The organism is Mucilaginibacter gossypiicola, from assembly GCF_900110105.1.
GTDB lineage: Bacteria > Bacteroidota > Bacteroidia > Sphingobacteriales > Sphingobacteriaceae > Mucilaginibacter > Mucilaginibacter gossypiicola.
This window is the reverse complement of record NZ_FOCL01000003.1, coordinates 229,431-287,101: the sequence shown is the minus strand read 5'-3', so window position 1 is coordinate 287,101 and position 57,671 is coordinate 229,431. Positions and strand designations below refer to the sequence as shown.

The following is a 57,671-nucleotide window of genomic DNA, read 5'->3' as shown; positions in this document are numbered from 1 at the left end:
CTACCGGCAAAGTGATCCAAACACTGCCAATTGGCGCAGGCGTTGATGCCGTTGTATATGACCCGGCTCAAAAAATACTTGTAGCCTCAAACGGCGATGGAACAGCCAGCATCTTTAAGCAAGACACTCCAGGCAATTATAGCACTGTGCAAACACTGGCTACCCAATACCGTGCTAAAACCATGGCTATTGATCTGGATACACATAAGCTTTACTTCCCGGTTGCCGATTATGAAACAGGAAACAAAACCATGAAGCCTGGTACATTTAAGTTACTTGTTTATCGTCAGCAATAATATTGAGATGAAAAGAAGAGATTTTGTAAAAAATACTACCTTATCCGCAATAGGGGCTTCACTTATTGCTCCCTTAAGCGCTTTTGCGGCAAACAGGGTAACACACTTAACAAGTGAGGAGCTAACCTTGCTGCCGGCAATTAAAGATGACTACTCCCTGCATTTTATGGCCCTGGGCGATTGGGGCCGTAACGGTGAATATGACCAAATGGAAGTTGGAAAGCAGATGGGGCTTTGGGGTGCAGCGCATCCAAATGATTTTGTTGTTTCGGTTGGTGATAATTTTTATCCCAAAGGAGTTATCAGCGAATTTGACCCGTTATGGCATTATTCGTTCGAGAATATTTATACCGCGCATTCACTGCAATGCGACTGGTACCCGGTTTTTGGTAATCACGACTATCATTCGGATGTTGATGCCCAGGTCAGATACAGTAAAATAAGCCGCCGCTGGAATATGCCGGCGCGGTATTATTCCAAAGAAATCAGCTTGAATAAAGCTAAAAATAACGAAGACGAGGCTGTCAAAAAAGAACCAAAGGAAAAGAAGCAGCAAGCTAAAGCGAAAGCTCTTTTGATATTCATTGATACAGATCCTTTTTTACATGAATCGCAGGCCCAGTATGTTGAAAAGCAAATGCAATGGCTTAATGAAACGCTGGCGAATGCGTCTGAGGATGTAAAATGGAAGATCGTGATCGGGCACCATCCTTGTTATTCTGTAGGTCCCCGCATTGAAAACTACGATACGTTAACCATGAGAAAAGCATTGACCAAAACTTTTGAAGATCATAAAGTCGACGTTTATCTTTCCGGGCATGAGCATTCACTACAACATCTGAAACCCGATGGCTTTACACATCAGTTTATTTCAGGTGCGGGGTCCGAACTTACAAAGGTTACAGCAGGTGTTCCCTATAGCCGTTTCCAGGCATCAGAGCATGGCTTTATGTATTTTGCTGTAGATGAGAAACGATTGAACGTAAGGGCGATAAATTACCAGGGAGAGGTGCTTTACCAAACCGAGCTTACTAAATAAAAACGGGATAGCTTAAGGGGTTTCCCTGTGTAATACGTTTTTTCAATTCAAGTTTACAGCTTATCAAATGGTAAGCTGTAAGCCTGATAACCAATAATAATTGATCGTGATTGCCAATCCTTAATATGAAATGGGTTTTTGAAGCACTTTAATCGTTGTATTATTAAGCCTGTGTTAAGTTTTGGTTATGTATTATTCTTAGGCTTCTTTATTCAATTTTTCTCCAGTTTTCAGCGGGTTTCTTTGCGGAAAATTAAACCCGTTGTTCATGAAACACCCTTACTTTCTTAACAGGTTATTGCTATTATTCTCAATATGCCTGCTATTTTCCTTTACAACTATGGCCCAAACCATAAGGGGAAAGGTAACCGATGCTAAAACCGGCGAACCCCTTACCGGAGCAACAGTGCACTTAACCCAGGATGGGCTTAGCAAATTTGTTGCGGTTAACCTTAATGGCGCTTATAGCTTCAAAAATTTAAAGAATGGACCTTACAAATTACAGGTAAATTACGTTGGTTACGGCCCTTCTAAAGTTAAAGAAGGCAATATTACATCAGCCAGCGATGTCATTACGGTAAATGTAGCCTTGCAGGATGCCGATATGCAGATGACCGAAATACAGGTTAAAGCCCAGGCAAACAAAGAATCTGATGGTGCTGTGCGTAGTATTGAAAAAAATGCACCGATGGTTATCAACGTACTTTCGGCAAATACTATTAAGTTATTACCCGATGTTACGGTGGCTAACGCTTTGCAGCGTGTTAGCGGTGTAACCATCCAGCGTTCGGCAAGCGGCGAAGGCCGTTACGCTATTATCAGGGGGATGGACCAGCGTTACAACTCAACATTGGTAAACGGTATTAAAATACCAAGCCCTGATGCTCAATACCGATTTGTACCTATGGATATATTCCCTTCAGAAATGCTGGAAAGGCTTGAAGTGATCAAAGCGCTTACCCCAAGTATGGAAGGCGATGCCATTGGCGGTGTGATGAACCTGGTGATGAAAAGCGCTCCAAGCCAGTTTACTTTGAGCGCTAACGTATCAGGTGGCTTTTCCACATTATTTTCATCAAGCAGGCCATTTGTTGGTTTTAGCGCATCTCCTAACAGCAAATCTCCGGCGGCTATTAACGGCAATAGCTATGCAGCTACCTATGCTGATTTTAGCAACAAGGCGCTTGCAAGCGATAAAAACATTTCAACTCCATTTAGCTCAACCGCCGGTATCACTATTGGCGACAGGTTTTTGAACAGAAAATTAGGCGTTATAGTATCTGCAAGTTATCAGAATATATACCGTGGCTCTAACTCAAAGCAGCTTACACCAAACGCGCAGCCATCAGCTATCCCGCTGCCAAACTCACCACAGTTTTCTGATGCGTATGATCGTACTTATTCAACCCAAACAGAACGTGTTGGTATCCACAATAAAATAGATTACGCCATCAATAACAACAATAAGATCTCGTTATACAACCTTTACATCCATCAAAGCGAATTTGAATCGCGTTTTACTTCTGATACTCTTGGCCTTGGTTTAAACTCCACTGGCTTAAGCAAGCAGATCACCATCTCAAACAGAAGTATGCTAACTAAGCAAAGTATCTATAACTCAACTTTGCATGGCGATCACTGGCTTGGCAACGAGTGGCGTTTAAACTGGGATGGAGTATATTCTGAAGCTACCAGGCATCAGCCGGATAGAACCGAGTTTTTTTACGATGCCAACAAAACCCTCAATAACTCAGGAGCAGTTACTGCCGAGGTTGATAATAATACCCAGTTAGATCATCATTGGGAAAATAACCGCGATAAAGACATTTCGGGATACGCTAACCTGATCTATACTCCTAAAATCGCCGGTAAAGATGTTGAGTTTTCGGCGGGTGGTTTATATCGCCACAAAGTGAGGGATGCTGATTATATCACTTATTCATTAACCGGTGGTAAATCAACCTTATTCAATAATAATTTCAATTCTATTCCTTTTGCGTTCAATTCGGCAGCGGATGGTATCGGTGCCAATAACCCCGATCTGCAAAATAACTATCATGTAAGGGAAAATGATAACGCTGAGTATTTACAGGTTAAGTTTGATCTGTTCCCGAAACTACAGGTGTTAGGCGGTGTACGTATTGAAAATACCGATTTAACTTATGCTACCCAATCGCCGGAAACAGTTACACAAAGAAGCGGTAATATTAAATACACAGATGTATTACCAAGTATCCATTTAAAGTATCAATTAACAGATAATCAAAATATCCGTGCATCGTACTATGCGGCAATCAGCCGTCCGGGTTTTGGTGAGCAGGTGCCATATAAAGTTACAGGCGAATATTATGACCAGGTAGGTAACCCTTACTTAAAACACATCACAGCTGATAACTACGACGTACGTTATGAGTTTTTCCCAGGCGGCGCCGATCAGTTATTGTTAGGTTCTTTCTACAAAAAGATCTATAATCCTATTGAGTATTTCGTTGTTCGTGATGGTGGCCCGAGCTCACAGGTTATTAAACCTCAAAATGACCCGGGCAATGCTACCAACTATGGTTTCGAAGCTTTGGCCACTAAATTCTTTGGCGTGATAGGCTTTTCAATCAATTATACGTACACCCACTCAAGGATAACCACCAATAAATTGCTTTACTCAAATGATCCTACTTTGGGTTTACAGCAAACTAATGTGAATGAAACACGCCCGCTGCAAGGCCAGGCAGACCACGTGGGCAATGCATCTGTACTGTACAAAAGCGCGAAGTTAGGTTTGGATATGCAGCTGGCATTTGTATACACCGGCGAACGTTTGGCGCAGGTATCTCCATATTATAACCTGGACTTTTATCAGCATGCCTACAATCAGCTGGATTTTTCTTTCGAAAAAACGATTGCCAAAAGGTTTTCTTTCTATGGCAAGGTTAATAATATCACCAACGCGGCCAGCAAAATCTATTTGAAATATCCGCATGGTAGTCTTGATGCAAAACAGCAGGAGTTTTTAGGCAAACAAGACATTGCAGGTCAAACGCTTGTACAAAGCGACTATTACAAAACACTATTCCTTGGTGGTTTCAGGTATAAATTATAATAAAAGCAACGATGAAAAAATATATAATCCCAGTTATTTGTATCCTGATGGCAGCGGCATTTTCCGGTTGTCAGAAATGGAAAGGTGAGCACATGGACATTTACAGCTATACACCGCCGGCTGCAAACCCGGTAAGTGATAAGGCTCCGCTTTCATGCAGCTCAAGTGGTTCAACCGTAATCCCGGTAAAAGGTACCATGCTTACCGGCAAAACATATACCGTTGAAGACGGTTGCGATTTGGTAATTAACCCAACCGATACCTTATTAATGCAGCCAGGCGTTACATTGAATATGGGCGTTGGAAGCAGCCTTATAGCGCTTGGTACCCTGGTAAGTAACGGTTCAAAAAATCAGCCAAACTGGATCACCGTTCCGGGTATTGTAAAAAATGATGCACCGGGCGGCCTTACTGCGGCTGCCGACCCTGCTTATGCCGGTAAATGGAAAGGCATCATTGGCGGGCCAACCTGTAATTTATTGGTATTAAGATGGACACACGTGGAGTATGCAGGCTTAACCGAGGGTAAAGCTACATCAACCATTGCAGGTTCGGGCACCGGCAACCAATACAGTATCTTATTTGCTAACTATAATGGCAACTTCATTATGGAAGATTCCTGGCTGTACGGTGGGGTGGATGACCCTATCAGGATTTCGGCGGGTAAAATTGCAATCTTCAGAAATACTTTTGAAAAAAACGGTGTTAGCGGAGGCGACTGTTTAAATGCGAAGGGCGGTACTGTGGGTACTATGGCCTATAATATGTTTATGGGTACTGCAACCAACGGACAAAAGGCATCAAACAAAGGTCAGGCTACCGGTGCTCCGCAAACCAATATCGTTATGTACAACAATACATTCGTTAGCGGCGGCTACAGGCAGGTGCAAAGCGGCCGTGGTGGTTGCATCAACTTTGAAGAAGGCGCGGCAGGTATGTATTACAATAACGTCGCTATCAATTGCAGGTTTGGCTACCGTGTGGTTGGCAGCCCTGTTGCTGATGTTGCTCACTTATCATATGGAAACAACTACCAATGGGCCGATTCATTGAGCGTGGCAAACCAGTTTTATCCTACAGGCTACATTACACAACCGCAAAGCACGGATATCCCTTCAATTACAACATCGGCAAAATACCTGCCTGCAAACTATACATTAGGCTCTATTTATGACGGCAGTGATGTTGTGCAGAAAAATAACCCGATGTTCCTGAACTTCCCGCTTCCAACGGTTGGTCACCCATTGTACCAATACAGTGCTATCGGGAATTTTAACTTCCATTTGTTGGCCAGCTCGCCACTTATTGGTAAGGGTAACACATCAATTAAACCGTTGATTACCGTACCGCTTGATAAGATCTATGGCTTATCAGACGCAACCTTACCTGGTACCGATCTTGGTGCATACCAGTTAAATGGTTCAGGAAATCAACACTAATAACAATATTTATTATTCAGGAATAGCCGGAATTAATCTGGCTATTCTTTTTTTATATATTCAAGAAAATGAAAAAGCTTATTTGTATACTTTGCTTATCAGTTATCTCCTCCCTAACCGCATTGTCGGTCAATGCACAATCAGCTAATTTAAAAATTGTATTTATCCGTCACGCCGAGAAGCCGGTTAAGGGTGATAATCTGAACTGCCAGGGGATAAACAGGTCATTAAAATTACCTGCCGTACTAACCGCTAAATTTGGTGTGCCCGACAAAATATTTGTGCCTGGCTTAGGGTTGGGAGAGGCTACCAAACATTCCAGGATGTTTCAGACCATTGTGCCGCTTGCTGCCAAGTACAATTTAACGGTAAACAGTTCCCGCACCGAGAAGGACTCATTAGGCTTGGCTGCCGATTTAAAAAGCCGTACCGGTGTAATATTGGTGGTATGGGAACATGGCGGCATAGCACCAATTGTACGATCATTGGGTGTAAAACAGGATAACCTGAAATGGCCGGACGATGATTATGACAGCATCTGGATTGTTAATTTCAAGAATGGCGAAGCTGTTCTTTCGCGTGACAAGGAAAATATCGATCCCGGAAAAGATTGTAATTTTTAGTTTATACTTCGGCCCCGGCTTTACAGATGGGGCCGATTTTTGTTTATGCGGCTTTGCTCATAATTGCTACAGAATGTTCCTGTAATATTGGAGATAAAGGCTTAGCATGGAATTTAACAAGTCGTTTTTCCTTACCCACCCGTCATCAGTACAGATACTGATTTTTGGAGCGTTGATAACCTCTTTGTGGCTTGCTGAAGGTTTGATACTGGCAATACCTGTCCGCAAAAAATGGCGGCACACTTTCACAAATATGCTGTTTATTGTAACTGCACTGCCGGTGCAGCTTTTTATGACCATGTTTGTATTGCTTGAAGCTGCCTGGATAAACCGAAATCATATAGGTTTATTAAACCGGCTTCCGTGGCACCAAAGTATATTAGTAAAATATGTGGCCGGGTTTATAATACTTGATTTTTGCGAATACCTGTACCATGTTATCATGCATAAAGTTGGGGTATTATGGAAGTTTCATCTCGTGCATCATACCGACCAAAAACTTGACGTATCAACCACGGTAAGGGAGCACCCCGGTGAAACATTGATAAGAATGTGCTTTTTAATGTTGTGGATAGCTATAACCGGTGCATCTTTTGAATTGCTTTTGTTAAGGCAAACCATTCAAACGGTTTCAAATATTACCTCGCATACACAGTTCCGGTTGTCAGACGGCATAGATAAATGGGTAGGTTTGATCTTTATCACGCCTAATATCCATCATGTTCACCATCATTATCAATTGCCTTATACCGATTGTAATTATGGCGATGTACTGTCTGTATGGGATAGGTTATTTGGTACTTATGGAAAGCTGAAGCCGGATGATACCGTGTTTGGGATAGATACACATCCCGATAAAAACGTATGTAGAAGTTTTGTTAAGGTTTTACAGATCCCATTTGCTTCAAAGCGTACTTAACAGAATGAGGATTTGCAAAGCATCTTTTTTATTATTAACTGTGCTGCTAACGACATTGCATGTTAACGCCCAAACCGAAAAATTTACATCGAGGCTTTATTTTCCCGGAGGAGTAGGTGTAAATATACCTTCCGGGGATGAGCAGGTAAGCATGAAACGGGGCAGCGTTTTAAATACTGCAGTTGAGTACCGCCCCGCTTATATCAATGCTATTTTTTTTCGATTTAACTACGACGCCCTAAATAACAAATACAAAAGTAAAGCGGGCGAAGTTCCGACTAATGTGACAGAAGGAAAGTTATCAGCTGGATTTTTCCTTTTGGGAGCTGGTTACCGCCGAAAATTAAACAGGTTTGGGATATATGCGTTGTTGCAACCTGGTTATAATACTTCAGGATATAATAACATTACTGTTAATTCAAACGGGGTTACTATTGGCAGTGTAAGCACTAAACATCCGGCTGTAAAAGTATCAACAGGGTTGGAGTATTATATTGTACCACATTTTGCCCTTGTATTTGAACCGGCCTATTATCATTTGTATAGGGCCAAATCACAATATATTTTAAATCCCAATTATGTGAGTTATAGCATTGGTTTTACAACTACGCTGTTTTAAATACCACATGAAAGGGTCTGCTTAAAAATCCGGGGCGAAACTAAATTTAACACCATATTCCGCGGCTCCCGGATGGTCAAGGTAGTTAAACCTTTTGATCCCGTCTATGCGCAAAAACTTGAAGATATTACCTATACCTACACCGGCTTCTATATAAGGTTTAGTGCCTAAGGCGTAAGTGCCATTTGCTCCGTTACCACCCGTAGGGAACCGGAACAAGTTGTTTGAATAGAGTGGATTATTTTCGTTACGCAAGCCGCCGAACAGTATTTTGGCCGATAGATATTCTCTCCATTTCAGATGCCTTATCAATGGGAACTTGTTCAGTAAAAAACCGCTGAAACTATGGGTTAAGTTGATGCCCGCGTAATGGTCGCTTACAAACTCGAGGTAGGTTTGTTGGTTATACGCGTCCTCATCATAAGCAAGTGATTGGTTTGCCGGGGCGATGTTCAGGAGCGGGAAAGGTACTTTGCCTACTAAATAATTTCCGAGCAATGTTATATCAGTAAAGCCAAGCTGAGATAGGTAAAAACGCTTGAAAATACTTGCTTTAACACTCGTAAAATCATAAGAGCCATTGAATAATCCTTTAAACCCGTGGTTAATCTGCAGGTTCATGATAGGGTACTTGCTGTAAACGGTATGGCGATAAACCGATCCTTGTAAAATTTGTTCGTGCGGAGCATACCTGAAAGCAAGGTTCAGCTCGCTGGTGGTGAGGTCATGAACCAATGTATTAGCCTCGTTGTTGTATTGAAATGCCAATGATGCGGCGGGGCGTTGGTTCCAATTTCTGAATGCAAGATCAAATGAAAAATGGTTTTCAAAATCCTTTACATATTCAATTTTGGCAACCTTGCTATAAAGCCAGTATATTGTTTTTCCTGTTGAGAATGATGAAAGGGCTGCCTGCTGGTTAATGGTTGAAAGGTCCCTTCCCGGTACATCAACATCGTATAAATAGCTTGCCTTAATGTAATCATTAGGGTAGCGATAAAATGGCGTTTTATTAAATGAGTAAAAGGTAGCAATATTGTACTTGAATGTTTTGTCGCGCGTACCATAAGCACCAAAACCTTCAAAATAAATTGATTTGCTTAAATCGGTAGTAGTGCGTCCGCCAATCTGAAAGCGGGAACCCTCCTGGCTATCACGTGAGTAAACTGTACCAATAGGGCCAATCATCACTGGCCCGGCCTTAGCATAGCCTCCGGTAAATGTGGCAGCGAACCAGGTCGCCCTTTTAAATTGCGGCATTTTTTCTAACCTGGCAATTCGGGGGTACATTTTTGCCTGATGATCGGACAGCGTATCGGGCCGTTGATGTGCCCAGTATGAGGTGTCTGGTTTGTCGGCATCAGGAGCTACCTGTAATTCTTTGCCATCATAAAACGCAGCAGGAAGAGGCTTGTCTGCTATGTAGTTAGAAAATATTACCGTTCGCTCACCCATCAGGCCGAGGCCTTTGTTTTTTAAGATGCCAAAATCGGCTTTAACATCGCTTTTGCTTAAAAAATATTTGCCGTTAGGATTCTGCTCAAAATCAAGTGTGATCTTGAGTGCCCGCATGAAATTGATGTTGATTTGCTTGTTTACATCAAGCTCGCAGCCCCGTACAGCATAATTGCCTGTCATACTTACAAGCAGTTTACCTTCAAAAAGTAAGTCGCCTTTGGTGCGTGGTGTAAAACTTAGTTCAATCAACTTTTCTTTACCTGTTTGTATAGTATCGGTAATAAAGAACTTATAATAATTGGGCGAATGATCAGCAATCGGACTCAGGAACTGGTTGGTGATGATAAAAACATTGTTATCATAAATATCAATGTTATTGCCGTAAAGGCGGTTCATATAAATATCCAGACCTGCTGTATCAATAAATTTAAGAATGTTGGCCTCTTTTTGCGCTTTGAGCACGCTGATGGATTTAGCGGGATCTTTGCGATAGTAATTTTGGTATTGCTTTTCGCTGAGATAGGCGGGAAGCAGCACCTGGGTTTGCCCGTTAGTTTTTACTGTATCAAGCATAAATTGATACATTTTAAAATAACGGCTGTTCATTAGTTTAGAAGGAACGTCGATAAATGACAGATTGATGCGCTCATACTGGTCATATTGCAGGTAATCGGCGCTTTCCATGCGGTTTTGCTTTTTATGGTCAATCACCTGCTGGATGAGCTCAACTGCCGGGTTCCCTTTATTGCGGTAACGTTGTTTCTTTCCCGAAACTACCTTGACTTCTTTAAGCTGGGTTTGACTATCGTGTAACCTCACGTGCAGAACGTTTACCTGCCCTGGTTTAATTACTTTGGTAATGGTTTGATAACCAATGTATGAAAAGGTAACATGCGTAAAAGCTCCTGCTGCGTTTAACTCAAATTTTCCGTCCGGATCGGCAATGGTTCCGTACCTGCCGCCTACAAGTTTAACATTAATACCGGGTAACGGTTGCCCGGATGCGTCATCTACCACCTGCCCACGGACAGTTGTGATTAATGACGTTGAAGTTTTTTTTACGCTATCAGGTTGCTGTGCTAAGCCGCATATCGGAAGCAATACCAAAAAGAGTAATAAAGTTGAAATATAAGGAGATAGGCGTCTTATTGAGTTTGACGTTTGGGAAGAAATCTCAAAAGAAGATAACAAATTGTGGTAGATTAAAAATACAAAAAGGGTTCAGTTTTATTCATATTCCGGGTTTAAGCCCGGAATATGCCTTCAATTTTCCTAAACGTACAAATTAATTTTGAATTGTCTCTGAAGAATGTATTATTTTAAGATTAACAGCATTGTGATGTGCTTGTTCAATCAACTTTCAAAAAAATCCCCTTTTCATCAAATAAAAGGTCTTTTCCCTTGATCTCTGCCTCAAACATCTTTTTGCCTGCAGCATCGGTCACACGCCCGGCTTCCTTAACTTTCGCACCCTTGTAGTTGGTTTTAATGTAATCAAAAACGGCAGGAGGCAATTGATTAACCGGTATGGCGTCTACTTCTTCTACAAACTCACCTTTCGGGGTAAAAGTCACTGATGTATCCTCGCCCGATTTGCCTCCCCAATTGGCTTCATAATTTCCTTTCTCCTTTTCCCAGGTAATTTTGGTTGCATTAGGGTATTTTTTGGCGAGGCTTTGTTTCACAGCTGCCGGAACATCTAATGCGTTGGCAGCTTTTGCAGCAATTCCGATACTGAACAGGCAGGCAGTAGCGGATAATAAAATGGTCTTTTTCATAAGTGCTTTTATTTTGATTTACACTAATGTAAGGGAGCAATCTGGAGGAATATGGTACATGCAAAACAGCTTGATTTTAATTGAAACAAACTTGAATGGGTTTGAACCGGTGTTTGTAATAGGCTCCGATAACTTTGTTTTGCAGATCGTAAATCCAATAAAATAAACTTAACCATTTTACCATGAGAACGTTAATTTTCCTGCTTGTGTTGTGCTGCTTTTATAGCGGTGTAAGCGCTCAAAGCAATTTTTTCAATAGCAAGGATGCTTACCTCGGGCAGCAGCGCCCTAATGACACACCGCGGATTTTTGCGCAACAGATGTTAGTGCCCGACAGCGGTATAGCTATGGGCAGGTCGGCTTTCTCGGCCGATGGTAAGGAGTTTTATTATGCCAACGCCATGCATTGGTTTACTACAAAAGGGAACAGGCTCCGTTATTTAAAATATGAGGGTAATAAGTGGCGTGGCCCTTTTGTACTTAATTACGCCTACTTTTCGCCAACTTTTTCTATTGATGGCAAGAGCATGTACTTTGCGGGGAGGGGCGATGGTAAACACTCCTATGTGTTTATATCGCATCGTAACAAAACAGGCTGGACAAATCCGGTGGTTTTCCTGGCAAAAAATTATGGCTTGTATGAGTTTATGCCAACCAACAGCGGAACTTTTTACGTTGCCAGCAACGGCAATGCAGGAAATGTAAAAGATTACAACACTTACGATTTTTGCACGCTTACCATCACCAAAACTGATACTGTTATTAAAAGCCTTGGCCCGGTTATTAATACGCCTGCCTTCGATGGCGATTTCTACGTAGCACCTGATGAATCATACATGATCATCAGTTATAAGGAGAAGCCAGATTACGAATGTGAACTCGGGATCACTTTTCGTAAGCCCGATCATAGCTGGACAACACCGCTAAACCTTGGTCCGCTGATTAATGATGGCGATGCACACCGCTGGGGTGAATATGTTACTCCCGACGGGAAATACCTCATTTATACCAAAGGTACCAGCGAAAAGGATTGTCACCTTTACTGGGTTCGGTTTGATGGTTTGAAGGCTAAACTAAGAAAGGAGGCTTTAGGCAAATAACAGCCATTTATTTCACTTCCGGGCCATAAAACTTTAAGCCTAAAACCCCGGTCATGATTAGCAGCATGAAAAATATTTCCATGTAGGAGAGGCGTTGATTTAAAAACGAAACCTCTACTAACTTGATCAGGATGAGGGTTACCGCTGTCCAAACAGCATATGCTACGGCAGTTGGTACCAGTTTTATAGCCAATGAAAAGAAATAGATATTACCAATACCAAATACAATGTAACCTACAAATGGCAGCCAAACGGGTAAACCATGTTGCAGACTTAAAACAGAATTAAGACGAAGTGCCTTCAAATCGCTGAATTTCATGAATTTTAGCGAGAATGTCCAGGCCGCTTCAAACGCGGCGGCAATTAAAATATATAGCCAGGCCAATATGTTGTTAGTTTTGTTGTAGTACGTTTTCTTGTTCGGCTGCTAAGGTAACGGGTTGCGGCTCAATATCCAATTCAGGAGCTTTGTTTATTTTAACAGGAACGAGCGTTTTTAGCCTGGTTGGGATAATTGTTATCAGCCAATTTATAAACCTCGGCCTTAAATGATAATACCAGTTGAACCAACGGTATTTAAGCAATGTTTTTTCATCAAAGCGTTTTACGCTGAAGGCGTGCTGTAAAAAGTAATCTTTTGGGTAATCGTAATAAAGGCCCCAGTTTTCGGGTTTATCGCCCGGTGCGTGACCCGGGTCATAAGCAGTACCGAACAGGTAATCCCAAAATGAAAACTTGGTAGAGAAGTTGGCATGAAAAACCTCCTGGTAATTGGCATGGTGCCATAAATGCAATTGGGGCGAGTTAATAATGTATTTAAGTTTGCCCATGTTTACCTTGATATTGCCGTGTATAAACATGCCAAACATGGCATCTAACATGGCTTTTATCGGTATAACTATTGGGTCTGCACCTAACAAAATGATAGGTGCAAACTCAATAGTTTGATTAATGACGATCTCCATGATGTGCGAACGCGAACCGGCCAGAAAGTCAACCTCCTTACCAGAATGGTGCGCCTCATGAATACGCCAGAAAAATTTATTTGAATGCTGAAAGCGGTGAAACAAATAAATATAAAGGTCATGCGTAAACAGGAAAAACAACACTTGCAATACTATAGGCCAGTTACTTATTAAATGCAGATGCGATAGATCAAAGTGCGCCTCTAAGGGTTTAATGATATAATCGAAAATGAGGATCTTTAAAAAGTAGCTTTGTATCAGTGTATACCACACTAAATCAATCCAAAAACCTTCCCTGAAAAATTTCAAACCTTTTCTGTAAGGCGATATTCGTTCCCAGGCAATGATGAATCCTATCCAGCAAAAAAGGATAATGGACGTAATTATGGTAGTCAGTTTTTCCGGAGACATTACTATTATTTAACGCTTGGTTTTTCTTTGTATTCGTCGCTGATGTTTACCCTTAAACGCTTCATTGGCGCAAGTTCTGATTCGTAAACACGTTTTTCACCGTCACCGGCTGCTGTTTCAACATCCCTGATATCACGTACCAAGCGTTGTAAACCTTGTGGCTCAACAGAAGCTGCATGGTCAGATCCCCACATGGCACGGTCAAGCGTAAAGTGACGTTCAACAAATGTTGCACCCATGGCTACTGCACCTACCGTAGTTGCCAAACCTGTTTCGTGGCCCGAATAACCGATAGGGATGCCGGGATATTTGTTCTCCAGTGTTTGGATCATCCTAAGGTTAAGCTCCTGCGGAGGGCATGGATAAGCCGACGTTGAATGAGCAATAAACAATGGATAGTTTTCGTCGAATGCGTTGATATAATCCATGGTTGTTTCGATCTCTTTCATTGTCGACATGCCGGTTGATAGCATTAAGGGTTTACCGGTTTCCAATATACGCTGGATCAAAGCGAAATCAGTTAAGGATGCTGATGCAAGTTTGTACAGGATGGTATCAAACTGCTCCATAAAATCAACAGATGGTGCATCCCAGGCAGATACAAACCAATCGATACCTACTTTTTTGCAATATTGATCAATGGTTGCGTATTCGGCAATTCCAAATTCGGTTTTACGTTTGTAGTCAATATAAGTGATACGGCCCCACGGGGTATCACGCATAATTTCCCACTGATCGCGCGGCACGCAAATTTCCGGCGTGCGTTTTTGGAATTTAACGGCATCGGCTTTAGCAGCTACAGCTTCATCAATTAATTTTTTGCAAATTTCAAGTGAGCCGTTGTGGTTAATGCCAATTTCGGCAATGATATAGCTTGGCTGTCCTTTACCAATTACGCGGCCATTTTGCAAAGTGATGCTGCCATTTCTTGTTCCCGACAGATATTTATCACTTTTAGCTTCGATGATCATCTCTGCAAATTCACGGAAGCATCCATCGCCGCCATTTAATGAACTTACAAAATCAACCTGAGCTTTAACATGTGGCAAAGCATCGGCAGGAGAAGCTGTAAGACCGGCCAGTTTCATTACTTCAAGGTCGTTATAATCATCGCCTATAAAGGCAACTTCGTTAGGTTGCAGTTCTAAGCGGCTGCAAATTTCTTTAAAGGTAGTTGCTTTATCTTTTATACCTAAATGCAGTTCGGTGATCTGTAATTTTTCTGCTCTTTTAATTAATGATGGCGAGTTTTCGCCGGTGATGATACCTGTATTTACACCTGCAAATTTGCGAAGGCGCTCAACCCCCATACCATCGCGCATGCTGAATTTTTTTAAAAGTTCGCCGTCTTGATTGTAGTATACACCGGCATCAGTTAAAACCCCATCGTTGTCGGTAAGCAATAATTTAATGCCGGCCGCTTTTTGTTTCAAAATCTCGTTCATAATAGTTGATTTAAATTAAATAGCTGTCCACCCCCCGTCCACAACCAGGTTAGCGCCGGTCATATAAGCCGATGCCTCGCTGGCCAGGAATATAAGCGCGCCCTGATAGTCTGACGCCTGGGCCATGCGGCCTAATAATGTTTTTGCTGAATAGTTGCCAATAAAATCTTCGCTTTGCCCGGCTTCAACACCGCCCGGAGAAAGGGTATTTACCCGCACACCGGTATATCCCCAGTAGGCTGCCAAAAAGCGGGTGAAATTGATGATAGCACCTTTGGTTACCGGATATGCTGCCGACTTGTAAAAAGTTTGTTGCCCGCGCGAGTCGCGGTAAATGCTTTGATCAGGCCCAACCATGCCATAGGTTGATGCTATATTGATGATACTGCCGCTGCGTTGCAATGCCATGTGTGTACCAAATACCTGTGAACACAAGAATACGCCGGTAATATTTACATTAAGCGATTGTTGGAAAGCCTCTAACGGATAGTTTTCAAACGCTGATAGTTCCTTGGCCATGGCCGGGTTCTCGAACTTATCGTTAATGGCAGCGTTATTTACCAATATATCAACCGAATCATATTTATCAAGCGCTGCATTTAGCGCATCAATTAATGAATCCTTGCTGGTTACGTCAACGCTCAGGCCTAAATGGTTATCGCCCAACTGTGCGGCAAATGCTTTGGTTTCTTCGGTGTTTATGTCGGCTACTATTACGTTTGCACCTGCTGCTGCAAGGGCTTCGCAATGTTTACGACCGATAAGCCCCAACGCACCGGTTACTACGGCGGTTTTGCCTTTTAATGAAAACAGATCCATGACTTAGGCTATACTTTTGGGTTTGATGTTATAATTGCTCACCTTACGGAAAACGGCCTCTAACACTTCACCTTTCAGCTGATCTTTAATATTGCCGCTTTCGATGGCTGCTTTTAACAATGGCAATACATCACGATAAGCCGCAAGGATGTAGTCAATATCCTCGGTAGTATGGCTGTAGCACATATTGTGGAAACCCGCCCAAAGCACGCCGCGTTTTATCATTTCCTGCTGCATGAAGGTTTTTACTTCCAGTCCGTTACCTGCATCGGGAGTAAAGGTTACCATGCTGCGGCAGTTAAAACCAACGCAACGTGTGTATTTGTCAACGCCCAATTCAATGGCAAGACTGTTGTAGCCATCTTTTAACAGTGCGCCGTGCTCATCAAGGTATTGCGGTACTTTTTTATCGCGAAGTTCATTTATTGTAGCGATACAAGCTGCTAATGATAAAGCTTCGCCGCCAAATGTGGTATAGCTGAATACTTCGGAATTGAACATCTCCATCACGTCGGCACGGCCGGTTAATAATGCAATCGGCATACCATTGGCACATGCTTTTGAGAAAACAGCCAGATCCGCTTTTACATTAAAATACTCTTGCGCACCGCCAACAGCTACTCGGAAACCTGTCCACATTTCATCAAAAATGAGCAGAGTACCGTTGGCTTTGCATACCTCGGCAAGCTCCTGTAAATAGCCCGGTTTGGGCGCTTCAAAAATGAAAGGTTCTAAGATCAGAGCTGCAACAGTTTCATCCAAAGCTGCTTTTACCGATTCAATATCGTTATATTCAAAAGTATAGGTAAGGTCCTGGATAGCTTCGGGAACGCCTGAGTTTCGGCTGGTGATACCAATGTACCAGTCATGCCAGCCGTGGTAACCACAGCAAAATACCTTATCGCGGCCGGTAAAAGCACGGGCTACGCGGATAGCTGCCGAACAAACATCAGCTCCTGTTTTAGAGATTTTTACCGCTTCTGCATTAGGCACAACCTGTTGTACCAGTTCCGAAAGTTCAACCTCCAAAGGGTGCATTAATGAAAAAGTGATACCATCATTTAATTGCTGACGGATAGCTTCATCAACTGCCGGGTAAGCGTAACCCAAAGAAATAGGGCCGATGGCCGAGTTCAGGTCGATGTATTCGTTACCGTCAACATCCCATACGTGCGATCCTTTGCCTTTTACAAGGTATTTTGGCGCAGCACCTTTGGTAAATTGCCCCGGACCTTTAGCCAGTGTTTGGGTAACCGGTTTTTGAACTTTTAAAGCGCGTTCGTATAATTTGTCCGACTCGGTAATGTTTGGATAATCGTTGTTAAGGTCTATTTTATTAGCCATGATCAATATTTTTATTCTGAAAATTCAGGTGTTAAAATTTGTGGTTGGTTGTGGGCAGTTTGGTAGCCCAGTATTTTTTCGGCAATTTGTTTGCCGGTAAAACCCTCGTGCTCCAATACTGATGGAAGCAGCGCCGGCCTGAACCATTTTTCGTTCAAAGCCATAGGCAATACATTGGCGGTTGTGCGGTGTTTTAATAAAACTTCGGCCACGATGGTGTAAAGGCCACCGGTTAAAAAATGGTCTTCAAGCGTGACTACCAGTTTGCTTTGTGCCGATGCTTTCAGTATAGCCTGCTCATCAACAGGTTTAAGGCTGCGCATGTTGATCAAACCAACAGAAAGGCCTTCGCTTTTCAGCATTTCAACGGCTATCAGTGCCTGCTCAAACAGCAAGCCATAGGTTAAGATGGTTACGTCGCTTCCTTCAGCTATTACTTCGGCTTTGCCTGGGGTAAAAGGTTCGTGTACGTAAGTGGTTTTGCGTGTATTGATGCGGGTGTAGGCCGGGCTTTTGCTTTCCCATATCTGGGGCAGCATTTTTACCAGGTCATCTTCATCGGCCGGGGCAAATACTGTTACATTGGGGATACCCCTCATGATCGAGATATCTTCAATTGCCTGGTGGGTTGGGCCGTTACCGTCTGATAAAAAACCGGGGATGAACGAGCTTAGCTTAACCGGCAAATTGGCTATGCCAACATCGGTGCGCACAAACTCAAACGCACGCATGGTTAAAAAAGCAGCGAGCGCATGCACAACAGGCGTGCGGCCACGCAATGCCAGACCAGCTGCCGCGCCAATCATGGTTTGTTCGGTAATACCTGTATCAATAAAACGTTTGCCTAATATGCCGGGCAGGTTGCGTACCAGCGCACGGTTTTCGGCGGTCATTACAATCACCTGCTCGTTGGCAAGCGCTGTTTGGGTTAAAAGTTCTTCGTAACTCATCTTATCGCACCACTAAAGTTTCTGATGTTAATGTTGTTCGATGTTCGCCATGCAGCTCCAATAAAAGTTGCTGGATTTCGTCTGCATTAAAATTGCAGAACCACCTGTCTGCGCGTTCCTGGATACTTGGGAGGCCTTTACCGCGTACGGTATCGGCAATAATTACATTCAGTTTTCCGGCCTGGAAAGGGAAGGCGCCGAAAGCTTCGTCAAGCTCGGCAAAACTGTGCCCGTTTATTCTTTTAACTGCCGCACCAAATGCCTCAAACTTATCGGCAAGCGGCTCCAGCGGAATCAGGTCTTCCGTACGCATATTAGCCTGGAAATGGTTGCGGTCAACCACAAACAGCAGGTTATCCAGTTTATAAGCATTGGCCACCAGCATAGCTTCCCAGCAAGTACCTTCGTTCAATTCGCCATCGCCCAAAATACAAACCACTTTGTTGGCGCTGCCGCTGATTTTCAGGTCCATAGCCACACCAATGGCTACCGATGGTAAATGGCCTAATGAGCCTGAATGAAACTCGATACCCGGGATTTTTGTATTGGGGTGCCAGTAAATATGATCGTTAAGTAAAAGGTGATTTTTCAGTCGCTCTTTTTCCAATAAACCCAGTTCGGCGAAGGTGCCGTACAAGGCAGGTACATCATGGCCTTTTGACAGAAAAAGGTAATCGCGGTTGGGATCATCAAGATTATCCTTATTGATATTCAAAAAGCGACTGTATAAATAAACGATCAGATCCACCGCCGATAGCGATGCACCTGTAAAGCACCCGCCATCGGTAGACATGCGGATGATGTGCTCCCGTACCTTCAGAGCGGTGTCTGTTAATTCCTGGTAATTGTTGTTCTCCTCTGTTATCATTCGCTTGTTATAATTCCTGTAAGTTTTTTGTGGGTGCCTGTTTGGTTTGGGCAGCTGTAATTGTTTTTAACTCATCTACATGGTGCCTGTACCAGTTTACCCCGGCATATTGTGCATTGATGTTATAGATCTCGGGTTTTTGAGTTAGCAGGTTAAGAATATCATCGCACGAGAACTGATTATTATCGGCATATAATTCGCGGAATACACGCTCTATGAAATAATAGTCTTCTGCGTAGTCAATCGTAAAGCGGTGCGACATGGAATAATCCAAACCGGCAGGCCAGGTTACGTTACCAATCTTGAACAATTGCGGATTTTCCCATATATAAGGAGTGGTATGCTCCAGCTCCAGTTCCCGGCTTGCTTGTTCCCATGCTTTGGTGAGGCATTCCATGGTCATGATCTCCACGTCGTTGCCATCGGGATAAGTTGCCGGGTGCAGGTTGCTTACAAAATCGAAGTTGTTCCTGTTGGCAAAAAAGTAATCCAATACATGATCAACAATACGCGGATCAATCAGCGGGCAATCAGACGGGATCTTTAATACAACATCCGCATGATGAAGTTTTGCCGCTTGGTAATGCCTGTTGAGCAGGTTATTCAGACTGCCGCGATAATAAGGGATACCTATGTTAATGGCTTCATTGATGATGATATCATCATCTGGGGTTTCGGATGTGGCAATGATCACTTCTGCCTCATGGCTGATCATTTTGAGTCGTTCAATCATCCTTGCCAGCAGGCTTTTACCTAAAATAGGCAGCATCACTTTACCCGGCAACCGACTTGATGCCATGCGGGCCTGTACTACTATTAAGATTTTATGTTTCACGGTAAAATGATTACCAGTTAGCTATTAGTTCTTCGGTTAATTGCGGCTCTGGCTTGCTAAGCTGGTATTTATACATAGCCAGGTGTGGGTCAAAGCTTTTTTTATCGCCGCTGTGGTTTAAGAAACCGCGGCAAATGGCAGCGATATTTCTTGCCGATACCCCATCGTTTTGTATTGGTGCAAGTCTTTTAAGCTCATCGACATCAAAAAGCGAATGAACCTTTTTACCTAACGCAATACCCGTATAAACTACGGTTGAGTATTGGGTAATGAGCTCGCAGCAATTAGCTATCATGTGGTTAGTATTGCCTTTGCTGTATACCAATGTACCGGCCGGTGTATTAGCGTATATTTCTTTTTCTGCACGCTCTACATTCTCATTGGGGTGAAGCTTAAAGAGCAATGGGCGACCATCGGCAATTTTTACTGCCTTTTTAATAAAGGCAATCCTGTTTTCAATGCGGAAGGTTTCGCGCATATCGGTAGTGGCTACCATGACATAGTTATGATGCGGAAAATCATTATTAACGTGTTGAACCAGGTTATCGTAATTTGGCATGCCTGTTACCACAATTTTGTGTTCGTGGGTACCTTTGCCCTTAAAGTATTGTTTGTAACCTTCTGACGCTGCACAATAAACATCACATATGTTTGATGATCCGTTTAGCGAAGTATTGCCGCAAAGTGTAGGAGGAAGCTTTAGCGCTTTAACAACACTGCTCCAGGGGGTATAACGATCAATCATACCTTCCTGCACCCAAATGGTTTTAATGTTGCGCATGCGTGGGGGCACAATCAGGTCGGTACAAAATACAACAAGGTCGTAGTGGTTTCTCTTTGCTCCAAAGTCAATTTGCAAATCGTTTTTTTGAAGATAGTCTTCAGAAATTAATCTGAATTTGTTGGAAAGCACGGTACCACTAAGGAGGGTGGTTTTATTTATAATACTATTTAATGTGGTGTTATCAGTAAACAACTGGCTAAACCAGCAATCAAATTCAGGCAGCTCATTGGCTATCTGGTGCATTTGCGTGGTTTGGTTAATTGAACCGGTAATGAATAATATTTTCTTCATCCTTTTATTTCAATTAGCAATAGATCCCTGAAATTTTGTTTGTGAAAGGCATTAAGGTATAACCCGATTTTGTAAAGATTCTGTAGCAATTATTAGTCGTGAAAATGAATCGGTCGACAGGCACAGTAATATTGTCAGGTTGAATAATAATCATATCAAGTATCAAAATATTGTAGCTGCAAACACTTTACAAATCCCTTATCCAGAATTTAAACAAGTGGTTGCAACCATGCCCATATCCGGCTAAAACTTATGATTTGATAAATGTAGGAGGGCAATTTTTAAATAATGAGAACCCTAAGTTATCAAATCGTTAAGCCGTGATATGCAGTAAATTATTTATTAACAAACAATACGCACTGTTAATTACTTTAAACAGAGCGTTATAGCGCAGGAGAGAAATAGTAAGATATAATAAAATGCAGTAAGGTTAACTGAAATACAAGTTACAATCAAGTTTACACTATTGCAAAATTTTTCTTACAAAGTATTTTCCAACAATGAAAAAAGCTAATTTTGCTGGTTTGGCCAGGAAAAAAACCGCGCACCTAAATAAAGGATTATGCCCCGGCATAATATGGGCATTTATGCAGACAACCAGCGTGGTTAGGCAAGCTTTTTTAAAAAATAATTGGGTTATCAGACCGACTAAACCATTACCTTAAATATGATCAGCATAGCGGTAATAAATAGTACAATCATCCCGCTAAGAAAAAGGTAATCGGCCACCGCTTCTGAACGGCCTCCTGGTTTAATATTTCCCCTGATGGAAAGAAAAGAAAGTATGCAGCTTAGCATAAAGAAAACAAGCGCTATAGTTACCGTTTCGTCAATATAAGTCCGTTCGGAAAGCTTCAGGAATTTTAACGAAGTAAGCACGACAAAGCATAGCCCCAGTAAATTTGATGCTGCATTAAGGATGTGTGGCGATTTATCATTGCGGGTCATATAGTCATAAAACTAATAAAATTTGCTATATCGAAACTGTTTATCTTCAAAATGTTTATAGGTCAATATCAGGAAGGTAATAACATAACCGCCGGGCTTATATGTGAAATGATTGCAGATTGATTATTTTTATACCTGCGCAAGAGCTTTAAAAGCTATTACCATAACAACTATGTTATTGTGTTATTCAGAACTATCTTTTAACAAATAACGATATATCGCCACTTGTTTCTATGTTGACTATTGTTAAGTTATTGTATGTTAGTTGTTTGTGTGTTTGGTATGGCTCTTGTTAGCGGTTTAGTTTATTGTATTTTAAGTCCCTATATCTTAAACACATTACCTCATGACAAAAAAGATACTCACTTTTTTATTCCTTACAGGTTCGGCTGTGTATGCTAATGCCCAGGCCATTGCGCCATCGGCCTGGCAAAAATTTTCGGACAGCACAGTTGTAAGTGTCCATACTTCATATGATGATGTAAGCGGGATTCACCGTTGGCTGTTTGGCGAAAATTATCGTAAAGACTGGGCCATGAAAGTGAAGCTTCCGGTTATAAAGCTATCGCAAATAAATGGTGGACTATCTCCTATTAAACAGGGTGGTGGCATGGAATCAAAGTCGTTACGTTTGGAAGATAAAACCGGCCGCGAATGGGTATTGCGCAGTGTTGAAAAAACACCGGATAAACTACTACCCGAAAATTTGCAAGGCACCTTTGCTGTTGATTGGGTTGGCGACGAGTTTAGTGGCCAGCACCCATATTCGGCTTTGATTGTACCGCCCCTTGCAGAAGCTGTGCACGTGCCGCATGCTAACCCGGTTATAGGGGTTGTGGCTGAAGACCCTGCCCTTGGACAATACAGCAAGTTATTTGTTGGTACTGTATGTTTGATAGAGGAGAGGGAGCCTACCGGTTCGTCAGATAATACCCTTAAAATGGAAGGGCAGCTGCTTAAAAGTTTTGATAACAGGCTGGACGGAGAAGGCTTTTTACGGGCCCGCATGCTTGATCTTTTGATGGGGGATTGGGACAGGCACGAAGATCAGTGGCGCTGGGCTGACACTAAAAATGGTAAAGGTAAAACCTATACAGCTGTACCACGTGATCGTGATCAGGTATTTCATGTTACTCAGGGTGTGTTTCCGAGTATTGCTGCGCTACCATGGATAGATCCTTTACTTGAAGATTTTACCGGGGATATTCCGCATGTAAAATATTCGCTGTTCAAAACAAGGTTCATGAAACAATACCCGGATGCGCAAATAAGCTACGAGCGGTGGATGCAGATTGCCAATGAGTTTGTTAAAGCAGAAACAGATGCCGTACTTGAAGAGAGTTTAAAACGGCTGCCCGCAGAAAGCTATAAATTGAGGCATAATGAGTTGCTTGCTATATTAAAACAACGCCGTGATAATATACCGGCAGCAATGAGCGAGTATTATAAGTTTGCGAATAGGATAGTAGATATCCGCGCTACCGATAAAAGCGAGCTGATCACCGTTGCCGACGCCCCGGACAAGGCTATGCGTATAACAATTAATAAACTAAATAAAGATGGCGAAACCAAAGATCAGTTTATGGATATGGTATACAAGCCCGAGATTACTAAAGAAATAAGGTTGTATGTTTCTGCCGGAGATGACCGCATCGTTATTGATAATGCCAATTCGCCTATTAAGTTAAGATTGATTGATAGTGTGGGCAGTAAAACTGTTGAGATTAAGCAATCGGCACAAACAATAAAATTTTACGGACGGAGAGATAGTACCAATTTTACCGGCAATGTTGGCCAATTAAATAAACATCTTTCAAACGATACATCAAATACTCAGTTTTTACCAACTAACTTATATAATGTGTGGATGCCCCTTGCAACCGCCGCATTAAATAAGGACGATGGTTTTTTACTTGGCCTGGGTTTTCAATATACCGGTCATGACGGGTTCAGGAAGTTGCCTTATTCAACATTGCAACAGGTAATGATAACCCATTCGTTTGCTACTGATGCTTTCAGGATCAAATACAGGGGGGAGTGGATAGATGCCATCGGCAAAGCTGATTTTATTATGCAGGCCAACATCCAGTCGCCTGATAATACGGTGAACTTTTTTGGCCTGGGTAATGAAAGTCCTTTAAATAAATTTCCGGGTTATCGCACTTACTACCGTACGCGGTATGATATTTACCAGTTTGATCCGGCTTTGCGCTGGCATACCGGTAAAAACAGTGATATCAGCGTTGGTCCTTCATTTCAGTTTTATCATCTCGATCTTTCACAAAATACCGGGCGGTTCATCAACCAAACATCGCTTATTAACTCTTATGATAGCTTAACAGTTGGAAAAGATAAAGCACATCTTGGCGCACTGATAAATTATACTACAAATCAGCGGGATAATAATATCCTGCCTACGAAAGGGTATTATTTTACTGTAACGGTACAGGGTTATGAAGGGCTTAATAGTTATTCCAAATCATTTGTACAGATCAAGCCGGAGTTTACTTATTATCAAAAGCTAACGCCCGGAGGTGCTATTGTATTATCCGATCGTGTTGGCGGTGGTGTAAGTTTTGGTAAACCTGCTTTTTATCAGTCGATGTTTTTAGGCGGGCAGGGCAACCTGCTTGGTTATCTGCAAAACCGTTTTGCAGGCAAGCATATGGTATTTAATAATTTGCAGGGACGCATTAAGCTTGCCGACATCGCCAGCTATATTATACCCGGCCAGTTAGGCCTGGTAGGTTTTTATGATGCCGGCCGGGTTTGGATTGAGGACGAGCATTCAGATAAGTGGCACACAGGTACAGGCGGTGGCTTATATTTTGCACCTGCAAGTTTAACGGTATTACAAATATTGGCCGGCCATTCAAGCGAAGGTTGGTATCCTTATATATCACTTAATTTTAGGTTGTAATTAACCCTGGCGAAAGCCTTTGTAAACTATAAAGAAAAGGGTCGGAATCTCACCAGAAAGATTTCGGCCCTTTTGTGTTATTGTTTGGTTTTGAGTGAGTTAGGTTGAGTGTGTGCCAAATTGTATGAATGTTAAAAGAATTAAGGAATATTTAACATTAAGTAGTAAAATACCTTCGAAAAATACATTTCTTCATGAATCCTTATTCCTATGTTGTTAATGTGAAAATCCTTTCTTAATACAGCGAGGATAGTTTTGTTGCAAACTAACTGTATTGCAATGAAACAAAATTTACTTAAAATTTCACGATTGCTACTGGTTATGATTGTTTGCATGTTCACTTATAGTAGCTTGCAAGCTCAAACCTTAACAATCAGAGGCATCGTTTTAGACGATAACAATCAGCCGCTTCCGGGTGTAAGCGTGACAATTAAAGACACCAAACAAGGCGGCCTTACCAACGAAGGAGGTCGTTTTACCATTTCGGCAAGTAAAGGCCAAACGCTTGTTTTCCATACTATTGGCTTTGCTACCCAGGAGGTAGTAATAGGAACAGAAGTTTACCTTTCTGTTAATTTAAAATCTGATACAAAAGCGCTATCCGAAGTTGTAGTAACAGCATTAGGTGTAAAAAAGGAATTTCAAAAATTAGGCTACTCACAATCGCAGGTTAGAGGTGATGCTTTAACAACTGCCCGTGATGCCAACCCTTTAAACTCACTGGCCGGTAAAATTGCAGGTTTAAGCATTGGTGCAAATGCCGAGTTTGCAGGTGCGCCAACTGTGGTACTGCGCGGTAGTAAAGATGTATTATACGTTGTTGACGGTGAGCCCGTGAACTCTGATACTTATGACTACAACGCTGATGACATAGAAACCTACACTGTACTCAAAGGCCCTAACGCGGCAGCTCTTTATGGTTTTCGCGGTATTAATGGTGCTATCATCATCACCACTAAAAGAGGTTCAAAGGATAAAAAAGGCTGGCAGGTAGATTTCAATAGCACTACAGAGCTGGAAAAAGGCTTCCTTGTATTGCCAAAAAGCCAAACCGAGTATGGCCGTGGTAGCAACTTCGCCTATACTTACGGCAACGTATTGTATGATAACACGCAGCGTTTGCCAGAATGGGGCCCTCGTTTTGATGGTGTTTTCCAAACACAACAATATGACAGCCCTTATGATGCCGCAACAGGTATCAGGCAAAAAACACCTTGGTTAGCGCGAGGTGCAAAAAACTTTGAAAACTTTGTGCAAACTGGTATCACCAATACCAACTCACTATCTATAGCGGCCAGCGGATCAAACTATGATATGCATATTTCTTATGGCCACACTTACCAGAAAGGTGATTTCCCTAACACTAAATTAAATATCGATAACTTTAAGATTGCTGCCGGTTACGATATTACCCCCAAATTACGTGTTGAAGGTGATTTGAACCTTAACCAATTGTATTCGCCAAACATTCCCGACGTTGATTATAGCCCGCAAAGTTATGTATACATGTTTAAGGTATACGGCTCTGCAGATTATGATGTAAACGCGCTGAAAAATATCTATCAGGGCCCGCAGGGTGTTCCGGGTTTACAACAGTACGCCCAGGAATACGGTCGTTTAAATAACCCCTGGTTTATTGCCGATAAATGGCTTAAAGGCAGAACCAAGCAAACTATTTACGGTTCATTAAAATTGAGCTACAAAATCACTCAGGATTTGAATGTTAGCTTACGCGAAGCTTTAAATACTTATGATGAGCAAAATACCGAGCAGGTACCTGCAGGCGCTAACCTTAACCAATACCTTTCATGGTATACTTTTGGCTGGTACGGCGATTACAGACAGGATGACCGTAACCTGTTAGATAACAATACCGATTTGACATTTACTTACAACCACAAATTTGGTGACTGGAATATTTCAGGCTTACTGGGTGGTAATGCAAGGTCATTCTCATACAAATCTGACTGGGGTACAACTCAGGTTTTAGCTTTGCCAGGGGTGTACAATCTTAATAACTCGGCAGGTAAACCTTATATCTACAATTTTGATTCAAAAATGCAGGTATATAGCGGTTACTACTCGTTTGATTTTGGTTACAAAAATTATTTCAGCATCAATACTACCAACCGTGTAGACCACCTGTCAACATTACCTTCAGGTAATAACACTTTCTTCTATCCATCAGTAGCTATCAGCAGTGTTGTTACTGACTACATCAAATTACCTGAGTTTATTTCATTCTTAAAAGTGCGTGGTTCATTTGCCGACGTTAAGGGTGGTTTAACTTCACCAACTATCGGTACTTCATACAATGCTTTAAATTCAACTGCATTGGGTACCGGTTGGAACTCAAAACCGGTTACAGGGTTATTAGGTTATGGCACAGAGTTGTATACTCCGTATAATGGTCCAACATATTTGAATGCGTCGCCTATTGCTACCGCAACTTTCTATAACGGTACACCTTCAGTTACCTTATCAAATACAATTTCAAACGATAAGATCAAACCTTTCGACGTTAAATCATACGAAGCTGGTTTTGATGCAAAATTCTTAGGAAACCGTTTAGGTTTAAATGGTACTTACTTTACTACCGAGAATGGTCCTAACATTTTTCCATTGGGTGTAGCTACCTCTACAGGCAACACAAACCAATTGGTAAATGGTGTAACTACACGTAAAAGAGGTTTCGAGGTTGAGTTGATGGGTTCTGTGTTGAAAAACCCTAATGGTCTTAACTGGGATGTTAACGTAAACTATTCAACTTACAAAGAAACTATTAAATCAATTTATAACGGTGTATCAACTTTACAGCAAAACAACCATAACTATGTTGTTGGCGACAGGCCTGACGCTATCTACGGTACCAAATTCGTAAGAGACGGTAACGGTAATATCGTTAACACTTATTCGGTTGATGCAACCGGTAAAGTATCTGGTGGTGTGCCTCTTACTTCTCCGGGTGGTATCAGCAACCAGGGCTTGTTAGGTTATGCTAACCCTGATTTCTCATTTGGTATTACCAACACGTTCACTTACAAAGGCTTTATTTTAAGCTTCCAGTTTGATGGCCGTATCGGTGGTAAAATTTACGACAGAACTTACTACCAGGCAATGAATGGTGGTACCGATCTGGAAACTGCTACCGGTGCTTTCGGTGCAGCCCGTTTAGCTGAGTGGAAAAGTACCAATGAAGGTACCGTAGGTGCAACGCCATCATACGTTGGCCCTGGTGTTCACATTGTAAGCGGTACACCAATATTTGTTGGCGGTCAGATAGCTAACTTAAAAGACCTGACTTTTGCTCCTAATACAATTCCTGTAACAGTACAGAGCTATGTATCGAGTGGTATCGGCGGCAATTTTGATGAGTACTATATGATTAGCCGCTCATATGCAAAATTGCGTGAAGCAAGTTTAGGTTATTCATTACCTGCAAGTATGTTAAGAGGTTCATTTATTAAAAAAGTAACCTTCTCGGTTGTGGGCAGAAACCTGCTTTATTTTGCAGCACGTAAAGATATTGACCTTGACCAGTTTGCATCAGGCTATAATGCGTCAGATCGTAGTTTAGTTGGTGGAAATGGCGGAAGCGACCTTGAAAGCCCAACAGCCCGTCGTTACGGTTTCAACATCCATTTAACATTCTAATTATCACATTGATTTAAAGAAAATTTATGAAAATAAAATCATTAATCCCATTTGCCCTGTTGTTAACAATGGGCATGGTATCAATAACCGGCTGTCAGAAAGGGGATTTGATTAATAACCCCAACGTGGCTGGCTCAAATTCAATAGTACCTTTATCGTTGCTATTGAACCATATAACTGCAACGCTGAGCCGTAGTGATGAGCAACCTTTCGGTTATACCGCAGTTGCTGATCAATATATAGTTGCTAACTATTCATATTATAGGGGGACCAATACTTATAACTTTGGTAATACATCTGATAGTTATGATATATTGAAGTACACGCTTAAACTTGAGCAGCAGGCTACTGCTCAGTTGGGCAATCAAACCAATAAATATTATGCTTTAGGTGAGTTTTTCAAAGCTTATTCTGGCATTTGGTTGAGCCAAAGAGTAGGTGACATCCCGTTTTCTCAAGCGGGTGATCCTACAAACCTTACACCTAAATATGATACGCAGCACGATGTTTACAAAGCTGCACTTGCCCAGTTAGAAACAGCCAATACATTAATTGGCGCGTTGGTAACTGCTAATCCAAGCCTTGCCAATACCGCTATCGATGCAAATCAGGGTGATATTTTTAACCTTACTTATCAGCAATGGCAAAAAGTGATCAATACTTACCGTCTGCGTATCCTGATCAGCCTGAGCAAACGCGCTACAGATAATACCGATCTGCAGATTCCTCAACAGTTTGCAGCTATATTAGGTAACCCAACCAAGTATCCGATCATGACCGGAAACGGTGATAACCTGGTTTACCGTTTTAACGCTGTTAACCGTTACTCAACTTTTTCTTTGGGTTTAAATCCGTATAACAACTATGCTAATCCAGGCAGTACTTATATCAATATTGAAACTGCAACATCAGATCCGCGTTTGTTTGTAACCTCTACGCCGGCTCCTTTACAGATCAGCGGTGGCAAAACTTTCAGTGATTTCTCGGCCTATGTTGGTTCTGATATGAACCAGGCACAACCGGCCTTGTTAACCAACTCAAACAACGGTATATACTCTTTCAGTAACTACACCCGTTATTATGTTTCGTCAACCGGTGCAAATGCAGAGCCGTTTGTGTTTATCGGTTACTCTGAGATGTGTTTCAACATTGCAGAAGGTATAAACAGGGGATGGGCTACAGGTAGCGCGGCAACCTGGTACAATAACGGTATCAATGCTTCATTGGCATTATACGGTTTAACCAACGGCCAGTCTTTAACTATTACCTTCCCAATCGCATCAACCGAGACTTCAATTAACCCTAAAAACATTAAGCAAGGTGATCCATGGGGTACCGCTACAGTAGATATCCCTTCATTTTTGGCTAAAGTTGTTTATGCAGGCGATAACGCGGCTGGATTAACTCAAATCCTTACACAGAAATATATTTCTATGTTCAATAACTCAGGATGGGAAGCTTTCTACAACTTCAGGAGAACCGGCATACCTGCATTTACGCAGGGTGGTAGTGGTATTGGAACTCCAAATAACCTGATCCCGCGTCGCTGGCAGTACCCTGTTTCTGAGGGTGCATATAACGCAGCAAACAATAAGGCTGCACTTGCATCGCAGTTCGGCGGTACAGACGACCTTACTAAAGACACCTGGTTAACCAAGTAATAAAAAATAACTAAACTAAAACCTTAACAGGGGCACTTACAAGTGTCCCTGTTTTATAATTTAAAAGGATATGAAAAAAATAATTTTATCAGCACTGGCCATTATTGCACTTTACAGCAGTGTTAGCGCACAGGTTGCAGATAGCGCCAAACGTAAGGTGGAACTACAAGGGGCTGTAAATTTCAGGGATTTGGGTGGCTATACCACTAAAGACGGGCATCACGTAAAATGGGGCAAAATATATCGCAGTGCCGATATGAGCAAGCTTACAGATCAGGATCTGGCTACGTTGGCCGAACGTAAGATTGCTTATGATGTTGATTTACGTGGTACGCAGGAATCAAAACAAGCGCCCGACCGCATGAACCCTAACACCGATTATATTCTATGCCCTGCCGGTAGCGATAATGTAGGCAATATGATGCAAAGCTTTAAAGGCAAAACCCACGGCGATTCGATCATGGTAGATTACTACAGCAATACAACGTATCTGGCCGATAGATATAAACCATTTTTCGGTAAACTGCTGGCTATGCCCGAAGATAAAAGCCTTGTATTTCATTGCACCGCAGGTAAAGACCGCACAGGTATTGGCGCTGCATTATTGTTATATAGTTTAGGTGTTCCTTATGAAACCATTATGAACGATTATGAAGCATCAAACTATTACCGTGCTGCCGAAAACGAAAAAATGGCTAAACAAATGGTTCAGTTTATGAAGATTAACGAAGGTGTTGCCAAAGATGTGGTTGCCGTTAAAAAAGAATACCTTGATGCCACGTTTACCGCAATCAAAAAACAGTATGGCTCTGTTGATAATTACCTCAAAACACAGGTAGGTTTAACTGATGAGAATATCACGGAACTTAAAGCAAAGTTTTTAGAATAGATATTCTTAGATATTGTTGCTATAAAGCCAGCGTGAACGAATTGACTGTAAGTTTGCCTGTTATCGAGGTTGTTAATGGCTCGCCCGGAGCGATAATGTATTGTTTAAGAAAGTCGCGACGTTTTATTTAGTTGTAGGTTGCCGAATGCCAGGCGGTAAAAATACCGGCATTCACATCAAGCATATGAGTGCCGGTATTAAATGATTGCAAGTATTATATTAATTTATAGGCCCAATTATTGCTTTAGTTAAAAGCAATACATAACTTCAATGCTTGTTAAAATAACGTTAAATGAGCACCATAAACCTTAAAATAACCGACGAAACCTTCGCCGGTAAAATATTGAATGAGATAAGGATTGCCGTATCCGGAGAGCGCTTAACGATAAAAGATATCATTGAGGCGAGGGTTTACGCCGAGGTTGAGGCCTATAACGATAAACTCACCGAAACATTCACCGGTTTGGTGCAACCAACAGATGCAGAAGCATTTTTAAACGGTTTCAAAATAAAAAAAGTAAAAAGGATAGATGCCGAAAAGCAGGTGTATACCGCGCTCGATGCTTTTCAAAAAAATGGCTTTTTTGTGCTGATCGATAATCGGCAGGCAGAGTCGTTGGAAGAAGAAATACTGGTAAATAATGAAAGTACAGTAAGTTTCATTAAACTAACACCCCTTGTAGGAGGTTGATATGGGATTTAGCGATCTGTTTAAAAGGTTTTTACCTAAAGCCGCAGTGGCTACAGGACTAATGAGTGAGCAGGACGTGTTTTTTGATGATGTCATAAACCGGACAAGGGACGAGTTTGAAGATGATAAGTGGTGGTGGAATTTTAAGGCTGCCGAATCGGAAGTGTTTAAACAAGAGATACTTTCATTATCTGATAAGGATAAAACAGCTTTTATTATTCATTCGGTTAAAGTAGTAAATGACTATCACAGAGCGGCCAGGTCCTTGTCGTCCGACAATCGGACATATCAATTGATCTCGATCCGTCAAGCTTTTCTGAAGCATTTGTTTAAAATGCGTATTGAAATGGATGATGATGATTTTGCAGATATCATCAAAACAGCAGTTTCGTACAGCCAAAAATACTGGGGGGTAAAAGTCCCGCTCAAAGGAATACTTAACCAGCTTCAAAAAAAATATGAAGCCAGGCTCCCGTCGCCGGTTGTTGCTGATGCATTAGAAAAATTGCTAATTAAACTAAGAGCATCAAGTAATGCTTACGATGAATTAGAAACTTCCAGACTTAGAGAACAGGTCCTGATAATATTGTCGCCAACTGGTAAAGCTCAGGTTACTCTTTTTCCGGGTGGCGATGAACTTCCTAAGATAATTAATAGAGATATTGCTTCGCTACCCGGCGAGGAAAGGAATATCTGGTACCAGCTTATTGACGCAGCAAAAAAAGCAGGGAGCGCCAAACCGTCAAAAAAATATCTGCAGGATGGGAAAACCATACTTGATCAGTTGGGGTTGGAAAAATTCAAGCAAGCCTTTATTCCCTGGCTCGATCATTTGATAAATCTTAAAGAAAAGCAGGTTGCAAGTTCTGTAGATTATGGATATGCCACATATGATGTGGTAAAATATGAGTTCCTTTCTGCACCGGCAACGGAATGTTTTAAAGGTTTGATATGGTTATGTGCTATGCTAAAGGACAATATCCTGCTTAACCGTATTGCTATGCTGGCAGACAGGGCTTATCGTAAAATACCGGGACATGGTCAAACCTCAACGGCAATTGGCAACGCCTGTTTATATACTTTATATAAAACAGAAGGATTGGAGGGGATTGGGCATTTATCGCGGCTTAAGGTAAAGATTAAGCTGGCAAGTACTCTTAACCTGATTGAAAAGTACCTCGTACAAGCAGCCGAAGATAGAAACCTGCCTGTTGATGATATAGAGGATCTTGCAATAGATGATCATGAATTGGTGAATCACGAACGCACTTTTATAGTTGGGGAGTTTAAAGCCGTTTTGCGTATTGAAAAAATTGGAAAGGTAAGCCTAAGCTGGATTAAAGCCGACGGTACATCGCAAAAATCGGAACCTGTTTATGTGAAAGAGAGTTATCCGGTCGAATTAAAAGAGATTAAACTTGCCGCAAAGCAAATTGAATTGAGCCTGAATGCTCAGCGCGACCGTATCGATGCCAGCTTTAAGCAGGGACGCAAATTAAGCCGGAACCACTTCGATACTTATTATTTTAATCATGGATTGATTTCGTATTTAAGCCGCGACCTTATATGGAAGTTTGGTAGCAACGAAATTGAAACCGAAGGTTATTGGTGGGACGGGGCATGGGTAAACCGTTTAGGGAAAATGGTTGACGTAGCCGGAGCCGAAACGGTTTCACTATGGCATCCGTCAACGGTATCAGCAGAAACAGTGAGCGAATGGCGTACTTTTTTTCTGGATAAACAGATACAGCAACCAATAAAGCAGGCTTTCAGGGAAGTATACCTCCTTACAGATGCTGAAATAAATACGCGTACCTATAGCAACCGTATGGCTGGCCATATCCTGAAACAGCACCAGTTTAATTCGCTGGCAGGCGTAAGAGGTTGGAAATATACTATACAGGGCGGATTTGATAACGGCGCCAATGGAATTGCCAGCATCAAATTACCCGCATTTAATATGATAGCTGAATATTGGACTAATGCCGTTGAGGGCGAAAATAGCTTAAACCGTAGTGGTATATTCAATTATATAGCTACAGATCAGGTAAGATTTAATTATGCAACACAACCAGGAACTGCGCAACTGATAGACATACCAGTTGAACTGTTTTCGGAAGTAATGCGCGATGTTGATCTTTTTGTGGGGGTTGCCAGCGTTGGAAATGATCCAAACTGGCGCGATAATGGTGGTTTGCCGGATTATCGTAATTACTGGCAGTCATACTCCTTTGGTGAACTTACTGAAATAGCAAAGGGCCGAAAAGAAATTCTTGAGCGGTTGCTTCCGCGTTTGAAAATTGCCAAAGTTGCCGAAATAAAAGATAAATTCCTGGTGGTAACAGGGAAAAAACGCATTTATAAGATTCATTTAGGAAGTACCAATATTTTAATGGAGCCTAATGATCAATATTTGTGTATAGTCCCTGATCAATCAAAGAAAAATATAACCGAAAATGTATTTCTTCCTTTTGAAGGCGATAACGGACTTTCAGTTATCATAAGTAAAGCTTTTTTACTGGCCGACGATGATAAAATAAAAGACCCAACTATATTAAGCCAGATCGGCAGATAATCTGGTCTTTCTCTCAATATAAAAACATAAAGTTTCTTAGTTGTAAATTAGTTTCACTGAAGTTAATTTAAATATATTTTTTGGTTTATTTGTTTTAAGTTGAAATAAAATTTCTATTAAGTTAATAATTGCCGCGTTTTATCTGAACAATTTGAACAAGCACTCCGTATAACATCCCACCTGATTTGTTATGGCGGTGGCTAAACTATTTTTTACCCTGAATAAAAAACGTTTCGCAAATAGAAGCCTTAACAACCTGTCAATTTATGGATTTGATTTTTAAGGCTTTGTGAAAGGTTCATGAACAACCGTTTATTAGTATTACTATTCCTGTTATTGTCATCCAAGGTAAAAGCGCAAAACTGTACTTTGGGTGTCAATCTCGATGCATCGTCCACCACTATCTGTTCGGGCAGTTCGGTGGTGTTAACGGCCGGTGCTACTAATGGTACCGCACCCTATACTTATGTATGGAGCACCGGTGAAACAGGAGCTAACATCAGTGTAAATAAATCCGGCACCTATACTGTGACCGTTACGGATAAAACAGCCGGGTGCCAAGGCGTTAAAAAAAGTATATCCATTACTGATGCAAATACGCCTGCTGCACCAACAGCCAAAAGTGTGGTAGTTTGCCAAAATAGTTCGGCCACGCTTACGGCTACAGGGCCGGGTGGCGATTATCAATGGTTTGATGCTCCGACTGGTGGCAACTTTTTGGCGGGTTCAAATACTTTTACTACTCCGCCGATACTATCATCAACTACATATTATGTACAAACCACTGTTGCCGGCTGTACCAGTCCGCGAACAGCAGTGTCAGTAAACATAACCGGCAAACCGGATGTTGCAGGTGCAGCAACATGTTCTGGTGGAAGCGTTACCTTATTGGCAGGTGGGGGGCAAAGTTATAGCTGGTACGCATCAGCTGCCGGCGGTACAGTTTTAGGAACAGGGCCATCGTTTGTTACTCCGCCTGTATCTAAAACCACAACTTATTATGTTGTTGCGGTAATTAATGACTGCACCAGTGTGCCTACGCCTGTTACTGCCTGGGTTAATCCACCGCCGGCTACTCCTGTGGTTTCAAATGCTAACATTTGTTCGGGTTCAGTAGCAACTTTGCATGCAGATGCATCTGCCGGTTTTTTTCAATGGTTTGATGTGCCAACTGGTGGTACCCCGCTTATTTCCAGCCCGGATTATACAACACCGGTACTGACAGCTACCAAAATATATTATGTGCAAACAGTACTTAATGATTGTATAAGTCCGCGCGTACCGGTAACAGTAACTGTTAACCCGATACCTGAAGTGCCTGCACCTCAAACAAGTACCATATGCTATGGTTCGGCAACAACATTAACTGCTGCAACAAATCCTACCGGTACATATGCCTGGTATGATGCAGCAACAGGCGGACGTTTATTGAAATCGGGTTTAAAGTTTACAACGCCTGCATTAACTAAAACCACTACTTATTATCTTGAAAATAGTTCGGCGGCAGGTTGCACAAGCGATCGTGCTCCGGTAAAAGTGATTGTCAATTCATTTATAGCAGCACCGGTAGCAGCCGGGGCAGTAATCTGCTCAGGTTCGGTGATTTCATTGACTGCAAAATCCGCAACTAATGGTACTTATCAGTGGTATGCTGCACCAACAGGAGGTTCTCTTCTATCGTCTAAAGCTGGTTTTACAACGCCGGCTTTAACAACAAGTACCACCTATTATGTACAAACCATGGTTGACGGGTGTACAAGCGACCGGACAGCTGTACCCGTAACTGTCATTCCACCTGTAACCGCGCCTGTAGTGCCTGCAACTACTGTTTGTTATAACGGATCCGCTGTACTTACTGCAACAGGAAATGGTGCAGGTTTTACCTGGTATGATAGTGCTGTAGGAGGAACAATCCTGTCATCCGGAGCAACGTATGTTACGCCTAATCTAACTTCAGCTGCAACTTATTATGTTGAAAGTGCATCGAATAGCTGTGTCAGCGCGCGTACTGCAGTTACAGTTAAGGTAAATTCCCAGCCGTCGCCCCCCACAGCCTCTAATACCTCCGTTTGTTCCGGTACATCGGCAAAATTAACAGCTGCGGGTGATGGGGATATATTGTGGTTTGCAAGCCCAACTTCAACAAGCCCCTTATTTACCGGTAGCACATTTAATACGCCGATCATATCTGAGAAAACAACCTTTTATATACAAAGCAGGATTGGCGATTGTGTAAGCAACCGCGCACCGGTAACGGTATCGGTTAATTCGGCTGATGAAACGCAGTTTCTTTATACATCGGGCACATTTAGTCCACTTAGTCCTAATCCTAAGCCGATAATAAATAATCCTTCGGGCGGTACTTTCAGCGCATCGCCGGCTGGTTTGGTTTTTGCAGATGTTCATACCGGCCAGATTGATGTTAAGGCAAGCGCGCCGGGTAAATACATCGTCACCCTTACAGGGAATGGGCAATGCTCGTCAACCTATAGTGCCGGGGTTGAAATTGTTTCCATATTTGATGCGAAGTTTAGCTATGGAGGGCCATTTTGCCAGTACGGCACCAATCCAAAGCCAATGTTTCCGCCAAATTCAAGTGCCGGTACATTTTCAGCTTCACCGTCTGGTTTAGCCTTTGCCAGCACAGCGACCGGCGAAATCAACTTAAGCAAAACAACACCTGGTACATACGAGGTTACCAACACAATTTACAACCCGGACGGGACGGTTGGAAGTACGGCCAGCGCAAAGGTAACGATAGATCCAGGTGCAAAAGCAGACGCCGGCCCCGACCAAACTATACAACCGGGGGAAACTGCGAAAATGGCAGGCAGTATAGACGGAGTTAAGGGCGGCAGATGGTCGGGTGGATTGGGTAGATTTGTTGATGCCACAGATTTGACTACTACTTATATCCCTGCTGCAGGCGAAAAGCAGGTGATACTTACCCTAACCTCCAATGACCCATCGGGTATTTGCGGGGCGGCGATTGACAGGGTTGTTATTAATATCAGCTCAACACTACGGGCGCCAATTGCCTCCGGTACAACTACATGTATGGGGAGTATAGCCACAGTATCAGCTACAGGTCCGGGAGGGACGTACCGTTGGTATAGCGCAGCCGAAAATGGTACGCTGTTATCAACAGGCCCTAATTTTATTACCCCCGTACTTACGCAAACAACAACCTACTATGTAAATACAACAATTAACGATGTTACCAGTGATATGACCGCGGTTACAGTTACCGTTAGCGAGCCGCCGACTGCGCCGGTAGTAAGCAACGTGCCGGCCTGCGAAGGCAGTCACACAATATTAGCCGCTACCGGTTCAACAGGTACTTATCAATGGTACGATGCACCGGTTGGAGGTACTTTGCTATCTATCAAAAACACTTACGCAACGCCGGCCTTAATTGCTAATACAAGTTATTATGTGCAAGCTGTTGTTGACGGGTGTGTTAGTGCGCGTACTAAAGTTGATGTAACGGTTAGCCCCTTACCGGTTATAACCAGTGGCTCTGCAGATAATGTTTGCAGCGGTGTGCCACAAAGTTATACCATCACTGCCGATCAGTCGGGGACTACTTTTTTATGGTCGCGTGCAGCTGTGGCAGGAATCAGTAATACAGCCGTATCCAATCAAACATCGGTACAAATAACCGAAACATTGATAAATACAAAGGCCGATCCTATTGATGTTACTTATTTAATAACCCCTGTATCCAACGGGTGCTCGGGTACGCCATTTAATTACGTAGTTACGGTTTACCCATCGCCACAGGTTACGAGTGCGCCAACTGCTACGTTGTGTAATATGACCACCGGAAATTATACGATAACATTTAGTATCCCCGGCGTAAGTTCCAGTTGGTCGAGGGATGCGGTTCCGGGCATTAGTAACCAGTCTGTATCCGGGCAAATGGCTGGCACTATACGTGAGATATTATTTAATACAACCAATGCGCCTGTTGATGTTACTTACGTTTATAATTATCAAACAAGTAACTGCTCAGGGCCGCCTTTTAAATGGGTGGTAAAGGTTAACCCATCGGTTAATGTTACCAGTAAGCCGTCGGGTACAGCCTGTAGCGGGGAGCCCGTTGATTATACTATTACTTCCAATGTCCCGTCGGCAACATTCAGCTGGAGCCGGGCCGCGGTAGCTGGGATCAGCAATGTTGCGGTAACCAATAAAACCGGTAATAAAATAGATGAAGTACTGATCAATAAAGCTACCTATGCTATAAATGTACCTTATATTATCACACCTTCGGCTTTTGGATGTGACGGGGTACCGTTTACTTACGTAGTAAAAGTTAACCCCGAAGTACCTCTGCCCGATGTGCGGACGAACTCACCGGTATGTGTAAATAAAACCATTAAATTAAATGCACAGACTATTTCAAACGCAACTTATACCTGGACTGGCCCTAATGGTTTTAAGTCGGCATTACAAAACCCCGAAATTAGTGCTACTGAAAATATGGCGGGTACCTATTCGCTGTTTGTTACTGTAAATGGTTGCAGCAGTCCGGTAGTTTCCAAAGAAGTTGTAATAAATAAACTGCCAACCTCAGATGCGGGCGGCAATATATTAGCTTGTATTACAGATCAATACATCCAGCTGGCCGGTGAGATTCGAGGCGGTACCAAAACCGGTGTATGGTCAAAGAAAGGTACCAATCCAGGGCAGTTTTTACCTTCAGATGTTGAATTGAATGCAAAGTATGAACCATCTGTCGAAGACCGGGCTGCAGGATCTGTAACCTTGGTGCTCACATCTACCAGTAAAGATAATTGTAACATCGCCACATCTGAAATGACTATAACTTTTGGCAAAACACCAGGCACCAATGCCGGTACCGATCTGGAAGTTTGTGCAAAACGTGATCCCATAAAATTGGATGGAAATATCCTGATACCAGGTGGCGGCAAGTGGACAAGCTCCGGCTCCGGTACATTGCTGTATCCGGAAAACGCCGAGGGGGCGGTTTATACCCCTTCTGAAGATGATATCAAAAATCGTTCGGTAAAACTCACGCTTACTGCGAATGCGCCCGGACAGTGTTATACCGCCAGCGATGATATGATCATTAAATTTATACCACCGCCAACTGTTGATGCCGGAGGTATAAGGTATGTATTAAAAAATCATACCATTACATTAATGCCAACGGTAAGTGATGAAAATGTTCAGTATCTGTGGCTGCCCGATGTTGGCCTAAACAATAACAAAATAAAAGAGCCTGTGGTTACCGGTGATGCTGATATTGCTTACACACTTTATGTTACGGATGTTCGTGGTTGTGTTAATCAAAGCCAGACCATCATCAAGGTATCGCCTGATATTACTGTGCCCAATACTTTTACGCCCAATGGAGACGGATTTAATGATTATTGGGAAGTAAAGGGATTGGTAGCTTATGAAAGCTCAACTGTAGATGTGTTTAACAGGTATGGCGAACGGTTATACCACTCAGTAGGCTACGGCGTACCCTGGGACGGTAACTTTAACGGACGGCAGCTACCTGCGGGCACATATTTTTATATCATTGATCTCAAAACGGGCAAGCCACCTTTATCGGGTTCGGTTACTATTTTGAGATAAGGTAATCAGAAAGAAAAACCGGAAAGAGCTGCAACGTTTTTTTTCTGCGAGCGTCATATACTTTAAACACGCAATCATGAAAAAACTAATCTTCTCAATGATGGCTTCGTTACTTACAGTTTCGATAGCGCTTAATACTTCGGCACAAACAGTAAGCCGTAATGTGTCTGGCTTTAACGGCGTTGCCTGCGGTGGCCCGTTTAACGTATTCATAAAAATTGACGGAACTGAAAGCATTAAACTTGATGTTGACGCCAATATAGTTGACGATATTAAAACTGAAGTAGAAGGCGGGATATTAAAAGTTGAATTTAAAGATCACTGGAAAAATCACCGTAATATTCAGCGTGCTAATATTTACATTACAGCCAAAAGTATCGGATATCTTGCTAACAGCGGCTCCGGAAACACAACCGTTGACGGGACAATGACCGGCGGGAATGCAAAAATTGCATTAAGCGGTTCGGGAAATATTAAAACTGCTGTTAAGTCAGGCACATTGGACCTGAGGATCAGCGGGTCGGGTTCTATTGATGTTAAAGGCAGCACAGGAATGGCCGATTGTCACATCTCGGGCTCAGGCGAGATTAACGGTAAATCATTAAGTACAGAAACTGTTGAGGCTTCAATTGCAGGTTCGGGTAATGTTAGCTTGATTGCCAGTAAAACTGTTTCGGCCCGTATTTCGGGTTCAGGAAGTGTTGTATATTCAGGCACAGCAACCATTGGCGAAACCCATTATGCCGGCTCAGGCAGGGTAAGCAAGGCCGACTAACAAACTGTTTATCTGAAATATTGAAAGACTGTTCCATTCCTGGCAGTCTTTTTTTGTTATTGGTGTAGCGAAACGGTGGTAAGTATCGTAATATTAGTTAAACCTTCACTTTATGAAAATATCAAGAAACCTAACCTGCGGCCTTTCAATTTGCTTGTTGCTATTTTTAAATGCCTGTTCAAAGGATAAAAAAGAAAACGTCCTGACAAAAAATACATCGATTTTCGGAGCCTGGTATGCCAAAACCGGTGATAGTACTGAACGGCATTTAAGCTTTGGACAGACTAACCAATTTGAATTAGTTGACGTAACTTTTAAGAAAGATAGCAGTATTTTAGCTGTTTATTATTCGGGGCAGTATGGCTTAAAAGGGGATAGCCTCAAGATTTCCATATCCGGAAAAGCTGTGAGAGAAGGCAACACAATGATTAGCCAGGAGCCATCTGATGCTAAGTTTTATGTCAATTCTACTTATATTGTTGATGGGCATAGTCTTACATTGAATTTTAAAGATAATGAGTCTAAGGCCACAAAAACTACATTCTTAGTGGCGCGAATGGAATAATTAAGTCCTATCAATTTCGGCAGCTACGCGTTGAGCCGAACGGATACATGATTCCATCCCTCTGCTTAAATTATCAGCATATGTGCCGGCAAAATAGATCCGGCCTTCGGGCTTCATGATCTGTGGCCAAAAACGGTGCATCTGACCTATCGGAAATGGTTCCATTTCGCAGGCGGGAGCAAATGCATCTCTTGTCCAGTCTTTGGTTAAAGCTTGTTCAATGGTATCGTGCTTGCCCGGGTAAACTTGCCTGAAGGCATCAAGTACCTGCTGTGGGGAAAGGCCACCGGGGCCATAGGCTTTCAATATCACCCGGTCGCTGCCCACTTCGTTAGTTTCTTCCCAAATGGATGATATGTATGGATGTTCAAATTCCATGTTGATGCTTTTAAATCCGTCATCAAGCCAAAAACGGGTACTTGCTTCAAATACATAAAATGGATGCGATGAATAGGTTGTTCGGTTAACCACGTACTGTTTTTCGGGTGAGAGGGGCGGCGACAGGGGAATTGTTTTGAAAATCGGCAGCGTGATGCAGTTTACCAGGAAATCGGCAGTCATTTCCTGTTCAGTTTTTCCATAGGGTTTATATTTAACCGTGACGTTAGTAGCTGAATGGTTAATTGCTGTAATGCGATGGTTTAATTTTACTCTTTTCCCCAGGCGTTTAGCGAAGGCGATAGGTAGTTGTTCGTTGCCGCCTTTTAAATGATAAGTATCACCCTCAGAAAGCGGAATGCCCCGCGATTCCATAACATAAGCCCTCCAGAGGTGATACAATGCAGAAGTCCTTTGCCCGCCAAGATAAGCGAGTGCCGCCGCAGATGCCCCCTCCTTTTTATAAAGGTCACTAACCGGAATTTTGTCAAACTCATTGTACCCAACTCCAAATGGCTGATATGGGTCGGTAAACTTGCCGCTATATTTTTTGAGATAAAAGGAGCTCAGGGCGTAAAAAGGATTTTCGGTGAGGAACTTAATTTCAGGTTCATTAAAGCCCATTTTGGTTAATACTGCCGGGTCTTTCATCTGTTCATCAGTGTAAAACTTACCGCCAATCATTCGTAGGCCGTTACGGTTGGGCGCCGCAGCCGATCCTTCGGCATGAGGATAGGGCAGGGTCGTAAGCTTAAATTCGTCTGCATATTCAAAAAACTTTTCGTAGCCCGGTTTAGTGATATGATCGGCACCGTAATCGGCATATAATCCGTCAGATAGGCCGTCTCTGCCTGTAAACACATGACCACCGTACCGGCCATCGGCTTCCAAAACCGTTACATCATGACCGGCTTTCATTAGTTCATATGCACAGCAAAGCCCGGTAATTCCCGCCCCGGCAACAATCACTTTCTTGCCCGAAGTTGGCCCGGTTTGGTTGGCCTTTATTGGCCGTTCACTTTCTGCCGGCACGGCATTTAGAAATTGAGGCGCGATAACTGTGCCGGCACCAGCCAATATAGTGTGTTTAATGAATGATCGTCTTTTAATATCTTTCATTGTTTAGGAGGGATTTAATGCGCGTAGCTTTTAATAAATGTAACATTATTTCAAATAGCCCTGGGTATTACATGAACTTTAGGCGTTGGCGCAGCGCCGTGTAGAAGAATTGTAGTGAAACAAAAATGCCTGCCCGTAAAAAAACAGGCAAGCCCCAGACAGTTAATATATTAATGTATCGGCAGATAGCAATTTACATGGCAGGACTAAGTCCCTTGCGTTGGCTCTTCAGTTTAATTGCCTGGTATATCATAATGATGATAAATAATACCAGTAAAATTAAAAGCCCCATTTTTACTATGGATGAATCAGGCCCATCGGCCAGCGGTTGTTCAACCGGGAGCCTTGTCAGTGTTTCAACTACAGCAGGCACTAATGAAAACAACAAGGTGGCCGTCATGCCTACAGTTTGTACATAATCGGCTTTACTTCCAAAAATGCGTAGCGAAGGGGCATAGTAAACAATAGGCAATAGTATCAAAATAAGGAAAGACAGGTTATGAGCGCTGCTCAGGTGACCGGTTTTCATAACGAGGAATGATGACAAACAGGCCAGTACAGTGAAGATGCCATAAAGTTTTCCATTTTTGGTGTTAGGAATGATTTTGCCGTCCTGAAACAAGGCAATAAAACCGATAGCAACCCCTACAAGACTTATTGCAGTATGGATGACTCCGAACGTTGATAAATGATTTGGCATGGTAATGTGTTTTAAGGTTAGTGATTGTGTTGTGATTTATTAACGAACTCTTTGAAAGAATTCAATACTTATGCCTTGTTTTTATGTTGCTGATAATGAATATTTTATGTATTTATTGACTTTGAGATGACGAAATATCGTGACGAATTGCCATTACTAACGGAATACAGTAAATATCAGTTACTTAATAGTTATGCAAACTTATGTGTAGTGTTGAGGGTTAGTTAATATAGTTGAATATAAATGAAAAGCAGATGTTGAGCATTTATTATAAGATCTGGGTTGATGCCATTACTCAGGAGAGGGCAAAGAAGGGGATGGATGGTAGTTGGAAGGTATTTACAATTATCTCTATGTCATTAATACAGGGTGTTAACCTGCTATCCCTATTATTTATTCTTCGGTTTTTTACGGATATCCCTATCCTTTTTACACTTGACCTAACCCGGGATAAGGCAATAAACGCCTTTATTGCCGGTTTGCTTGTGTTTTTAATTCCTTTTGTAATATTAAATTACCTGCTCATTTTTAATAATGACCGTTATAATAAGTTGATGAACTTATATCCCAGCAGAGGCCGTAAACTCTATCGTAATTATGTGTTGATAAGTCTGGGTATTATAGTGGTCCCTTTTGTATTTAAGCTGATTTTTTAAATATTAAAGAGATAAATATCAGTAAGACCTTAAACCGTTATGATCTGATTTTTAATAGCAAAAAGCACCATCCCTGTTCTTGATTTAAGCCCGAACTTTAGAAATAAGGATTCTCGATAATTATCGATGGTGTGGGGGCTCAGGTTCATTTCGTCGGCAATTTGCCTGTAGGTAAGCTCCGAGCAGCTTAGTTTCAAAAACGTGAGTTCGTTGGAGGTAAGCTCTTTTGATTTATCAGCCGGTGTGTTTTTATTTTGCATGGTGTACAGCAATTTACCGCTTACCAGTTCATTAAGGTAATAGCCATGCTTTTGGATAGTTTGCATTGCATAAACCACATCCCTGATTTTGGATTCCTTGAGCATATAACCAACGGCCCCGCTTTTAAGCATGTTGATGATTGGTTTATCTTCGTCAGACATGCTCAACGCCAGCACTTTCACCGTTGGGTGGTTTTCCCGTAGCCAGGCCGTAGCTTTATAGCCATCCATTACGGGCATGGTAATGTCCATCAACACAATATCGGGTAAGGGCGACTTTTTAAGTTTACTGATCATATCCTCACCGTTTTCAGCATCGAAAAGAATTTCAACCTCTTTAAAATCTTCAAGCAGACTAATCATACCTTGCCTGAACAAAGTGTGGTTATCGATAATAGCAATTTGTATAGGCGCGGTTGATATAGAAGTTTGCATTAATTAAAGGTTATATCTGTTAACTGGTGTTAACTATAATGCAAAGTAGGAAAAATAATGTACTTCTATTTCATTTTATTATCTGTTTTGAACTAAAAAAAGGGCGATTTCACCCTTTCTGATTTTTATTAGTTGAACGAAATTTGAGATAGAAAGAAAATCCCTATTTAATATTTGTACCCCTGATAAAATAGAAATGTTGGAATGCTAACGACCATTAAAGGCGCAAGAAGGCAGACGTTACTTTGAACGCTTATAAATCTAACCAAAGAGGAGCCCTAAACCTTTTTACTTAATTATTTTAACATTTAAGTTTAACCCCTTATAAAGTCCAGCGGCTTGCATAAGGGGTTATTTTATTCTTACAACCGCCGGTCTTCTTGCCTGATGGGCAGGTCGTTGATACTGGCATAACGTTTTTGCATTAGCCCGTTTTCGTCAAACTCCCAGTTTTCGTTGCCGTAAGCGCGGAACCATTCACCTTCGGCATTGTGATATTCATATTCAAACCGTACTGCAATTCGGTTATCTGTAAAAGCCCACAGCTCTTTTTTTAGTTTATAGTTGAGTTCCTTTTGCCATTTGCGGGTTAAAAATTCAACAACCTGTTCGCGGCCGTTCACAAATTCCGAGCGGTTACGCCATTCAGTGTCGATTGTATATGCTAAAGAAACCCTTGCCGGATCCTGGCTGTTCCAGGCATCTTCGGCTAATTGCACTTTTTGGGTAGCTGTTTCAAAATTAAACGGAGGTAGTGGCAGTTTCTGTTCCATGATGGTAATAATCTAATTTGATATGCCAAAGTTAAGACAGTGCTGGCTGGTTTTATGGTACTATTTACGGTTCCTTTGGTATCAAGTATTCTTTTTTTAAATTAGATAACGCTTCGCAATCAATTTATTACCTGTTTAATAATGAAAGCCAAAACATCAAATCCAGCCGTCCTTGCCGATTCGGCAGGAGTGGATGCCTATATGCAAAAGCTTGAGCACCCGCTTAAAGGTGTGCTGGAAGCTTTAAGAAAGGTTATACTGAGTGTTGACAGTGAAATTGGTGAACACATCAAATGGAATGCACCAAGCTTTTTGTATACCGGTGAAATGAGACCTTTTGATCCTAAAGAATATAAAAGATACGTGATTGTTTCAAACGTTTACCAAAAAGACTGTATCAGGCTCGTATTTCCTTCGGGCGCGAAAATTAATGATACCTCGGGGTTGCTTTCCGGCGATTACGCGGATGGCCGGAGACTGGCTTTTTTTCATAATATGGAGGAAGTTGAGGCACAGGAAGGTGCTTTACGAAATGCAGTAAAAAGCTGGTTGGTGTTATTGGATAAGTAGCATATGATCAAATTCATCCAGCATATCAAAGATCTTAATGTTGAAGCTGTTAAAGCGATGATCGAAAAGGATGCGCGATGGCTTACCTGGGCCGAAGACAGCGGTAAAAATGCGCTTCATTATTTATGTGGTGTTGAGATTACAAAGAAACCGGATAAGGCTGAAGATAGTTTGACGATACTCAAATTGTTACTGGATGGCGGTATGGATATCAATTCAATCCACCGGATAAAAGAGGAATGCGGTTTTTTCCCGGCTACACCGCTGTGGTATGCCTATACGAGGGGGCGAAATGAGCTGTTATATAAATATCTGCTGGCCAAGGGTGCTGATCCCGAGCATTGTATGTATGCAATAACCTGGTATAATGATATCGGCGGTGCCGACCTGTTTAAAAGCTATGGAGCACAAACAGATAGCAGTGCAGGCATCGATACCCCATTTATGGCAGCGTATAACTGGAAACGTTTTGAAATAGCCGAATGGTTTTTAAAGAACAGGGCAGATGTAAACTTTGCCGATAAGGATGGCAACACTACACTTTTTCATGCCGTGAAACGAAAGTATAAGCTTGATCAGATCAGGCTATTGCTGAAATATGGCGCTAATTTTAACATAGAGAATAAAGACGGCCTGTCTGCCAGGAAATTGGCAGAGCAAAATAACCAGACCGGGGTTTTGAAGTTGTTTACCTGTTAGGTTAAACAATTTTTACGTAGAGACGCATAATTGCGTCTCTCAATATGCAAATAACGCATGATTTCTGCTGGATAGACTTGCTCTAAGGTTATGCGTCTCTACATTTAAATGCCGTTACATCCAGGCCAGGTATCCCATCAATATCACCATTAGCTTGCTTACCTTACTTGGCAGCATATCATAGTGTTTTTTAAAAGCTGCAGTAAAATGATGCGCATTTTTATAGCCCACGGTTTCGGCCACTTCGCTAACACTGCGACCGTCTTGGAGTAATTTATGGGCGAGATTCATCCTGAGTTCGGCCAGGTAACCAAAAACAGTGTTGCCAAACAATGCTTTAAACCCCTTTTTTAGTTTAAAATCGTTAAGGCCGGTTTTGCGTGAAAGCTCGGTTAATGAGCATGGCTTTTTTAAATTTTGCTCTACTATATTTTTGGCTTCCAGTAAACGTGTCTTGTCTGTATCGTTAATAATAGATTGCAAGGGTATTTCCTCTGGTTGATGCAGCTTGATCAATAAATCTACTATGCCGGCTTCGAGCAGCAACCGTTTTAGATAAGGCGTTTGGGTGTTATCTAAAATGTTGTTACCGATAGATTGTGCCTTCGTATTCAGATTCTTTTTTATCAGATGATCAGGGCGTTTTTTCGCATCGATAGGCAAGGTCCCCTGGGCAGATAACTTTTCTATAAATGATTCATCAATACATATGGCCAGCATTGTGCTGTTGGTATGAAGTGATATATTGGCGTTTAGGCCCACCTGGCAGGCGGAAGAGCTATTGTTTTTGTTTATTCTTATAACTGTTCTGCCAAGATCTGCCTCAATCTTGCCATCCAATGCAAAAAACATAACCCTGCACGGTTTGGGATAATTAAAACTAATTGAGAACAATTGAGCAGCATTAACAATACTGTATACAACACAAATTCCTTCAAATCAGCATTCCTCTACCTTAACACTTCCCTCCGCAAGTTTTAATTCCTGGCTTCTTTTTTCGATGCATGATGTGGCTATAAAGCCTTCCGGGTAGCTTAAATGGATATTGTTTGATGAAACAGGAGTAAGGGTTGTGTGCATAAAATCCGTTTAGCGTTGTTTTCAATCCGTTTGGCGTTAACCAAACTTGAGAGCTATGCTACAAATTTGCACCATTATTTTTAATTAGTCTAAATAAATGAAAAATATTCTTCCTTGGGTACTTGTTCTGTCAACTTCAACCGCTGTTTATGCTCAGCGCGACACAACAAGGAAGGATAGCACTAAGCAACTAAAAGAGGTAGTAGTAACAGGAACCCGCACTGCAAAAAGTTTACAGCAGGTACCTATTCCGATAACCCGCATCACATCCGAAGAAATAAAAAACCGGGGGCTGGTGCGCCTTAACGAAGTTTTGTCCGAACAAACCGGCATCAATATCCTCGATGACCCGCACGGACAAGGTATCCAGATCCAGGGCTTTGACCCGGCTTATACCCTCATCCTGATAGATGGCTTGCCGTTAATAGGCCGTAGTACCGGTATCCTTGAGCTATCAAGGATCACCACTAATAATATCGACAGAATTGAAATAGTTAAAGGCCCTACATCTTCCCTTTACGGCTCGGAGGCAATGGCCGGCGTAGTGAACATCATTACTGCCGAGCCAGCCAAAGGCTTTTCGGGTGGAGTAGCCGGGCGGTATGGTACCAATAAAAACGCCGATATCTCCCTGAATTCATCATACAAAACAGATAAATTCTACATCAGCGGTTTTGCCAACCGCAATAGCAGCGGAGGCTATAGCCTGCAGCCTGCATCGGGCATCCCAACGGTTTCGCCATTTCATGGCTATACACTTAACGGTAAAACAGCTTATCGTTTTGACGATAACACCAGTCTGAAATTATCAGTAAGATATTTTACCAATGACCAGGACAGCCGTTTTTCGGTTGATGACAGCCGCTTTGCTTCAGGTAAAGGCACCGAAAAGGATTTCAATATAGCGCCGGTACTTACCCATCGCTTCAGCAAAAAAGATGTGTCGGTGTTGCAGCTTTATCGCTCGGTTTATAAAACCAATTCTGATATCAGGTATGAGGATAACAATGATGTTTACGATCAAACCTATTTCACCCAAACTTTTAACCGTGCCGAGGTTCAGAACGATTATGCAGTTCAGGACAACCTGAAATTAACCGCTGGTATTGGTGGGCAGTATGAAACTGTAGAGGCTACCCGTTATACCAAACAGCAATCTTTTACATCGGGCTACGGCTATTTCCAGGCAGATTGGATCCCTGTAAAAAAGCTTGACATTATAGCCGGTGGCAGATTTGATGCGCACAGCGTTTATAAATCACAATTTAGTCCGAAGCTGGCTGCGAGCTATGCGCTTAGTGATAAGCTTACCATATTAGGTTCGGCAGGTAAAGGTTACAAAGCGCCCGATTTCAGGCAGCTCTACCTCAACTTTACCAATGCCGAAGTTGGCTATAGTGTCTTTGGCTACGAAGAGGCAAAAGCCGGGATAGCGCGCCTACAACAGGAGGGACAGATTGAAACGGTGTTGATAGATCCCTCCACATTAAAGAGACTGAATGCCGAGAGTTCAACCGCCTTTAACTTTGGCTTCAGATATAAACCGGTTGCCAAACTTTACTGGACTGCCAACCTGTTTCGCAATAACATCAGCAATCTGATCGAGACAGCTGCCATCGCCCTGAAAACAAACGGGCAATCGGTTTTCTCTTACTTCAATCTCAACAAGGTTTATACGCAGGGTGTTGAAACAGATATTACCTACCAGCTTTTTAAAGCCTTGCAAATTGGCGGAGGCTTCCAATACCTCGAAGCTTATGACCAGGATGTGCTTGATCAGATCAAGGCCGGCAAAGTATTCACCAAAGACCCTGAAACCAATCTAACAAAAGCTCTAAAACGGAGTGATTATGGCGGCCTGCTTGGCAGGTCGAAATATACCTATAACATCAGGCTAAATTATAATGAGGAAAAAACCGGGATTAACACATCGGTAAGGGCTGTTTATCGTGGAAGATATGGCTATAAAGACAGCGACGGCAATGGCATTGTAAACCGGGACGATGAATATACCAACGGCTACATGTTGATCAACGCATCTGTTTCAAAGCTGTTTATGAACAATGCACTCCGGTTGCAAATAACTGCGCAAAACCTGTTTAACCATAAAGATCCGCAGGTGATCCTGAACCTGCCCGGCAGGCTTATTTACGCCAGGTTGGCTTACAATTTTAACAAGCAATAATTATTAAACTATCATACATAAAACACACATGAACAAATTCAAAACTTTATCATTGGCATTCGGCGCGGCGGCTATATTACTGGCATCATCATGCAGCAAAAACAACGACGATCCAACTCCTGAAGCCAGCAAGCTTACCACTAAAACTATTGCTGATCTTGATGGTGCATCAAAGGCAACCGTTTATTTCAGCCTTGCAACAGGAGCAGAGGTTACAGGGGCTGATACCGCTTCAGCTACTAAGTGGGACCTTAAATTCAAATCGACAAGCATATTTACAAATGGTGGTACATCAGGCACCGGGACAGCCCAGGCCCAGGTAGTGAGCAGCACGTTTGAAGCTTTAACAACGGCCCCAACTGCCGACTATAAAACTGATGCAACGGGCGCTCCTGCCATTTCGGGCTGGTATACTTATACTGCCGAAACTGCGCCGCAGCATGCCATACTTGCAACACCTGGTAAAATATTCGTGATCAAAACTGCTGATGGCAAATATGCTAAAGTTGAAATGATCAGCTATTACAAGGGCAATCCAAACACTACAACTACCACGTTTGCTGATCTCACCACAAGACCTGCATCACGCTACTATACTTTCCGCTACGCTTACCAGGGCGATGGAACAACAAGCTTCAAATAAGACAAATTTTCTTTGGTTGGTTAATTATGTCGGAAGTCCCCTGAAAAGGGGGCTTTTTTGTTTTATACTTGTTTTATGGAAACTCAAAACGCGGCATATTATATCCAATCGTTAAACCTGTTGCCCCACCCCGAAGGCGGTTATTACAAAGAAACTTTTCGTTCCGAACAGGAGGTTAGCCGCGTTGCCGGGGCAGATGTTAAACAGGCATGCACCTCCATTTACTATTTATTGGAGAATACAGATTTCTCAGGTTTTCATCGTATTGCATCTGATGAGATCTGGTATTTTCACAAGGGGCAGCCATTGATCATTCACGTGATCCAAAAAAATGGCAGTTTGATAAGTCATGAATTGTCCGATGAAAATACGGGTAGCTTTTCGGTTGTTGTACAAGCCGGGCTATGGTTTGCCGCCGAATTAAAAACAGGAGAGGGTTTTGCGCTGGTGAGTTGTGCCGTTGCGCCAGGTTTTGATTTTAGCGAGTTTGAAATGGCTAAAAGAGAAGAATTAGTTTTGGACTATCCTCAGCATCAGGCTTTATTAACAAGAATGTGTCGGGAATAGCTCAGCAGAATAGGAGGTACCTACGGAGCCAACAGCCATTTATGATTAGTGGCTATAAACACGATACTCCTACGGAGTGTTTATAGCTGTGATAGTAAGAACTGTAACATTTCGTGTTATAAAAGAATAAATACCGGCTCAAATCGCCCTCGATCACCTAATCACCCGGAATTGAAAACTTACGCGCCTAACACTCCGTAGGAGTATCGTGTTTATAGGAATGTTATAGCTAAAGTCAAGGCTCCATAGGAGCCTCCTAATCTACATGTAAACATCACCATTTTAATATTTTCAATCCGCCCATTTTATTTAATTTTGCCGAATGGATTTTATTATTGAAGCAGCCGTAAAAGCAGTTAAGCATTTATACCAAACTGACATTGAACCGGCTGCCGTTAGCATACAGGAAACCCGTAAGGAGTTTGAAGGACAGGTAACCATAGTAACCTTCCCGTTTACCAAATTTTCGCGCAAGGGGCCAGAACAAACAGGTGCCGAAATAGGGGAGTTTTTAAAAAACGAGTTGAAAGAAGTTGCTTCCTTTAACGTGATCAAAGGTTTCCTTAATCTTTCTATCAGCGATGAATACTGGATCAGCCAGTTATATAATCATATTACTGCCGATGATTTCGCGGTAGCAAAGCCTAACGGGCAAAAGGTAATGGTGGAGTATTCATCTCCCAATACCAATAAACCGCTGCACCTTGGCCATATCCGTAACAACCTGTTAGGTTATTCGGTTGCTGAGATCCTGGCTGCCGATGGGTATGAGGTGATCAAAACCAATTTGGTTAATGACCGTGGCATCCATATCTGTAAATCCATGCTGGCCTGGCAAAAGTTCGGCAATGGCGAAACTCCTGAATCGTCAGGTATGAAAGGCGATCACCTGGTGGGTAAGTATTATGTATTGTTCGATAAGGAATTAAGGGAACAGCTTAAACCTGTACTAAGCAATGTTTATGAAAAACATGATCTTTCGGCCTTTAAAGAAAATCAGAAGACCAAAATAGAAGAATCGTTAGCTACCATAGCCAAGGTTAAGGAAAAACGAGCCCAAACCGACGAGGCAAATCAAAAACTGATAGGTGAGTTAGATGATAAAATAGCGGGCGAAGAAGATAAGATCAAAGAGATAGCCAAGAATGCTACACCTATCATGCTCGAAACCCAGCAGATGCTGCAAAAATGGGAGGCAGGCGATGAAGGGGTAATGGGCCTGTGGAGAACCATGAACGGCTGGGTGTACGCTGGTTTTGCCGAAACCTACAAACAACTGGGCGTTGATTTTGATAAATACTACTACGAGTCGAACACTTACCTTTTAGGTAAAGATATTATTGAAGAAGGCCTTGCAAAAGGTGTATTCTTTAAAAAAGCAGATAACTCGGTTTGGATAGACCTTACTTCAGATGGCCTTGACGAAAAGCTTGTTCTTCGTGGTGATGGCACTTCAGTTTACATTACCCAGGATATGGGCACTGCCCAGTTGAAATACAACGATTACCACATGGATAAATCAATTTATGTGGTAGGTAACGAACAGGATTATCACTTCAAAGTGCTGTTCCTCATACTGCAGAAATTGGGTAAAACCGGTGCCGATGGTTTATTCCATTTATCGTATGGTATGGTCGACTTGCCTTCTGGCAAAATGAAATCGCGTGAAGGTACAGTAGTTGATGCCGATGACCTGATGGCCGAGATGGAAACTACCGCTAAAGAGCAAACTGAAGCCATGGGCAAAGTTGATGCTTTTAACGAAGAAGATAAGGTTGCGTTATATCACACCATTGGTATGGGAGCTCTTAAATACTTCCTGTTAAAGGTTGATCCGAAAAAACGTTTGCTGTTTGATCCAAACGAATCGGTAGATTTTCAGGGACATACCGGGCCGTTTATTCAATATACTCACGCCCGTATCAAATCAGTATTAAGCAGGGCCGATTATCAGGTTGGGATTAAACCGACTGTAACTGAACTGGCAGGTGTTGAACGCGATTTGATTGTATTGCTTGATAAATACCCCGAAACTGTTAAGGAAGCGGCAAAGGGTTATAGCCCGGCTGTAATCGCTAACTATGTATATGAGCTTGCCAAAACATACAACAAGTTTTATCACGAAAAATCGATATTGCAGGCCGAAGACGAGGATTCAAAACAATTCCGTTTAGCCTTATCCGCGTCATCAGCTAAAGTGATTAGCAAAGGCATGAAGCTTTTGGGTATTGAAGTACCGGAAAGGATGTAATTTTAGTAGGCAGTTTACGGTTGACGGTTTGCAGGGTACTGATAGTTCATTTGCAGTTAGCATTTTATACTGCTAACTGCAAATTGAAAACTGCCAACTGGCTTTTATCTCCAATATCCCCTTACCCAAACGTACCCACGATTGGTTGGTTGCCAGTGGCCTTGTACGTATACGTGATTATATCGTGGTCGCGCATAAAAGCCCTGACGGTATACATAGTGGTTACCGCGCCAAACCCATTCACCGGGTACCCAAACCGCGTTAGGGTAAGGAGCTACCGGGCGAACATAAACCGGTTCTACCGGTTGTTCGGTTACATAAGCCTGGCTTGAGCATGATGCAAACAATGAGCCTGTTAAGGCAAGTACTATTCCTAATTTAGCAATGGTTTTCATTTTCAGATGTATTTTAGTTGTTCAGTATATTACTATTGACAACTTCCAACATCGAAAGTTTAACCGCTTTTAGGTGTTGAATTTATCGGCAACTACCAGCTCTTTGCTGCCTGGGGTATATTTATAAAATCCGCTGCCGGTTTTGGTCCCTAAGTGGCCTGCTGTAACCATATTTACCAATAGCGGGCATGGAGCATATTTAGGGTTCCCAAAGCCATCGTGCAATACCTTCAAAATAGCAAGGCAAACATCCAGACCAATAAAATCGGCCAGTTGCAGCGGACCCATCGGGTGGGCCATGCCAAGCTTCATTACCGTATCAATTTCCTGCACGCCTGCAACACCTTCATATAAAGTGTAAATAGCCTCATTTATCATCGGCATCAAAATGCGATTGGCTACAAAGCCGGGATAGTCGTTCACCTCAACAGGATCTTTGCCCAAAGTGCGCGAAAGCTCCATAATAGTTTCGGTAACGGCATCGGTAGTAGCATAACCCCTGATCACCTCAACAAGCTTCATTACCGGTACCGGGTTCATGAAATGCATGCCTATTACATTGCCTGGCTTTTTGGTGACCGAGGCAATTTTGGTGATGGAGATAGAAGATGTATTAGATGCAAGGATCACCTTATCGCTGCAAATTTCACTGAGCTGTTTAAACAGTTTAAGTTTTATCTCGTGGTTTTCGGTAGCGGCTTCAATTACCAGGTCGGCATTTTGAGCGCCTTCTGCCAAATCAGTAAACACCTGGATGCGGCTTAATGTTTCTGTTTTCGCCTCTTCTGTGATAGTGCCTTTTTTTACCTGTCTGTCAAGATTGTTGCTGATGGTTTGTAAGGCCCTGCTCAGGGCATCATCGCTGATATCAACCAGTGATACGTTGAAGCCATGCTGGGCAAAGGTATGGGCAATGCCGTTGCCCATAGTGCCGGAGCCAATTACAGTAATGTTTTTCATAGTATTTGTTTACGAAACCGGCAAAACATCGGTTTGTATAAAGCCGGTATTACAAGGTAATAAACTTACCGGCCTCTTTAACAGTTTTTTTGTTGATAGTTGTAAATTCAGGGATTTGTCCAAGATCGGCCACTTCTGAATAATCGAGGATGTAGCTTTTTGAATAGATATCCTTATCACCATTAAAAACAATACCCATAACCGGGATACCATATTTTTTTAATGCATGTAGGGAAAGCAGGGTATGGTTGATGCTACCCAAATAGTGCTTGCTTACCAGTATTACCCTGGCATTAAGTTGTTTAATGAGGTCGATGATCAGGAAGTTATCGTTTAGCGGCACCATTAAACCACCGGCTCCTTCAATGATCAACTGGTTATCTGTTTTTGGCAAAACGATATTTTCCAGATCGATGGTTACTTTATCGAGAGCAGCCGATTTATGGGGCGAAAAAGGTTGTGTTAATGCGTAAGCCTCCGGAAAGAATTGCGTGACTTTATTTGAAATGAGACTTTTAACTTTCAGCGTATCACTTTTATCAAGGTCGCCGGATTGTATGGGTTTCCAGTAATCAGCGTTTAATTTTTCGGTTAAAATAGCCGAAACCAGTGTTTTGCCTATTCCGGTATCAATGCCGGAAATAAATATCGGTTGCTTATCGGGCATGTAATAGTATAAATTTGTTAAGCGTTGCAGCCAGTAAAGTTAACTCATTTTCGGTATTAAAACTATGCAGGCAAATCCTGATTCGCTCGGTGCCTTGTGCTACTGTTGGGCTTAGGATAGGTCTTACATCCAGGTTATTCATTTGTAATTGCTTAGCTGCTTCCCGCGCCATTTCATTGCTCCCAAGTATCATGCATTGGATCGGGCTGTCGCTGTTTAGCAGCGTAAAATTTTCGCCTGTGTTTACTTCCTGTTTAAATAGTTCAATATTGTTTTTCAGGCTGATGATAGCTTCGCTGGAGTTTTCTAACAGCTGATAGGCCATTTTGATAGCCGCCAGCTGATGGAAAGAGGCCGCGGTCGTATAGATAAAAGATCGCGCAAAATTGATCAGGTAATTCCGCAGATCGCTACTGCCAAGCACAATTGACCCGTGACCACCCAGTGCCTTGCCAAATGTTATTACACGGGCAAAAACTCTTTGTTGTAAATCGAGTTCACAAACTAACCCTTTAGGATAAAGCCCAACGGCGTGTGCCTCATCAATAATGAGGGCGGCGTTATATTTTTCTGTAAGGTTTAGGATCTCAAAAAGGGGAGGGGTATCTCCATCCATGGAATACACACTTTCAATAACTACATAACAATTGCCTTTCGCTATTTTTAACTTGGCTTCCAAACTCTCTAAATCGCTGTGTTTGAAACTGTAGCGGTTAGCATAGCTCAATCTTGCCCCGTCGATGATAGATGCATGCACCAGCTCATCTAAAATTATAGTATCGCCACGTTGGGCAAGGGACGAAAGCAACCCCAGATTAGCATCATAACCCGAGTTAAAAAGCAAGCCAGCTTCGCTTTGGTGATAGGTGGCTATTTGCTGCTCCAGATCTTCGGCATATTGGATGTTTCCCGACAGTAATCTTGATCCGGCAGAGCCGTTAAGACTAAGCGGATGACTGTTTACTTCATGGGCAATGCTTTGCTTTAAAACAGCAGAATGGGCAAAACCGAGGTAGTCATTGGAGCAAAAATCAATCTTATCGTTTTCGGGTTTCAGTTCACGGTATATGCCCGCTTCTTGTCGCTCCTGTAATTTGCGTTTTAAAAAATCGTCGACTGCTTTCAAGTATGCTTCGTTTTGTGCAAAAATAAAAAAAGCGACCATTGGCCGCTTTTTTCTATGTGATAATGTTTTACTGGCCACCGCCGCCCTGGCGCATACGGTCCATTCTTTCTTTCATTGCTTTGTCGTAAGCTGCAGCCTGATCAGCTGTTAAAATAGCTTTGATCTTGGTGTTGGTTGCTTCCATCATTGGGCGCATTGCAGAGCGCATAGCATCCCTGTCGCCATTGGCAGCAGTACGTACGCTGTCCATTTTGGTAGCCTGCTCTTTGTAAACTGCAGTGATCTTGGTTGTTTGGTCATCTGTCAATTTAAGCTGGGTTTGCAAGTCTTTAGCTCTTTCTTCAGGGCTTTTCCTCATGCCGCCTTGTGCGTGGCTGGCTGCTGAAATTCCAATCAGGAAACAGCACATTAACAATAATTTTTTCATAGCTTTTTAATTTAATTTACGTTTTATCAGTATGATAAAGATATATCGTAATGGTTTAAAAAAGCCGATGTAACTTAATTGTTGCCTTGCTGTAAATTAGAGATAGAGCGTTGCATCTGGGCCATCATTGCTGTAAGGCTTTCCATGGTAGGCTCAGGTGACGGTGATGGCAATTGCGTAGAGATATAGCCTTTAGCTTTCCACAGTTCCAGCACATCTTCGCCCGATATTTCATAAGGTTCGTAAACCGGGTTATCCGAAATAAGCTTTAGCTTTTTGTTCTCTTTAAATTTATTGCCGATGCGTTTATAAACCACACCATCATTCTTTGATATTACTACGTAGGTTTCGCCGCTTTTTACATCGCCCCAGTTTTCTACATATTCACCTATTATAATAGTACCCGATACAA

Annotated in this window: 48 protein-coding genes (2 of these 48 cut by a window edge); 24 read left to right on the top strand and 24 right to left on the bottom strand. The window is 42.2% G+C overall.

Annotated elements, in window-relative coordinates; all coding sequences use genetic code 11:
• The 7 genes from BMX50_RS10930 to BMX50_RS10900 form a co-directional block, all read left to right on the top strand.
• Positions 1-296: the 3' portion of a YncE family protein gene (locus BMX50_RS10930; protein ID WP_091210559.1), read on the top strand. Its footprint begins 706 nt before the window's first position; only the last 296 of its 1,002 coding nucleotides appear in the window; its start codon lies beyond the left edge, outside the window; the stop codon is at positions 294-296.
• Positions 297-303: 7 nt separating this feature from the next.
• Positions 304-1,335, top strand: coding sequence for a metallophosphoesterase (locus BMX50_RS10925; RefSeq protein ID WP_091210558.1), 1,032 nt, complete (start codon positions 304-306; stop codon positions 1,333-1,335).
• Between the two features lie 268 nt (positions 1,336-1,603).
• Positions 1,604-4,432 carry a TonB-dependent receptor gene (locus BMX50_RS10920; RefSeq protein ID WP_091210557.1) on the top strand — a complete coding sequence of 943 codons (2,829 nt, stop codon included), beginning with the start codon at positions 1,604-1,606 and terminating at the stop codon, positions 4,430-4,432.
• 11 nt (positions 4,433-4,443) lie between these two features.
• The gene (locus BMX50_RS10915; RefSeq protein ID WP_091210556.1) at positions 4,444-5,871 is read left to right on the top strand and encodes a hypothetical protein; all 1,428 of its coding nucleotides are present in this window, start codon (positions 4,444-4,446) and stop codon (positions 5,869-5,871) included.
• A gap of 68 nt (positions 5,872-5,939) precedes the next feature.
• Complete coding sequence (locus tag BMX50_RS10910) at positions 5,940-6,494, top strand: histidine phosphatase family protein (RefSeq protein ID WP_091210555.1); 555 nt, start codon at positions 5,940-5,942, stop codon at positions 6,492-6,494.
• 106 nt (positions 6,495-6,600) lie between these two features.
• Positions 6,601-7,413: a sterol desaturase family protein gene (locus BMX50_RS10905; RefSeq protein WP_091210554.1), complete on the top strand. Its 813-nt coding sequence runs from the start codon at positions 6,601-6,603 to the stop codon at positions 7,411-7,413.
• Between the two features lie 4 nt (positions 7,414-7,417).
• Entirely contained in the window at positions 7,418-8,032 is a 615-nt protein-coding gene (locus tag BMX50_RS10900; protein WP_091210553.1) for an outer membrane beta-barrel protein, read from the top strand.
• A gap of 21 nt (positions 8,033-8,053) precedes the next feature.
• On the opposite strand, the gene BMX50_RS10895 is transcribed toward BMX50_RS10900, so the two are convergent.
• On the bottom strand, positions 8,054-10,591 hold the full coding sequence (locus BMX50_RS10895) for a DUF5686 and carboxypeptidase-like regulatory domain-containing protein (protein ID WP_167667871.1): 2,538 nt from the start codon (positions 10,589-10,591) through the stop codon (positions 8,054-8,056).
• 248 nt (positions 10,592-10,839) lie between these two features.
• Entirely contained in the window at positions 10,840-11,268 is a 429-nt protein-coding gene (locus BMX50_RS10890; protein WP_091210551.1) for a PepSY-like domain-containing protein, read from the bottom strand.
• Positions 11,269-11,450: 182 nt separating this feature from the next.
• Here BMX50_RS10890 and BMX50_RS10885 point away from each other — a divergent pair, with 182 nt between their 5' ends.
• A complete protein-coding gene (locus BMX50_RS10885) occupies positions 11,451-12,368 on the top strand; it encodes a PD40 domain-containing protein (RefSeq protein WP_091210550.1) in 918 nt (305 codons plus the stop codon).
• 7 nt (positions 12,369-12,375) lie between these two features.
• Here BMX50_RS10885 and BMX50_RS10880 read toward each other — a convergent pair whose 3' ends face one another.
• The 10 genes from BMX50_RS10880 to BMX50_RS10835 form a co-directional block, all read right to left on the bottom strand.
• Entirely contained in the window at positions 12,376-12,753 is a 378-nt protein-coding gene (locus BMX50_RS10880) for a DMT family transporter (protein ID WP_199232876.1), read from the bottom strand.
• Between the two features lie 7 nt (positions 12,754-12,760).
• Positions 12,761-13,744 (bottom strand): sterol desaturase family protein, encoded by a 984-nt coding sequence (locus tag BMX50_RS10875; RefSeq protein ID WP_091210548.1) that lies wholly within the window; start codon positions 13,742-13,744, stop codon positions 12,761-12,763.
• Positions 13,745-13,749: 5 nt separating this feature from the next.
• Entirely contained in the window at positions 13,750-15,189 is a 1,440-nt protein-coding gene (locus BMX50_RS10870; protein ID WP_091210547.1) for an N-acetylneuraminate synthase family protein, read from the bottom strand.
• 15 nt (positions 15,190-15,204) lie between these two features.
• On the bottom strand, positions 15,205-16,008 hold the full coding sequence (locus BMX50_RS10865) for an SDR family oxidoreductase (RefSeq protein ID WP_091210546.1): 804 nt from the start codon (positions 16,006-16,008) through the stop codon (positions 15,205-15,207).
• 3 nt (positions 16,009-16,011) lie between these two features.
• Complete coding sequence (locus tag BMX50_RS10860) at positions 16,012-17,352, bottom strand: aminotransferase class III-fold pyridoxal phosphate-dependent enzyme (protein WP_091210545.1); 1,341 nt, start codon at positions 17,350-17,352, stop codon at positions 16,012-16,014.
• 11 nt (positions 17,353-17,363) lie between these two features.
• Entirely contained in the window at positions 17,364-18,302 is a 939-nt protein-coding gene (locus tag BMX50_RS10855) for a transketolase family protein (RefSeq protein ID WP_091210544.1), read from the bottom strand.
• Between the two features lies 1 nt (position 18,303).
• Entirely contained in the window at positions 18,304-19,170 is an 867-nt protein-coding gene (locus BMX50_RS10850; protein WP_091210543.1) for a transketolase, read from the bottom strand.
• 7 nt (positions 19,171-19,177) lie between these two features.
• Positions 19,178-20,005: a glycosyltransferase family protein gene (locus tag BMX50_RS10845; protein WP_244280943.1), complete on the bottom strand. Its 828-nt coding sequence runs from the start codon at positions 20,003-20,005 to the stop codon at positions 19,178-19,180.
• 10 nt (positions 20,006-20,015) lie between these two features.
• Positions 20,016-21,080 carry a UDP-N-acetyl glucosamine 2-epimerase gene (locus BMX50_RS10840; RefSeq protein WP_208864684.1) on the bottom strand — a complete coding sequence of 355 codons (1,065 nt, stop codon included), beginning with the start codon at positions 21,078-21,080 and terminating at the stop codon, positions 20,016-20,018.
• A 648-nt stretch (positions 21,081-21,728) separates the two neighbouring features.
• The gene (locus BMX50_RS10835; protein ID WP_091210542.1) at positions 21,729-22,028 is read right to left on the bottom strand and encodes a hypothetical protein; all 300 of its coding nucleotides are present in this window, start codon (positions 22,026-22,028) and stop codon (positions 21,729-21,731) included.
• A gap of 346 nt (positions 22,029-22,374) precedes the next feature.
• On the opposite strand from BMX50_RS10835, the gene BMX50_RS10830 reads away from it, so the two are divergent.
• The 9 genes from BMX50_RS10830 (at position 22,375) to BMX50_RS10790 (ending at position 41,368) form a co-directional block, all read left to right on the top strand.
• Positions 22,375-24,948: a BamA/TamA family outer membrane protein gene (locus tag BMX50_RS10830; protein WP_091210541.1), complete on the top strand. Its 2,574-nt coding sequence runs from the start codon at positions 22,375-22,377 to the stop codon at positions 24,946-24,948.
• 279 nt (positions 24,949-25,227) lie between these two features.
• The gene (locus tag BMX50_RS10825; RefSeq protein ID WP_091210540.1) at positions 25,228-28,602 is read left to right on the top strand and encodes a SusC/RagA family TonB-linked outer membrane protein; all 3,375 of its coding nucleotides are present in this window, start codon (positions 25,228-25,230) and stop codon (positions 28,600-28,602) included.
• Between the two features lie 26 nt (positions 28,603-28,628).
• Complete coding sequence (locus BMX50_RS10820; protein ID WP_091210539.1) at positions 28,629-30,263, top strand: SusD/RagB family nutrient-binding outer membrane lipoprotein; 1,635 nt, start codon at positions 28,629-28,631, stop codon at positions 30,261-30,263.
• A gap of 70 nt (positions 30,264-30,333) precedes the next feature.
• Positions 30,334-31,152: a tyrosine-protein phosphatase gene (locus BMX50_RS10815; RefSeq protein ID WP_091210538.1), complete on the top strand. Its 819-nt coding sequence runs from the start codon at positions 30,334-30,336 to the stop codon at positions 31,150-31,152.
• Positions 31,153-31,444: 292 nt separating this feature from the next.
• The gene (locus BMX50_RS10810) at positions 31,445-31,843 is read left to right on the top strand and encodes a hypothetical protein (RefSeq protein WP_167667869.1); all 399 of its coding nucleotides are present in this window, start codon (positions 31,445-31,447) and stop codon (positions 31,841-31,843) included.
• Position 31,844: 1 nt separating this feature from the next.
• Entirely contained in the window at positions 31,845-34,418 is a 2,574-nt protein-coding gene (locus BMX50_RS10805; protein WP_091210537.1) for a DUF4132 domain-containing protein, read from the top strand.
• A gap of 300 nt (positions 34,419-34,718) precedes the next feature.
• Complete coding sequence (locus BMX50_RS10800) at positions 34,719-40,028, top strand: Ig-like domain-containing protein (protein WP_091210536.1); 5,310 nt, start codon at positions 34,719-34,721, stop codon at positions 40,026-40,028.
• 76 nt (positions 40,029-40,104) lie between these two features.
• The gene (locus BMX50_RS10795; RefSeq protein WP_091210535.1) at positions 40,105-40,803 is read left to right on the top strand and encodes a head GIN domain-containing protein; all 699 of its coding nucleotides are present in this window, start codon (positions 40,105-40,107) and stop codon (positions 40,801-40,803) included.
• Positions 40,804-40,915: 112 nt separating this feature from the next.
• The gene (locus BMX50_RS10790; protein ID WP_143065142.1) at positions 40,916-41,368 is read left to right on the top strand and encodes a hypothetical protein; all 453 of its coding nucleotides are present in this window, start codon (positions 40,916-40,918) and stop codon (positions 41,366-41,368) included.
• On the opposite strand, the gene BMX50_RS10785 is transcribed toward BMX50_RS10790, so the two are convergent.
• Together BMX50_RS10785 and BMX50_RS10780 are read right to left on the bottom strand one after the other, a co-directional pair.
• Positions 41,369-42,865, bottom strand: coding sequence for a flavin monoamine oxidase family protein (locus tag BMX50_RS10785; protein WP_091210533.1), 1,497 nt, complete (start codon positions 42,863-42,865; stop codon positions 41,369-41,371).
• A gap of 193 nt (positions 42,866-43,058) precedes the next feature.
• Positions 43,059-43,565 carry a hypothetical protein gene (locus tag BMX50_RS10780; RefSeq protein ID WP_091210532.1) on the bottom strand — a complete coding sequence of 169 codons (507 nt, stop codon included), beginning with the start codon at positions 43,563-43,565 and terminating at the stop codon, positions 43,059-43,061.
• A gap of 254 nt (positions 43,566-43,819) precedes the next feature.
• On the opposite strand from BMX50_RS10780, the gene BMX50_RS10775 reads away from it, so the two are divergent.
• Positions 43,820-44,221 carry a hypothetical protein gene (locus BMX50_RS10775; RefSeq protein WP_091210531.1) on the top strand — a complete coding sequence of 134 codons (402 nt, stop codon included), beginning with the start codon at positions 43,820-43,822 and terminating at the stop codon, positions 44,219-44,221.
• A gap of 29 nt (positions 44,222-44,250) precedes the next feature.
• Here the strand turns inward: BMX50_RS10775 and BMX50_RS10770 are convergent, their stop codons facing one another.
• Together BMX50_RS10770 and BMX50_RS10765 are read right to left on the bottom strand one after the other, a co-directional pair.
• Positions 44,251-44,916, bottom strand: coding sequence for a response regulator transcription factor (locus BMX50_RS10770; RefSeq protein WP_244280942.1), 666 nt, complete (start codon positions 44,914-44,916; stop codon positions 44,251-44,253).
• A 362-nt stretch (positions 44,917-45,278) separates the two neighbouring features.
• The gene (locus BMX50_RS10765) at positions 45,279-45,689 is read right to left on the bottom strand and encodes a nuclear transport factor 2 family protein (RefSeq protein ID WP_091210530.1); all 411 of its coding nucleotides are present in this window, start codon (positions 45,687-45,689) and stop codon (positions 45,279-45,281) included.
• Positions 45,690-45,830: 141 nt separating this feature from the next.
• Between BMX50_RS10765 and BMX50_RS10760 the strand changes: the two genes are divergently transcribed.
• Both BMX50_RS10760 and BMX50_RS10755 read left to right on the top strand, forming a co-directional pair.
• Positions 45,831-46,259: a DUF1801 domain-containing protein gene (locus BMX50_RS10760; protein ID WP_091210529.1), complete on the top strand. Its 429-nt coding sequence runs from the start codon at positions 45,831-45,833 to the stop codon at positions 46,257-46,259.
• Positions 46,260-46,262: 3 nt separating this feature from the next.
• Entirely contained in the window at positions 46,263-46,958 is a 696-nt protein-coding gene (locus tag BMX50_RS10755) for an ankyrin repeat domain-containing protein (protein ID WP_091210528.1), read from the top strand.
• Between the two features lie 114 nt (positions 46,959-47,072).
• Here the strand turns inward: BMX50_RS10755 and BMX50_RS10750 are convergent, their stop codons facing one another.
• Both BMX50_RS10750 and BMX50_RS34505 read right to left on the bottom strand, forming a co-directional pair.
• Complete coding sequence (locus tag BMX50_RS10750) at positions 47,073-47,810, bottom strand: helix-turn-helix transcriptional regulator (protein WP_091210527.1); 738 nt, start codon at positions 47,808-47,810, stop codon at positions 47,073-47,075.
• Positions 47,811-47,897: 87 nt separating this feature from the next.
• Positions 47,898-48,038 carry a hypothetical protein gene (locus BMX50_RS34505; RefSeq protein WP_167667867.1) on the bottom strand — a complete coding sequence of 47 codons (141 nt, stop codon included), beginning with the start codon at positions 48,036-48,038 and terminating at the stop codon, positions 47,898-47,900.
• A gap of 97 nt (positions 48,039-48,135) precedes the next feature.
• Between BMX50_RS34505 and BMX50_RS10745 the strand changes: the two genes are divergently transcribed.
• The 4 genes from BMX50_RS10745 to argS all read left to right on the top strand — a co-directional run bounded on the left by BMX50_RS10745 (position 48,136) and on the right by argS (position 53,684).
• Positions 48,136-50,223: a TonB-dependent receptor plug domain-containing protein gene (locus BMX50_RS10745; protein WP_091210526.1), complete on the top strand. Its 2,088-nt coding sequence runs from the start codon at positions 48,136-48,138 to the stop codon at positions 50,221-50,223.
• A 28-nt stretch (positions 50,224-50,251) separates the two neighbouring features.
• Entirely contained in the window at positions 50,252-50,866 is a 615-nt protein-coding gene (locus BMX50_RS10740; protein ID WP_091210525.1) for an HmuY family protein, read from the top strand.
• A 75-nt stretch (positions 50,867-50,941) separates the two neighbouring features.
• Positions 50,942-51,433: a cupin domain-containing protein gene (locus BMX50_RS10735; protein WP_091210524.1), complete on the top strand. Its 492-nt coding sequence runs from the start codon at positions 50,942-50,944 to the stop codon at positions 51,431-51,433.
• 322 nt (positions 51,434-51,755) lie between these two features.
• Positions 51,756-53,684, top strand: a complete 1,929-nt coding sequence (argS, locus tag BMX50_RS10730; RefSeq protein WP_091210523.1) for an arginine--tRNA ligase — start codon at positions 51,756-51,758, stop codon at positions 53,682-53,684.
• Positions 53,685-53,788: 104 nt separating this feature from the next.
• On the opposite strand, the gene BMX50_RS10725 is transcribed toward argS, so the two are convergent.
• The 6 genes from BMX50_RS10725 to BMX50_RS10700 form a co-directional block, all read right to left on the bottom strand.
• Positions 53,789-54,079 (bottom strand): YXWGXW repeat-containing protein, encoded by a 291-nt coding sequence (locus BMX50_RS10725; RefSeq protein ID WP_091210522.1) that lies wholly within the window; start codon positions 54,077-54,079, stop codon positions 53,789-53,791.
• A 69-nt stretch (positions 54,080-54,148) separates the two neighbouring features.
• The gene (locus BMX50_RS10720) at positions 54,149-55,039 is read right to left on the bottom strand and encodes a 3-hydroxybutyryl-CoA dehydrogenase (RefSeq protein WP_091210521.1); all 891 of its coding nucleotides are present in this window, start codon (positions 55,037-55,039) and stop codon (positions 54,149-54,151) included.
• Between the two features lie 49 nt (positions 55,040-55,088).
• Complete coding sequence (gene bioD / locus BMX50_RS10715) at positions 55,089-55,706, bottom strand: dethiobiotin synthase (RefSeq protein ID WP_091210520.1); 618 nt, start codon at positions 55,704-55,706, stop codon at positions 55,089-55,091.
• Positions 55,696-56,871, bottom strand: coding sequence for an aminotransferase class I/II-fold pyridoxal phosphate-dependent enzyme (locus BMX50_RS10710; protein WP_091210519.1), 1,176 nt, complete (start codon positions 56,869-56,871; stop codon positions 55,696-55,698). Before BMX50_RS10710 ends, bioD begins: the two co-directional genes overlap by 11 nt.
• A gap of 28 nt (positions 56,872-56,899) precedes the next feature.
• Positions 56,900-57,259 (bottom strand): hypothetical protein, encoded by a 360-nt coding sequence (locus BMX50_RS10705; RefSeq protein WP_091210518.1) that lies wholly within the window; start codon positions 57,257-57,259, stop codon positions 56,900-56,902.
• Positions 57,260-57,333: 74 nt separating this feature from the next.
• Positions 57,334-57,671, bottom strand: the 3' portion of a protein-coding gene (locus BMX50_RS10700) for an XRE family transcriptional regulator (protein ID WP_091211087.1). Its footprint extends 439 nt past the window's final position; 338 of the gene's 777 nt are visible here — the last part of the coding sequence; its start codon lies off the right edge, out of view; the stop codon is at positions 57,334-57,336.

What these genes read in the sequence shown, in the direction of transcription:
- BMX50_RS10825 (WP_091210540.1), top strand. Translation starts at nt 25,228, where the DNA reads ATGAAACAAAATTTACTTAAAATTTCACGATTGCTACTGGTTATGATT.
- BMX50_RS10725 (WP_091210522.1), bottom strand. Translation starts at nt 54,079, where the DNA reads ATGAAAACCATTGCTAAATTAGGAATAGTACTTGCCTTAACAGGCTCA.
- BMX50_RS10760 (WP_091210529.1), top strand. Translation starts at nt 45,831, where the DNA reads ATGAAAGCCAAAACATCAAATCCAGCCGTCCTTGCCGATTCGGCAGGA.
- argS (WP_091210523.1), top strand. Translation starts at nt 51,756, where the DNA reads ATGGATTTTATTATTGAAGCAGCCGTAAAAGCAGTTAAGCATTTATAC.
- BMX50_RS10850 (WP_091210543.1), bottom strand. Translation starts at nt 19,170, where the DNA reads ATGATAACAGAGGAGAACAACAATTACCAGGAATTAACAGACACCGCT.
- BMX50_RS10905 (WP_091210554.1), top strand. Translation starts at nt 6,601, where the DNA reads ATGGAATTTAACAAGTCGTTTTTCCTTACCCACCCGTCATCAGTACAG.
- BMX50_RS10740 (WP_091210525.1), top strand. Translation starts at nt 50,252, where the DNA reads ATGAACAAATTCAAAACTTTATCATTGGCATTCGGCGCGGCGGCTATA.
- BMX50_RS10900 (WP_091210553.1), top strand. Translation starts at nt 7,418, where the DNA reads ATGAGGATTTGCAAAGCATCTTTTTTATTATTAACTGTGCTGCTAACG.
- BMX50_RS10925 (WP_091210558.1), top strand. Translation starts at nt 304, where the DNA reads ATGAAAAGAAGAGATTTTGTAAAAAATACTACCTTATCCGCAATAGGG.
- BMX50_RS10750 (WP_091210527.1), bottom strand. Translation starts at nt 47,810, where the DNA reads ATGTTTTTTGCATTGGATGGCAAGATTGAGGCAGATCTTGGCAGAACA.
- bioD (WP_091210520.1), bottom strand. Translation starts at nt 55,706, where the DNA reads ATGCCCGATAAGCAACCGATATTTATTTCCGGCATTGATACCGGAATA.
- BMX50_RS10860 (WP_091210545.1), bottom strand. Translation starts at nt 17,352, where the DNA reads ATGGCTAATAAAATAGACCTTAACAACGATTATCCAAACATTACCGAG.
- BMX50_RS10790 (WP_143065142.1), top strand. Translation starts at nt 40,916, where the DNA reads ATGAAAATATCAAGAAACCTAACCTGCGGCCTTTCAATTTGCTTGTTG.
- BMX50_RS10875 (WP_091210548.1), bottom strand. Translation starts at nt 13,744, where the DNA reads ATGTCTCCGGAAAAACTGACTACCATAATTACGTCCATTATCCTTTTT.
- BMX50_RS34505 (WP_167667867.1), bottom strand. Translation starts at nt 48,038, where the DNA reads ATGCACACAACCCTTACTCCTGTTTCATCAAACAATATCCATTTAAGC.
- BMX50_RS10765 (WP_091210530.1), bottom strand. Translation starts at nt 45,689, where the DNA reads ATGGAACAGAAACTGCCACTACCTCCGTTTAATTTTGAAACAGCTACC.
- BMX50_RS10890 (WP_091210551.1), bottom strand. Translation starts at nt 11,268, where the DNA reads ATGAAAAAGACCATTTTATTATCCGCTACTGCCTGCCTGTTCAGTATC.
- BMX50_RS10920 (WP_091210557.1), top strand. Translation starts at nt 1,604, where the DNA reads ATGAAACACCCTTACTTTCTTAACAGGTTATTGCTATTATTCTCAATA.
- BMX50_RS10840 (WP_208864684.1), bottom strand. Translation starts at nt 21,080, where the DNA reads ATGAAGAAAATATTATTCATTACCGGTTCAATTAACCAAACCACGCAA.
- BMX50_RS10835 (WP_091210542.1), bottom strand. Translation starts at nt 22,028, where the DNA reads ATGACCCGCAATGATAAATCGCCACACATCCTTAATGCAGCATCAAAT.
- BMX50_RS10735 (WP_091210524.1), top strand. Translation starts at nt 50,942, where the DNA reads ATGGAAACTCAAAACGCGGCATATTATATCCAATCGTTAAACCTGTTG.
- BMX50_RS10915 (WP_091210556.1), top strand. Translation starts at nt 4,444, where the DNA reads ATGAAAAAATATATAATCCCAGTTATTTGTATCCTGATGGCAGCGGCA.
- BMX50_RS10710 (WP_091210519.1), bottom strand. Translation starts at nt 56,871, where the DNA reads ATGGTCGCTTTTTTTATTTTTGCACAAAACGAAGCATACTTGAAAGCA.
- BMX50_RS10810 (WP_167667869.1), top strand. Translation starts at nt 31,445, where the DNA reads ATGAGCACCATAAACCTTAAAATAACCGACGAAACCTTCGCCGGTAAA.
- BMX50_RS10755 (WP_091210528.1), top strand. Translation starts at nt 46,263, where the DNA reads ATGATCAAATTCATCCAGCATATCAAAGATCTTAATGTTGAAGCTGTT.
- BMX50_RS10780 (WP_091210532.1), bottom strand. Translation starts at nt 43,565, where the DNA reads ATGCCAAATCATTTATCAACGTTCGGAGTCATCCATACTGCAATAAGT.
- BMX50_RS10745 (WP_091210526.1), top strand. Translation starts at nt 48,136, where the DNA reads ATGAAAAATATTCTTCCTTGGGTACTTGTTCTGTCAACTTCAACCGCT.
- BMX50_RS10800 (WP_091210536.1), top strand. Translation starts at nt 34,719, where the DNA reads ATGAACAACCGTTTATTAGTATTACTATTCCTGTTATTGTCATCCAAG.
- BMX50_RS10830 (WP_091210541.1), top strand. Translation starts at nt 22,375, where the DNA reads ATGACAAAAAAGATACTCACTTTTTTATTCCTTACAGGTTCGGCTGTG.
- BMX50_RS10775 (WP_091210531.1), top strand. Translation starts at nt 43,820, where the DNA reads ATGTTGAGCATTTATTATAAGATCTGGGTTGATGCCATTACTCAGGAG.
- BMX50_RS10785 (WP_091210533.1), bottom strand. Translation starts at nt 42,865, where the DNA reads ATGAAAGATATTAAAAGACGATCATTCATTAAACACACTATATTGGCT.
- BMX50_RS10885 (WP_091210550.1), top strand. Translation starts at nt 11,451, where the DNA reads ATGAGAACGTTAATTTTCCTGCTTGTGTTGTGCTGCTTTTATAGCGGT.
- BMX50_RS10855 (WP_091210544.1), bottom strand. Translation starts at nt 18,302, where the DNA reads ATGAGTTACGAAGAACTTTTAACCCAAACAGCGCTTGCCAACGAGCAG.
- BMX50_RS10705 (WP_091210518.1), bottom strand. Translation starts at nt 57,259, where the DNA reads ATGAAAAAATTATTGTTAATGTGCTGTTTCCTGATTGGAATTTCAGCA.
- BMX50_RS10820 (WP_091210539.1), top strand. Translation starts at nt 28,629, where the DNA reads ATGAAAATAAAATCATTAATCCCATTTGCCCTGTTGTTAACAATGGGC.
- BMX50_RS10865 (WP_091210546.1), bottom strand. Translation starts at nt 16,008, where the DNA reads ATGGATCTGTTTTCATTAAAAGGCAAAACCGCCGTAGTAACCGGTGCG.
- BMX50_RS10805 (WP_091210537.1), top strand. Translation starts at nt 31,845, where the DNA reads ATGGGATTTAGCGATCTGTTTAAAAGGTTTTTACCTAAAGCCGCAGTG.
- BMX50_RS10815 (WP_091210538.1), top strand. Translation starts at nt 30,334, where the DNA reads ATGAAAAAAATAATTTTATCAGCACTGGCCATTATTGCACTTTACAGC.
- BMX50_RS10870 (WP_091210547.1), bottom strand. Translation starts at nt 15,189, where the DNA reads ATGAACGAGATTTTGAAACAAAAAGCGGCCGGCATTAAATTATTGCTT.
- BMX50_RS10910 (WP_091210555.1), top strand. Translation starts at nt 5,940, where the DNA reads ATGAAAAAGCTTATTTGTATACTTTGCTTATCAGTTATCTCCTCCCTA.
- BMX50_RS10770 (WP_244280942.1), bottom strand. Translation starts at nt 44,916, where the DNA reads ATGCAAACTTCTATATCAACCGCGCCTATACAAATTGCTATTATCGAT.
- BMX50_RS10720 (WP_091210521.1), bottom strand. Translation starts at nt 55,039, where the DNA reads ATGAAAAACATTACTGTAATTGGCTCCGGCACTATGGGCAACGGCATT.
- BMX50_RS10795 (WP_091210535.1), top strand. Translation starts at nt 40,105, where the DNA reads ATGAAAAAACTAATCTTCTCAATGATGGCTTCGTTACTTACAGTTTCG.